This is a genomic window from Arthrobacter sp. Helios, from assembly GCF_023167125.1.
Taxonomy (GTDB): Bacteria; Actinomycetota; Actinomycetes; order Actinomycetales; family Micrococcaceae; genus Arthrobacter_B; species Arthrobacter_B luteolus.
In genome coordinates, this window is sequence record NZ_CP095402.1 from 3807617 (window position 1) to 3863044 (window position 55428).

Annotated in this window: 58 protein-coding genes and 2 tRNA genes (2 of these 60 only partly in view); 43 read left to right on the top strand and 17 right to left on the bottom strand. The window is 66.0% G+C overall.

Annotation, left to right across the window (positions count from 1 at the left end):
• The 3 genes from ArtHe_RS17460 to ArtHe_RS17470 form a co-directional block, all read right to left on the bottom strand.
• Positions 1-1840, bottom strand: partial view of an ExeM/NucH family extracellular endonuclease gene (locus ArtHe_RS17460; protein WP_248318137.1) — the beginning only. Its footprint begins 2627 nt before the window's first position; 1840 of the gene's 4467 nt are visible here — the first part of the coding sequence; its start codon is at positions 1838-1840; its stop codon lies beyond the left edge, outside the window.
• Positions 1841-2059: 219 nt separating this feature from the next.
• Positions 2060-2629 carry a septum formation family protein gene (locus tag ArtHe_RS17465; RefSeq protein ID WP_083521640.1) on the bottom strand — a complete coding sequence of 190 codons (570 nt, stop codon included), beginning with the start codon at positions 2627-2629 and terminating at the stop codon, positions 2060-2062.
• 178 nt (positions 2630-2807) lie between these two features.
• Positions 2808-2895, bottom strand: a tRNA-Ser gene (locus ArtHe_RS17470).
• A 62-nt stretch (positions 2896-2957) separates the two neighbouring features.
• On the opposite strand from ArtHe_RS17470, the gene ArtHe_RS17475 reads away from it, so the two are divergent.
• The 7 genes from ArtHe_RS17475 (at position 2958) to ArtHe_RS17505 (ending at position 9205) form a co-directional block, all read left to right on the top strand.
• Positions 2958-3935, top strand: a complete 978-nt coding sequence (locus tag ArtHe_RS17475; protein WP_066300055.1) for an NAD(P)H-quinone oxidoreductase — start codon at positions 2958-2960, stop codon at positions 3933-3935.
• Positions 3936-4114: 179 nt separating this feature from the next.
• Complete coding sequence (locus ArtHe_RS17480) at positions 4115-6430, top strand: carbon starvation CstA family protein (RefSeq protein ID WP_248318138.1); 2316 nt, start codon at positions 4115-4117, stop codon at positions 6428-6430.
• On the top strand, positions 6430-6624 hold the full coding sequence (locus ArtHe_RS17485; RefSeq protein WP_066300059.1) for a YbdD/YjiX family protein: 195 nt from the start codon (positions 6430-6432) through the stop codon (positions 6622-6624). Before ArtHe_RS17480 ends, ArtHe_RS17485 begins: the two co-directional genes overlap by 1 nt.
• 114 nt (positions 6625-6738) lie before the next feature.
• Positions 6739-6993: a hypothetical protein gene (locus ArtHe_RS17490; RefSeq protein WP_066300062.1), complete on the top strand. Its 255-nt coding sequence runs from the start codon at positions 6739-6741 to the stop codon at positions 6991-6993.
• A gap of 40 nt (positions 6994-7033) precedes the next feature.
• Complete coding sequence (locus ArtHe_RS17495) at positions 7034-7768, top strand: bacterial proteasome activator family protein (protein WP_282568696.1); 735 nt, start codon at positions 7034-7036, stop codon at positions 7766-7768.
• Between the two features lie 13 nt (positions 7769-7781).
• Entirely contained in the window at positions 7782-8255 is a 474-nt protein-coding gene (locus ArtHe_RS17500) for a hypothetical protein (RefSeq protein WP_066300067.1), read from the top strand.
• Between the two features lie 113 nt (positions 8256-8368).
• Entirely contained in the window at positions 8369-9205 is an 837-nt protein-coding gene (locus tag ArtHe_RS17505) for an aldo/keto reductase (protein WP_248318139.1), read from the top strand.
• 123 nt (positions 9206-9328) lie between these two features.
• Here the strand turns inward: ArtHe_RS17505 and ArtHe_RS17510 are convergent, their stop codons facing one another.
• From ArtHe_RS17510 to ArtHe_RS17525, 4 genes are read right to left on the bottom strand one after another with little or no spacing between them, the layout of a single operon-like run.
• The gene (locus ArtHe_RS17510) at positions 9329-9727 is read right to left on the bottom strand and encodes a flagellar assembly protein FliW (protein ID WP_248318140.1); all 399 of its coding nucleotides are present in this window, start codon (positions 9725-9727) and stop codon (positions 9329-9331) included.
• Complete coding sequence (flgL, locus tag ArtHe_RS17515) at positions 9724-10614, bottom strand: flagellar hook-associated protein FlgL (RefSeq protein ID WP_248318141.1); 891 nt, start codon at positions 10612-10614, stop codon at positions 9724-9726. Before flgL ends, ArtHe_RS17510 begins: the two co-directional genes overlap by 4 nt.
• A 3-nt stretch (positions 10615-10617) precedes the next feature.
• Entirely contained in the window at positions 10618-12018 is a 1401-nt protein-coding gene (gene flgK / locus ArtHe_RS17520) for a flagellar hook-associated protein FlgK (protein ID WP_248318142.1), read from the bottom strand.
• 28 nt (positions 12019-12046) lie between these two features.
• Positions 12047-12532, bottom strand: coding sequence for a flagellar protein FlgN (locus ArtHe_RS17525; protein WP_066300076.1), 486 nt, complete (start codon positions 12530-12532; stop codon positions 12047-12049).
• 262 nt (positions 12533-12794) lie between these two features.
• On the opposite strand from ArtHe_RS17525, the gene ArtHe_RS17530 reads away from it, so the two are divergent.
• From ArtHe_RS17530 to ArtHe_RS17550, 5 genes are all read left to right on the top strand, one after another.
• Positions 12795-13643 (top strand): sigma-70 family RNA polymerase sigma factor, encoded by an 849-nt coding sequence (locus tag ArtHe_RS17530; protein WP_248318143.1) that lies wholly within the window; start codon positions 12795-12797, stop codon positions 13641-13643.
• Between the two features lie 139 nt (positions 13644-13782).
• Complete coding sequence (locus tag ArtHe_RS17535) at positions 13783-14607, top strand: flagellin (protein WP_248318144.1); 825 nt, start codon at positions 13783-13785, stop codon at positions 14605-14607.
• 192 nt (positions 14608-14799) lie between these two features.
• Positions 14800-16140, top strand: coding sequence for a flagellar filament capping protein FliD (gene fliD / locus ArtHe_RS17540; protein WP_248318145.1), 1341 nt, complete (start codon positions 14800-14802; stop codon positions 16138-16140).
• Positions 16141-16142: 2 nt separating this feature from the next.
• Positions 16143-16577, top strand: coding sequence for a flagellar export chaperone FliS (gene fliS, locus ArtHe_RS17545; RefSeq protein ID WP_246168618.1), 435 nt, complete (start codon positions 16143-16145; stop codon positions 16575-16577).
• A 4-nt stretch (positions 16578-16581) separates the two neighbouring features.
• A complete protein-coding gene (locus tag ArtHe_RS17550) occupies positions 16582-16917 on the top strand; it encodes a hypothetical protein (RefSeq protein WP_248318146.1) in 336 nt (111 codons plus the stop codon).
• Positions 16918-17780: 863 nt separating this feature from the next.
• Here the strand turns inward: ArtHe_RS17550 and ArtHe_RS17555 are convergent.
• Positions 17781-20171, bottom strand: a complete 2391-nt coding sequence (locus ArtHe_RS17555) for an excinuclease ABC subunit UvrA (protein ID WP_248318147.1) — start codon at positions 20169-20171, stop codon at positions 17781-17783.
• A gap of 300 nt (positions 20172-20471) precedes the next feature.
• Between ArtHe_RS17555 and ArtHe_RS17560 the strand changes: the two genes are divergently transcribed.
• From ArtHe_RS17560 to csrA, 25 genes are all read left to right on the top strand, one after another.
• Positions 20472-20816 carry a flagellar basal body protein gene (locus ArtHe_RS17560; protein ID WP_248318148.1) on the top strand — a complete coding sequence of 115 codons (345 nt, stop codon included), beginning with the start codon at positions 20472-20474 and terminating at the stop codon, positions 20814-20816.
• Positions 20816-21208 carry a flagellar basal body rod C-terminal domain-containing protein gene (locus tag ArtHe_RS17565; RefSeq protein ID WP_248318149.1) on the top strand — a complete coding sequence of 131 codons (393 nt, stop codon included), beginning with the start codon at positions 20816-20818 and terminating at the stop codon, positions 21206-21208. Before ArtHe_RS17560 ends, ArtHe_RS17565 begins: the two co-directional genes overlap by 1 nt.
• Positions 21208-21516 (top strand): flagellar hook-basal body complex protein FliE, encoded by a 309-nt coding sequence (fliE, locus tag ArtHe_RS17570; protein ID WP_066300088.1) that lies wholly within the window; start codon positions 21208-21210, stop codon positions 21514-21516. The genes ArtHe_RS17565 and fliE overlap by 1 nt, the downstream gene beginning before the upstream one ends.
• Positions 21516-23123, top strand: a complete 1608-nt coding sequence (gene fliF / locus ArtHe_RS17575) for a flagellar basal-body MS-ring/collar protein FliF (protein ID WP_248318150.1) — start codon at positions 21516-21518, stop codon at positions 23121-23123. The genes fliE and fliF overlap by 1 nt, the downstream gene beginning before the upstream one ends.
• A 128-nt stretch (positions 23124-23251) precedes the next feature.
• Entirely contained in the window at positions 23252-24250 is a 999-nt protein-coding gene (gene fliG / locus ArtHe_RS17580) for a flagellar motor switch protein FliG (protein WP_066300259.1), read from the top strand.
• A complete protein-coding gene (locus tag ArtHe_RS17585) occupies positions 24240-24860 on the top strand; it encodes a FliH/SctL family protein (protein WP_083521643.1) in 621 nt (206 codons plus the stop codon). The genes fliG and ArtHe_RS17585 overlap by 11 nt, the downstream gene beginning before the upstream one ends.
• Complete coding sequence (locus ArtHe_RS17590; protein ID WP_248318151.1) at positions 24857-26293, top strand: FliI/YscN family ATPase; 1437 nt, start codon at positions 24857-24859, stop codon at positions 26291-26293. The genes ArtHe_RS17585 and ArtHe_RS17590 overlap by 4 nt, the downstream gene beginning before the upstream one ends.
• Positions 26294-26295: 2 nt before the next feature.
• On the top strand, positions 26296-26730 hold the full coding sequence (locus ArtHe_RS17595; RefSeq protein ID WP_248318152.1) for a flagellar FliJ family protein: 435 nt from the start codon (positions 26296-26298) through the stop codon (positions 26728-26730).
• Positions 26727-27398 (top strand): C40 family peptidase, encoded by a 672-nt coding sequence (locus tag ArtHe_RS17600; protein WP_248318153.1) that lies wholly within the window; start codon positions 26727-26729, stop codon positions 27396-27398. Before ArtHe_RS17595 ends, ArtHe_RS17600 begins: the two co-directional genes overlap by 4 nt.
• Complete coding sequence (locus ArtHe_RS17605; protein ID WP_248318154.1) at positions 27395-28780, top strand: flagellar hook-length control protein FliK; 1386 nt, start codon at positions 27395-27397, stop codon at positions 28778-28780. The genes ArtHe_RS17600 and ArtHe_RS17605 overlap by 4 nt, the downstream gene beginning before the upstream one ends.
• A 15-nt stretch (positions 28781-28795) precedes the next feature.
• Positions 28796-29287 carry a flagellar hook capping FlgD N-terminal domain-containing protein gene (locus tag ArtHe_RS17610; RefSeq protein ID WP_248318156.1) on the top strand — a complete coding sequence of 164 codons (492 nt, stop codon included), beginning with the start codon at positions 28796-28798 and terminating at the stop codon, positions 29285-29287.
• Between the two features lie 99 nt (positions 29288-29386).
• Positions 29387-30583 (top strand): flagellar hook protein FlgE, encoded by a 1197-nt coding sequence (locus ArtHe_RS17615; RefSeq protein WP_248318157.1) that lies wholly within the window; start codon positions 29387-29389, stop codon positions 30581-30583.
• 193 nt (positions 30584-30776) lie between these two features.
• Entirely contained in the window at positions 30777-31094 is a 318-nt protein-coding gene (locus ArtHe_RS17620) for a flagellar FlbD family protein (RefSeq protein ID WP_083521646.1), read from the top strand.
• Entirely contained in the window at positions 31094-31879 is a 786-nt protein-coding gene (locus ArtHe_RS17625; protein WP_248318158.1) for a MotA/TolQ/ExbB proton channel family protein, read from the top strand. The genes ArtHe_RS17620 and ArtHe_RS17625 overlap by 1 nt, the downstream gene beginning before the upstream one ends.
• A complete protein-coding gene (locus tag ArtHe_RS17630) occupies positions 31876-32757 on the top strand; it encodes a flagellar motor protein MotB (protein ID WP_282568697.1) in 882 nt (293 codons plus the stop codon). The genes ArtHe_RS17625 and ArtHe_RS17630 overlap by 4 nt, the downstream gene beginning before the upstream one ends.
• Before the next feature lie 32 nt (positions 32758-32789).
• Positions 32790-33698, top strand: a complete 909-nt coding sequence (locus tag ArtHe_RS17635) for a flagellar motor switch protein FliM (protein ID WP_248318159.1) — start codon at positions 32790-32792, stop codon at positions 33696-33698.
• Complete coding sequence (gene fliN / locus ArtHe_RS17640) at positions 33695-34393, top strand: flagellar motor switch protein FliN (protein WP_248318160.1); 699 nt, start codon at positions 33695-33697, stop codon at positions 34391-34393. Before ArtHe_RS17635 ends, fliN begins: the two co-directional genes overlap by 4 nt.
• On the top strand, positions 34394-34864 hold the full coding sequence (locus tag ArtHe_RS17645) for a flagellar biosynthetic protein FliO (RefSeq protein ID WP_248318161.1): 471 nt from the start codon (positions 34394-34396) through the stop codon (positions 34862-34864). It abuts the gene before it with no gap.
• Positions 34865-34980: 116 nt separating this feature from the next.
• Positions 34981-35751: a flagellar type III secretion system pore protein FliP gene (gene fliP, locus ArtHe_RS17650; protein ID WP_248319841.1), complete on the top strand. Its 771-nt coding sequence runs from the start codon at positions 34981-34983 to the stop codon at positions 35749-35751.
• Complete coding sequence (gene fliQ, locus ArtHe_RS17655) at positions 35751-36026, top strand: flagellar biosynthesis protein FliQ (protein WP_066300113.1); 276 nt, start codon at positions 35751-35753, stop codon at positions 36024-36026. Before fliP ends, fliQ begins: the two co-directional genes overlap by 1 nt.
• Before the next feature lies 1 nt (position 36027).
• Positions 36028-36786, top strand: a complete 759-nt coding sequence (locus tag ArtHe_RS17660) for a flagellar biosynthetic protein FliR (protein WP_248318162.1) — start codon at positions 36028-36030, stop codon at positions 36784-36786.
• On the top strand, positions 36787-37920 hold the full coding sequence (locus ArtHe_RS17665) for an EscU/YscU/HrcU family type III secretion system export apparatus switch protein (RefSeq protein WP_248318163.1): 1134 nt from the start codon (positions 36787-36789) through the stop codon (positions 37918-37920). It begins immediately after the preceding gene.
• Positions 37917-39971 (top strand): flagellar biosynthesis protein FlhA, encoded by a 2055-nt coding sequence (locus ArtHe_RS17670; protein WP_066300119.1) that lies wholly within the window; start codon positions 37917-37919, stop codon positions 39969-39971. Before ArtHe_RS17665 ends, ArtHe_RS17670 begins: the two co-directional genes overlap by 4 nt.
• Complete coding sequence (locus ArtHe_RS17675; protein ID WP_248318164.1) at positions 39946-40926, top strand: hypothetical protein; 981 nt, start codon at positions 39946-39948, stop codon at positions 40924-40926. Before ArtHe_RS17670 ends, ArtHe_RS17675 begins: the two co-directional genes overlap by 26 nt.
• A gap of 64 nt (positions 40927-40990) precedes the next feature.
• The gene (gene csrA, locus ArtHe_RS17680) at positions 40991-41236 is read left to right on the top strand and encodes a carbon storage regulator CsrA (protein ID WP_083521648.1); all 246 of its coding nucleotides are present in this window, start codon (positions 40991-40993) and stop codon (positions 41234-41236) included.
• 323 nt (positions 41237-41559) lie between these two features.
• On the opposite strand, the gene ArtHe_RS17685 is transcribed toward csrA, so the two are convergent.
• Together ArtHe_RS17685 and ArtHe_RS17690 are read right to left on the bottom strand one after the other, a co-directional pair.
• Positions 41560-41907: a hypothetical protein gene (locus ArtHe_RS17685; RefSeq protein WP_248318166.1), complete on the bottom strand. Its 348-nt coding sequence runs from the start codon at positions 41905-41907 to the stop codon at positions 41560-41562.
• 233 nt (positions 41908-42140) lie between these two features.
• Positions 42141-43598: an aldehyde dehydrogenase family protein gene (locus ArtHe_RS17690; protein ID WP_248318168.1), complete on the bottom strand. Its 1458-nt coding sequence runs from the start codon at positions 43596-43598 to the stop codon at positions 42141-42143.
• Between the two features lie 419 nt (positions 43599-44017).
• Here ArtHe_RS17690 and ArtHe_RS17695 point away from each other — a divergent pair, with 419 nt between their 5' ends.
• A complete protein-coding gene (locus ArtHe_RS17695) occupies positions 44018-44941 on the top strand; it encodes an alpha/beta hydrolase (protein WP_248318170.1) in 924 nt (307 codons plus the stop codon).
• A gap of 288 nt (positions 44942-45229) precedes the next feature.
• On the opposite strand, the gene ArtHe_RS17700 is transcribed toward ArtHe_RS17695, so the two are convergent.
• The 4 genes from ArtHe_RS17700 to tmk form a co-directional block, all read right to left on the bottom strand.
• Positions 45230-45302, bottom strand: a tRNA-Thr gene (locus tag ArtHe_RS17700).
• Between the two features lie 166 nt (positions 45303-45468).
• Positions 45469-47040: an alpha/beta hydrolase gene (locus ArtHe_RS17705; protein WP_248318171.1), complete on the bottom strand. Its 1572-nt coding sequence runs from the start codon at positions 47038-47040 to the stop codon at positions 45469-45471.
• A gap of 50 nt (positions 47041-47090) precedes the next feature.
• Positions 47091-48233 (bottom strand): DNA polymerase III subunit delta', encoded by a 1143-nt coding sequence (locus ArtHe_RS17710; RefSeq protein ID WP_248318172.1) that lies wholly within the window; start codon positions 48231-48233, stop codon positions 47091-47093.
• Positions 48230-48865, bottom strand: a complete 636-nt coding sequence (gene tmk, locus ArtHe_RS17715; RefSeq protein ID WP_248319842.1) for a dTMP kinase — start codon at positions 48863-48865, stop codon at positions 48230-48232. The genes ArtHe_RS17710 and tmk overlap by 4 nt, the downstream gene beginning before the upstream one ends.
• 142 nt (positions 48866-49007) lie before the next feature.
• Here tmk and ArtHe_RS17720 point away from each other — a divergent pair, with 142 nt between their 5' ends.
• Both ArtHe_RS17720 and ArtHe_RS17725 read left to right on the top strand, forming a co-directional pair.
• Positions 49008-50162 (top strand): PLP-dependent transferase, encoded by a 1155-nt coding sequence (locus ArtHe_RS17720; protein ID WP_248318173.1) that lies wholly within the window; start codon positions 49008-49010, stop codon positions 50160-50162.
• Between the two features lie 9 nt (positions 50163-50171).
• Positions 50172-50495: a DUF2516 family protein gene (locus tag ArtHe_RS17725; RefSeq protein WP_066300141.1), complete on the top strand. Its 324-nt coding sequence runs from the start codon at positions 50172-50174 to the stop codon at positions 50493-50495.
• A gap of 35 nt (positions 50496-50530) precedes the next feature.
• On the opposite strand, the gene ArtHe_RS17730 is transcribed toward ArtHe_RS17725, so the two are convergent.
• Positions 50531-51298: a class I SAM-dependent methyltransferase gene (locus ArtHe_RS17730; protein WP_248318174.1), complete on the bottom strand. Its 768-nt coding sequence runs from the start codon at positions 51296-51298 to the stop codon at positions 50531-50533.
• A 175-nt stretch (positions 51299-51473) separates the two neighbouring features.
• Here ArtHe_RS17730 and ArtHe_RS17735 point away from each other — a divergent pair, with 175 nt between their 5' ends.
• On the top strand, positions 51474-52229 hold the full coding sequence (locus ArtHe_RS17735) for a phosphoglyceromutase (protein ID WP_066300146.1): 756 nt from the start codon (positions 51474-51476) through the stop codon (positions 52227-52229).
• 83 nt (positions 52230-52312) lie between these two features.
• On the opposite strand, the gene phoU is transcribed toward ArtHe_RS17735, so the two are convergent.
• Positions 52313-52975, bottom strand: a complete 663-nt coding sequence (gene phoU, locus ArtHe_RS17740) for a phosphate signaling complex protein PhoU (protein WP_066300149.1) — start codon at positions 52973-52975, stop codon at positions 52313-52315.
• 174 nt (positions 52976-53149) lie between these two features.
• On the opposite strand from phoU, the gene ArtHe_RS17745 reads away from it, so the two are divergent.
• Both ArtHe_RS17745 and ArtHe_RS17750 read left to right on the top strand, forming a co-directional pair.
• Positions 53150-54343, top strand: a complete 1194-nt coding sequence (locus tag ArtHe_RS17745; RefSeq protein WP_248318175.1) for an ATP-binding protein — start codon at positions 53150-53152, stop codon at positions 54341-54343.
• Positions 54344-54347: 4 nt separating this feature from the next.
• Entirely contained in the window at positions 54348-55028 is a 681-nt protein-coding gene (locus ArtHe_RS17750) for a response regulator transcription factor (RefSeq protein ID WP_066300155.1), read from the top strand.
• Positions 55029-55150: 122 nt separating this feature from the next.
• Here the strand turns inward: ArtHe_RS17750 and ArtHe_RS17755 are convergent, their stop codons facing one another.
• Positions 55151-55428, bottom strand: partial view of a hypothetical protein gene (locus tag ArtHe_RS17755; RefSeq protein ID WP_248318176.1) — the 3' portion only. 304 nt of this gene lie beyond the right edge of the window; 278 of the gene's 582 nt are visible here — the last part of the coding sequence; the start codon falls outside the window, past its right edge; it ends in the stop codon at positions 55151-55153.

Sequence of the window (55428 nt, forward strand, 5' to 3'; positions counted from 1 at the left end):
AGCGGACGTAGTCCCAGGTGCCGGGGGACGCCGCGTTCAGGGCCGCAGTCAGGTGGGCGAGTGCCGTGTCACGGTCCTGCCCCAGCGCTGCGGAGTTCTCGATTTCCATCAGCCCGACGACGTCGGCGCCGAGTGCGTTGATCGCCTGGACGATCTTGGCCTGCTGGCGTTCCAGATTGGCCGCGTCGGCGGCACCGCGGGCGTCGCAGCCGCCGCGGACCGTGATCGGGGCTCCGGAACGGTCGTTGAAATAGGTGCAGCCGGTGAGCTGGTCACCGGTGGTGCTGAAGTAGTTCAGCACGTTGAAGGACGCCAGTTTGAGGTTCCCGCCGACGCTTTGCGGTGCGGCGGTGCGGGTGTTCTCGAACGACGCCGGCTGGACCGTGGCCGCGTTGGCCGGGGTCAGCTCGGTGAGCGGCTGGAACTTCCAGGCGCTGTTGCGGAAATCCAGGATCACATTCGTGGTGAACGCAGCGGGCGCCCCAACACGGACCGGGCCGGACGGGGTCAGGTACGGCAGCGGTTTGGACTGGTTCGCCGCAGCAAGGAAATTGGTGGTGGCGCCGTCGTCGAGCTTCACGGCCTTGGCCGCATTCCCTGCGGCAACAGCCGCGTGCTCCGGCGTTCCCAGGGGTGCGACGGCGGTGGGCTGGACCAGTGGTTCGGTACCGGCTGCGAGGCCGATCTCCGCGTACTGGTTCAGGGAGAAGTTATCGGTGACGGTGAAGTCGCCCTGGGGAGCAAGGAGCATGCCCTCCAGGGTTTCCCGTTCCGCGTCAGTGGCAGGCCAGGCGACGTTGGCTGGCTTAACCTCTTCGGCCGGCTCGGTGAGTTTGGACAGGGCGCCGGCGGCGACCGTGAGCTGCGTGAGCCCGAAGTACTCGCCCACGGTGCCCGTGACTTCGACGTAGTCGCCAACAGCGACCTGGCCCACGGTAGCTGCGGAGAACACGAAGATGCCATCCGAAGCAGTGTGGGTGGCGGGATCGATCGTGCCGCCGGTTCCCGGGGTCTGCAGGTAATAGCCGCTGAATCCGCCCGTGGGGTAGGCCGCGGTGACCTTGCCGCGGGTGGTGACGTTCTGCCCGACGAGCGGGCTCGCATCGCCGGTTCCCTGGATGGCAGCAATGGCGACCGTACCGTCGGGCGGATCCGTGGGATCCGGCGGGTCGGTCGGATCAACGGGGCCCGTGCCGCCGCCGGCGGTGTTGGTTGGGGTGACCGTACCGCTGAGCGTGAAGTCAGCCGCGTTGTTGTTCGTGTCCGCGAATCCCGTGCGGTTTAAGGACTTCGGGTCGCTGTTGCCCGCGGGTGCGGCGGCGGGTGCGGTTTCGAAGGTGTTCGAGGTGCCGTAGCCCAGCAGGTCAACGACGCCGGGCTGGCCGATCACCGAGCCGGTGGGGAGCGGGTTGACGGCCGTCGCCTGGTTGGCGAGCACCAGGGTTCCGGCGGCACCGGAGAAGCTGGCCCCGATGGTTGCATCCGCGGTGGGGAGGGCGGTGCCGGTTGTGCCGTTGCTGGCGCCCTGGATGAGGTAGTGGCCCCCGGCCGGAATGGTTCCGCTGAGCCGGCCGATTCCGGACGGCGCCGTGGTTGTTCCCGCGGCGCGGTACTGCAGTGACCAGCCCTCCAGGCTGACCGGGGCGCTGGTGGGGTTGTAGAGCTCTACGAATTTATTGGTAAAGGGGGCGTTGGCGCTGCCGCCGCTCAGGTACGCCTCATTAATGATGACGCCGCCCCCGCCTTCCTCGGCGTGGGCGGGCAGTGCCGCCAGGGGGCCGGCCAGCAGGCCGGCTGACAGTGCTGTTCCCAGCACCGCCTTCCATCTCGTAGGTCTCATGCCTCATGCTCCTCGAAGAAAGTGGTGCCGCAGCAGGGCAAGCGGAAGCGGCCCGGATGGTACGGCAGTGGGGTGCGGTGAACCCTCTTTGCATATCCCAGCCCAAGGGCTTTGACCAGTGGAATTCACCGGTTTGAAGTCCGAACCGGCACTGGCTCTTGACAAAGTGAAAGAGGGCCCCGGCACAGTGTGTGCCGAGGCCCTCCTGCAGGCGGAACGTTAGATCTGCGCGTTGCGCACCGAGTTGGTCAGCGGTGAGCCGTCCACCCGGTAAACCGTGCAGAGGATTTCCCGGTCCCCGCCCAGGGTCCAGGAGTAGGACGTCGGCGTGATGAGGCCGATGTCCAGGACCGAGGTCTGGTAATCCGCGCCGATGTAGGGCTGGAACTCGGCGACGCAGAATTCCGCCGCTGCTTCGTCAACGGCTGTCTCGCCCGGGTACTCGCTGCCCGCCATGTCCATGGCGGCATAAACTTCACTGTCGTGCTCCTGCGTGCACGGCAGGACGTCCACTTCGGTGATCTGATCGCCGTCAGGTTCGATCAGGCAGTCGCCGACGTTCAGATCAATCGCGTCCACCGTTTCCGGGGAAACGTCTTCAACTTCTTCAACTACCTTCTCAGCGGTAGGGGAAGCGGCTGCGGAGGACGGTTTCTCGTCCGCCGCAGCATTGCCGCCGCCGGAGGACAGCGGAACGGCGCAGCCTGCCAGCAGTGCCGTCAGCGATGCTGCGGCGAGGATTCTTCCGGCTCGGGACAGAGACGTCTTGTGGGCCGAATACATAGTCATAGCTCCTCGATAGAAAATGGTTTAGTGGTCCACCCCCCAAATGGGCCGGAAACCACGTGTCAACCCTATTTGAGGGAAAGCATGCTGATGAATCCGCAAAGTAATATGCGGGTGCAATATGCGTTGACATGCAACGGCACAAAAAAGCACCCCGGCTCAGTGAACCGGGGTGCAAATGCGGAAGGTAAGGGATTCGAACCCTTGGTACGGGGTTACCGCACACTGGTTTTCAAGACCAGCTCCATCGGCCGCTCGGACAACCTTCCCCGCTAGTAGTCTGGCAGATGAGCCCAATTCGCCAAAATCTTCGCCACCCTCAGGAGGCCTCATGAAAGCCATCGTTATCACCGAACCGGGCGGTCCCGGGGTCCTGGAACTCCGGGACGTCCCCGCCCCGGTGCCCGGCCCGGGCGAGGTCCTGATTGATGTGGCCGCTGCCGGACTGAACCGCGCGGATGTCCTGCAGCGGATGGGTAACTACCCCGTGCCGCCGGGCGCCCCCGAATACCCCGGGCTGGAGGTCTCCGGCCGGGTGGCCGCGGTGGGAACGGGCGTCGAGGGTCTGGAGGTGGGGGCCGACGTCGCCGCCCTCCTCTCCGGCGGCGGTTACGCCGAGCAGGTGGCGGTGCCCGCCGGCCAGGTGCTGCCGGTGCCGCCGGAACTGGACCTGGTCACTGCCGCGGCCCTGCCGGAGGTGGCCGCAACGGTCTTTTCGAACCTGTTTATGGCTGCCGGTGTCCGGGAAGGTGAGTATGTCCTCATCCACGGCGGTGCGGGCGGAATCGGCACCATGGCAATCCAGCTGACGGCCGCCTTCGGTGCAGTGCCGCTGGTTACTGCCTCCAGCGCCTCGAAGCTGGAACTCGCACGCAGCCTGGGAGCCAAAGGCCTCATTAACTACAAGGAGCAGGACTTTGTGGAAGAAGTCCGGAAAGCCACAGGCGGTCACGGCGCGGATGTGATCCTCGATGTGATGGGCGCAAAGTACCTGCAGCGGAACGTCGAGGCGCTCGCGGCCGGCGGCCGGCTGGTTATCATCGGGCTGCAGGGCGGAACCCGTGCGGAGATCGACCTCGGTGCCCTGATGTCCAAACGCTGTGCGGTGATGGGCACCACCCTGCGGGGGCGGCCGGAGGAAGAGAAGAGCGCCATTATGGCCGCCGTCGGGGAGTACGTCTGGCCGATGCTTCGGGACGGGACGGTCAAGCCGCTGGTGGACCGCACATTCCCGCTCGCGGAAGCAGCCGCCGCGCACGAGTACTTCGATTCCGGCCGGCATACCGGCAAAATCCTGCTGACGGTCTAGCCCCGGCGGTCGCCCGCCGCAAAACTCCACTTAGCGCAAAAACAGGCACGGCCGCCGAACACCGGTGGCCGTGCCGGTGTGTATGTGACCTGGAACACCCCTGCCGCTGCTACCCTCGTGCGCATCACCCGCACCCCGCCACAAGGTGCGGAACCGCACTGCTGACAAGGGGAAGCACCATGAGTGAGAACAGACGGCACCGGAAGGGGCCGGCCGGGCACGATCCGGTGGATACGGGGCCAGACGTCCTGGTCCAGGATCCGGATCTGCCTCCGGTCGCGTTGGATGACGCCGATGCCGAGGCCGAGGATCGCCGCTGGACACCGGCCAAGATCGTCCTGTGGGTCGGGATAGCCCTGCTGGGCGGCATCAGCTGGACGATGCTTGCCATCGTCCGCGGTGAAACGGTCAACGCCATCTGGTTCGTGTTCGCCGCCGTCTGCACCTACTTCATCGGGTACCGCTTTTACTCCAAGTTCATCGAGCGGCACCTGCTCAAGCCCAACGACCGCCGCGCCACCCCGGCCGAATACAAGGCCGACGGCAAGGACTACGCCGCCACTGACCGGCGGGTGCTCTACGGCCACCACTTCGCCGCGATCGCCGGCGCCGGACCGCTGGTCGGCCCCGTGCTGGCAGCCCAGATGGGCTACCTCCCCGGCACCGTCTGGATCATCGTCGGTGTGATCCTGGCCGGCGCGGTCCAGGACTATTTGGTGATGTTCTTCTCCATGCGCCGGGGCGGCCGCTCGCTGGGCCAGATGGCCCGCGAAGAGCTCGGCCTGATCGGCGGCACAGCAGCCCTGATCGCGACGCTGACCATCATGATCATCATCGTCGCGATCCTCGCCCTGGTGGTCGTCAACGCCCTCGGAGAGAGCCCCTGGGGTGTCTTTTCCGTCGCCATGACCATTCCGATCGCCCTGTTCATGGGCGTGTACCTGCGGTTCCTGCGGCCCGGCAAGGTCACCGAGGTCTCCATCATCGGCTTTGTGCTGCTGATGCTGGCGATCGTCGGCGGCGGCTGGATCGCGGACACCGAGTGGGGCGTAGCGCTGTTCTCCCTGGACCGGGTCACCATCGCCTGGGGCATCATTATTTACGGCTTTATTGCCGCTGTCCTGCCCGTCTGGCTGCTGCTCGCCCCGCGCGACTACCTCTCCACCTTCATGAAGGTCGGCACCATCGTGATGCTGGCCGTGGCCATCATCATTGTCCGCCCCGAGATCAGCGTTCCCGCGTTCAGTGAGTTCGCGTCACGGTCGGACGGGCCGGTGGTCGCCGGGCCGCTCTTCCCGTTCCTGTTCGTCACCATCGCCTGCGGTGCGCTCTCCGGGTTCCACGCCCTGATCTCCTCCGGCACCACGCCGAAGATGATTGAGAAGGAACGCCAGACCCGGTTCATCGGATACGGCGGCATGCTGATGGAGTCCTTCGTAGCCATCATGGCCCTGGTCGCCGCGCTCTCGATTGACCGCGGAATCTACTTCGCCATGAACTCCTCGGCAGCGGCCACCGGCGGCACCGTGGAGGGCGCCGTCGCCTTCGTCAACTCCCTCGGCCTGGCCGGAGTCAGCCTGACACCGGACATGCTCACGTCCCTGGCCGCCGGCGTCGGGGAAGAATCCGTGGTCTCCCGCACCGGCGGCGCGCCGACCCTCGCCGTCGGCCTCGCCATGATCATGCAGAGTTTCATCGGCGGTCCGGCCATGATGGCCTTCTGGTACCACTTCGCCATCATGTTCGAGGCACTGTTTATCCTCACCGCCGTCGACGCCGGAACCCGTGTGGCCCGCTTTATGCTACAGGACTCAATCGGCAACTTCGTTCCCAAGTTCCGCGACACCTCGTGGCGGACAGGAGCCTGGATCTGTACGGCCGTCATGGTCGCGGGCTGGGGATCGATCCTGATCATGGGTGTGACGGACCCGCTGGGCGGAATCAACACGCTCTTCCCGCTGTTCGGCATCGCCAACCAGCTCCTCGCAGCCATTGCACTGGCTATCTGCCTGGCGATCCTGGCCAAGAAGAACCTCTTCAAGTACATCTGGGTGGTGGTGCTGCCGCTGGGCTTCGCCTCGGTCGTGACCATCACGGCCTCGATGTACAAGATCTTCTCCCCGGTCCCGGGTGTGGGCTACTGGGCCCAGCACAACGCCTTCAGGAACGCACTCGAAGCCGGGGAAACCAGCTTCGGCACAGCCAAGACCGTGGAAGCCATGGAAGCCGTGGTCCGCAACACCTTCGTGCAGGGGATCCTGTCCATCCTCTTCGTGACCCTGGCAATCATCGTGATCATTACCGCGGTCATCGCCTCCGTCCGCTCCTACCGTTCCGGAGGTGCCCCGAGCGCCGAAGACCCTGCGGTGCCGTCCCGCATCTTCGCGCCGTCAGGGTTCTTCGGTACCCCGCTGGAGAAGGAGATTGAAGCGCAGTGGAAGGCGTTGCCGCAGGACAAAAAACCGGCGGCTAAGACGGCGGGAGCCGGGCACTGATGCCGGCGGCCATCGCCGGCAGCCTGCGCGGCTTCGTCCGGTTCTTCCGCGATGTGATGGGGGAGGACGCCTACCGCAAGTACCAGGCGCACCACGCCGCATCGGGCTGCGCCGGGGAGCCGCTGACCGAGCGGGAGTTCTGGAAGGAGAAGATGGACCGCCAGGACCACAATCCCGGCGGACGCTGCTGCTGACCGGTCACCAGCGGGCCCGGTGCCGTTTTGCGGGCACCGGGCCCGCTGCCTTTCCATTTCCAGCTCCGTCCGGCCCCCCTTGTAGTGGATGCCCGTTCCTGTTTTGCTGGGTAGATGCCTGGACACGACGATCTGCCGCACGATCCCCACCTTCGCGAGGACATCAGCCTTCCGCTCCCGGAGCCGGACAATGAGGATGAGCATCTGGCCGAGGACATCAACCTCCCGCCGGACGAGCAGGCGGCCGGACCCGAATTCGACGCGCACCACTACACCTCAGGCCAGCTCAACGCCGGGCAGTATGCGCCCGGCCTGAGCCCGAATGGCGAGTACGCCGAAAAGCGGGAGGAAGAGCTTGAAAGCGACTGAAGCCCGGAACAACCAGCCCCAAGCGTGAGAGCATTAATCCATGACTGAACAGAACGGATCTGCGGCCGCCCCCGGGGCACAGTCCCCTGCGGCTCCGGCCGGAGAAACGGCCCAGTCCCCGTCGCCCGGCGGCGCCGGTACCCGCCCCGCGGCTCCTCCGCTGCAGGACCGGGGCCAGGCACAGGGTGCAGCACCGGACCAACCGGGTGCCCAGTCGGGCACCCAACAAGGTGCGGACGGCTCCCAGGAGAAAACCGGCCCGGCCAAGCTGAACGAACTGGTGGATGAGCCCGCGAAGGTCATGCGGATCGGCACCATGATCAAGCAGCTGCTCGAAGAAGTACGCAACGCACCCCTTGACGACGCCGCCCGGAACCGGCTGGCTGAGATCCATGAGCGGTCGCTCAAGGAACTTTACGACGGCCTGGCTCCGGAGCTCGTCACTGAACTGCAGCGGATCAACCTGCCTTTCCTGGAAGAGTCGACACCGACCGATGCGGAGCTGCGCATCGGCCAGGCCCAGCTGGTGGGCTGGCTTGAAGGATTGTTCCGCGGAATCCAGACCGCGATCGCAGCACAGCAGACCGCTAACCAGCAGCTGCAGGGCCGTCTGCAGCTGCGCCAGCTGCCGCCTGGCACGGTCATCGCCCCCGGTGTGGTCGTCGGGGAAGACGGTGAACCACGCCGTGCCGGTGCCGTCCCAGGCCAGCAGCGGCAGGCCCCCGGCCCGGCCAGCCGGATCGAGCCCCACGCGGGTCCCGGACAGTATCTGTAGAATTTCCCGCAAGATGGCACTTTTCGCAGCAGCCCGGCAAGGGCGCAAGGACGACGTCGAACTCGGCATGGGTGTGTGGCGGCGCGCCCACGACCGCTTCACCCGCGGGCTGGACCGCTACCACCAGATGCTGGAGGGCGTCGAAGACGATGCGCTCTATAACGAGCTGGCCCTCGTCGCCAACGAACTCTCCAGCCTCCTGCCGCGGGTCCGGGCCGTCTGCGCCACAGCCCAGGGGCAGTGCCCCAGCACCGGCCAGGACATTCCGGGCCGGATGACCGGCGTCCACCGTGCCCTCTCCCGGTCCGGAAACTCACTGGCAGCCACCGCGGAAGCGGCAGCCATGTCACGGCTGGAAGGGGAACGCTGGGGGATCGCTTCCTCCGGCGTCGAAAATGTCCGCCGCAGGGCACAGCTCGTGGAACAGGACATCGCGGAGGCAGAACGTGTGCTTGCCACGGACCAGCCGGACGGTTCACCGGTTTAGCGGTCCCGGAACGTCCCTTCCGGCGTCCGGACCCCGGCACCGGAATTTCGCGTCCAGCAAACTTCGGCTCCGTTTGGTCAGCGCGGCGCCGAAGTGTTGGCAGGATGGTGACCATGACTACATCCCCACTTGTGACGTTCATCGACGGCAACACCATCCCCCAGCTCGGCTACGGCGTCTGGCGGGTTGAGGACGAACTCGCGGAAAAGACCGTGGGCATGGCGTTCGAGGCCGGCTACCGCCACATCGACACCGCCAAGATCTACGGCAACGAAGCCGGCGTCGGCCGCGCCATTGCCGCCTCCGGCCTGCCGCGCGAAGACCTGTTCATCACCACCAAGGTCTGGAACGCCGATCAGGGCTTCGAGGAAACCCTGGCCGCGTTCGACGCGTCCATGGAACGCCTGGGCCTTCAGACCCTGGACCTGTACCTGATCCACTGGCTGCAGCCGAAGCAGGGCAAGTACGTTGAGACTTGGAAGGCCCTGATCGAGCTGCAGAAGTCCGGCCGGGTCAAGTCCATCGGCGTCTGCAACTTCACGGTCGAGGCGCTGCAGGAAATCATCGACGCCACCGGCGTTGTTCCGGTCCTGAACCAGGTGGAAACCCACCCGTACCTGGCCCAGAAGGAACTGCGTGAGTTCGAGGCCAAGCACGGCATCCGCCACGAGTCCTATTCCCCGCTCGGCTCCGGCCAGGGCCTGCTGGATGACCAGGTCCTGCAGGACATCGCAGCGAAATACGACGGCGCCACCGCCGCCCAGGTGGTCATCGCCTGGCACCTGGCGCTCGGCAACATTGTGATCCCGAAGTCCGTGACCGAATCGCGGATCCAGGAGAACTGGGCTGCCCTTGACCTCAAGCTCTCAGACGAGGACATTGAGGCGATCAACGCGCTGGATAACGGCACCCGCTTCGGCGCCGATCCGGCAACGTCCGACTTCGCCTAAACAGCCGCACGCCTGACGGCACAGCGGTAGAACAGCTACAGCAGAACAACAGAAAGGCGGCCTTCCCGGAGGGGAAGGCCGCCTTTCTTACGTCAGGGGTCTCTTATGTCAGGGGGGGGAGGCTCAGGCTGCTGCGACGGCTTCCAGCGGCGCCCGGAGCGGCCAGTCACCGCCTTCCAGGATGACCTGTGCACACTGCCAGGTGCGCGTGTTGATGATGACCGGGGCCAGCAGGTTCACGGTGGTACCGCCGTCGGACGGGTTGGCGACCACCAGGACACGGGCATCAGCCGGATCCTGGAGGCCCAGCTGGGCTGCCTGATCGTCGGCGATTTCCGGGTTGTAATCGGGCAGGTACACAGAGGCGTCGATCGCGTAGAAGCGGCGCTGTCCAACGGAAACGTCCGCACCGGTCAGGGAGTACAGCCCGGTGGCGCCTTCGACGTCAGCCAGGTCGAAGGCCGTGATGGGTTCGAGTCCGGGGGGAGGGGTAAGGAAAACCACCGGTGTCACGGTGCTCATCGCAGGAAGTCCATCAGTGTGGGCTGCAGGACCTTGGCGGTGACAGCCAGCGAGGACTGGTAGGCCAGTTCCTGCAGCTTCAGATCCATAATGACCGTTGCCGTGTCCAGATCTTCGATGCCGGAGCGCCGGGATTCCAAGCTCACGGACTGCTCCATGTTGGTTTCCTCTGCTTTCAGGACGCGGGCATGGCGGATGCCGACGTCGGTCTGCTGCGAGAGCACGGTGTCCCTGCTCGCATCGATGCCGGACAGGTGTCCGCTGATGTTTCCGTTCGTCCGCAGGTCCGCGACCAGGGAATCGAGCTTGGTGAAGACGTCTCCGAAGACAGCATCTGCGCTGGCATCGACCCGCACGGTGGTATTCGCATCCAGCCGGCGGGTCACCGGCCCGTCACCGGCACCGGTGAACGTATAAACCGCCGGATCAACCGAGGTATCCACCGTTACAGCGGCCCCCGCATCTGAGTTCCCGGCAAAAATGTTCCGGCCCAGGTAGGAGGTGTTGGCCTGCGCCAGCAGATCCGACTTCAGTCCCTCGATTTCCGTGGCGATCGCGGCCTTGCTGGCCGGGGTGGTCGTCGAGGTGGACGCGGTAATGGCCAGGTCCTTGATCCGGGTAAGGAGATCCGTGGTGCGGGACATCGCTGCGTCGACGGTGGCGAGCCAGCTGTTCGCGTCCGCGATGTTGCTCTTGTATTGCGTATTGGCGCGGATTTCGCCGCGGACCTTCAGCGCGTCGGCGGTGCCTGAAGGATTGTCCGACGGCCGGCTGATGGCGGCCGAGGTCTGCGCCTGCTCCTGGAGCTTGGCCAGCCGGGAAATGTTCGCCTGCAGGTTCTGCTGGGCGTTGCGCGTGAGTGTCTGGTTGGTGGTTCGGGAAATCACGGGTTACCTTCCCACAATGCCGGTGCGGTTGATGAGCGTGTCGAGCATTTCATCGATGGCTGTCATGACCCGCGCAGCGCCCTGATAGGCATGCTGATAAGCGAGCAGGTTCAGGTTCTCTTCGTCCAGGTCCACTGAAGAGTTGGAGAGCTGCATTCCGACAGCGGAGGAGGCCGCCACGCCGGCGAGTTCCGCCTGCTGCATCTCCACGCGGGAGCTGGCGCCAATGCCGCTGACGAAGCCGGCCCAGACCGAGTCGGGAGAGTTTTTCCCGGTACCCAGCTGCGCGATGGCGTCGGCTATGGAATTGTCTTTCGATCCCTGGCCAGCCGCACCGGTGGCGACGCCTCCGGCATTGGTCGGAATGACCTTCAACGAAAGGGCAGCGGGATCGGTGCTGTGGCTGAAGAAATCTCCCAGCACCGTTCCGGCGGTGTTGGTGCCTCCGTTGTGCACACCGTTCACCGCGGTAGCCAGGGCCTTGGCGAAGTTGTTGTAGCCTTCCGCCGCGGATGCCAGTACGCCGCCGTCGCCGGCCGGTGCCAGGATGCTGAGCGCTCCGGCGATTTCGCCGCTGACGGCCATGTTGGTCCCTGGGCGGTGGCTCCACTCCAGGCGCGGCGCTTCGCCGCCCATGGCAACCCCGCCGGCAACCTGGACAGGCCGGACGATATCCCCGGAGACAATGGCGTTGCCGTCAATCAGGACGTCGACCATACCGTTGTCGCATTCGCGGACCGTTCCGCCCGCCAGGGCGGCGATCGTGGTGGTCAGGGCGTTCCGCTGGTCGATCAGTTCATTAGCCGACCCGCCGGAGGCCAGAGTGGTCCGGATCTGTGCATTCAGGGACGCGATCTGCGAGGCGGTGCCGTTCAGCTCCGCCTCCATGTCCTTGAGCTGCTTATACGCACCGGTCCACTGCTCCTCCACTGCCTCATACCCGGTGGAGATCTGCTGGGCGAGGATGGTGGCCTGCCCGATGAGCCCGGTGGCCGCGGCTTCGTCCCCGGGTTTGTTGGCCACACCCTGCCAAGCGGCCCAGAACTCGGTCAGGGAAGTGGAAATGCCGTTCTTCCCCGGTTCGTTCAAGCTGGTTTCCAGGCTGGACAGGGCATTGGCACGCACTGCGGAAAACCCGGAGGCTGCGGCGGTCGCCCGTACACGGGTATCCAGCTGCATGCTGCCAAGCCGGGCGATCCCATCGACTGAGACGCCCTGGCCCACGGCCGGTCCGGTGGAAAACCTGCCGGCGATGGACGCGCCGCCCATGGCAGAGGTGGTGACCCGCTGGCGGGTGTATCCCGGTGTGTTGACGTTGGCGATGTTCTGCCCAACGATGTCGAGGCCCTTACGGGCTGCGCTTAGACCGGAGTAAGCGGTGTTAAGGCCGCTGAAGGTGCTCATGGCGTGACGATTCCTTTGTTCACGGTCTCTAGAGTTGCTTGTCCACTATGCGGGCGCTGCTTCCCGGCCCGGCAGAGTTGCCGCTGGAGGTGTACGTTTTGCTCTCCGTGCCCAGGCCCGCGAGGGTTTCCTGGGCGGAACGCGCTGCCGTACGGAGGAACTGCTCGTTCGTGTCCCGCAGATCGCGGATCCTCACGGTAAGTTCCGTCATTGCCTGCAAATGGGCCGTGAAAATCTCAGTCCACGGTCCTGGAGGTGCTGCGGCGATAATCTGCCGAAGAGTTGCATCTTCGGCTATGCCCCATTCCTCCGCGAGTTCGGAAACGGCCACCGTCCTGGCCAGATTCGCGATCCGCAGGCGATCAAGGACCTGCTCCACTTCCCGGGTGGCGTGCTGGAGCCAGCGCGTTTTCCCGGAGGTCAGGAGCAGCTGTTCTTCCTCGAGCTTGAAGGTCAGGAGCTCCAACAGTTCCCGTTCTTCCCAGAGTAATGCGGACAATTTCTGGGTACCCATGTCTAGCTCACCTCCTGCGGTCTATGCGAGTGTTTTGTCTTCCGGTGGATGCGGAATCACATCCTGCAACGGTTTCAAGACACCCGCCTTCACAGGCCGAAAAACTTTTAATCCGTCAGACACACCTATCGGCGGTTGCACCACCAATGTTAGTGGTATGTTGCACGTATTACGCCAAAGTATGGAATCTCCCGGGGGTCTCAGCCTCCGTCCTAGCGGCAAGCGTATTTTGTTGGGGAACAAGGACTTGGGGGTCCATATTTTGAATCGTGAAGAACGCAACCTGCTGGTTGTGGAGAACTTACCGCTGGTTGGATATTTGGTCTCAGAGGTGTGTGCCAAGGTGACACATCTCTCCCGGGATGATCTGGCATCGGTTGGAGCAATCGCCCTGATCACCTCTGCTGACTCGTTCAATGCAGAGCTGGGCGTGCCCTTCGGTGCGTACGCGCGCCGGCGCATCGTTGGGGCATTTGCCGACGAGATGCGCTCCAGCGACTGGGCCACCAGGACGGCACGGAAGCGCATCAAGGAAACACTGGCAGTAAAGGAAGCTCTGACTGGGGCGCTCGGACGGAGCCCCAAGGTCGACGAGATCGCTTCTGCCCTGGGTGTTGACCGCAGCACGGCCGAGGATGCCCTCGCCGACGCGTCGCGCACCGTGTCCCACCTTGACGACGCCGCCTCGGACTCCCTGGTGAGTGAGCTGCCTTCGCCGGAAGGGTCAGTGCTGAATGCCGAAAGCATGAAGTACCTGCGGGCCGCCGTCGCTGCCCTGCCGGAAAAAATGCGCTACGTCGTGGAACAGGTGTACTTCCACGACCGGTCCGTCAAGGAGCTGGCCGCCGAGCTGGGGGCCACCCACTCCGCGGTTTCCCAGCAGCGTGCCGAAGCAGTCCGGCTGCTGCGGGACGGTCTGGGCACCCACTACTCGGACACGGGGACACCGGCTCCGATTGAGTCCCGGATTTCCCCGGCCAGGCGGAACGCCTACCTGTCCTCGGTGGCGGAATGGACGGCTGGCGGACTCACCCGGCAGGACCCGCATTTTCATCCCACCGGATTCTCTGCCCCGGGCGGGCACGGTGTGCTGAACACCGCCGTGTCCTAGTAACTGCAGTGTTCCAGGTCTCAAACGGCTGGAAAAACTTTCCCGGATTCCTAACACCTGACCTGTGAGGGTCGATAACTACGGGTAGAGGCCCACGGACGGGCCTTGTAGTTATCGCCCAATCACGGAGGAATTCACCATGGGTTTCACAATCGCAACAAACACCTCGTCGCTGAACGCAATGCGCAACCTGAACCTGAACCAGGCTGCTCAGTCCAAGTCGGTGGAGCGTCTCTCCAGCGGCCTGCGTATCAACCGTGCAGCTGACGATGCTGCTGGTCTGGCCATCTCCGAAGGTCTGAAGAACCAGGTCTCCGGTCTGACCCAGGCAGGCCGCAACGCTCAGGACGGCATTAGCCTGATCCAGACCGCTGAAGGCGCCCTGACCGAGGTCCACAACATCCTGAACCGCGTGCGCGACCTCGCTGTGCAGGGTGGTAACGATTCCAACAACGCCAAATCCCGCGAGGCCATCAAGGGTGAGATCGACGCCCTGGGTGCCGAGCTTGGCCGTATCCAGGCCTCCACCAACTTCAACGGCATCAAGCTGCTGAATGCTGACACCGCCATCACCGTTCAGATTGGCGCCGGCGGCGTTGTCGCTGAAGATCAGCTCGAAGTTAACTTCACGGCCATGACCGCGGTTGTTACGGCTGTTACGGGTGCCGGCGTTGCCGATTCGGACGCTGCCGCAGCATCGGTTGTGGCCATGGATACCGCGATCGCCGCTATCTCCACTCAGCGTGCATCCCTTGGTGCCCAGCAGAACCGCCTGGAATCCACCGCTCGCTCCATCGCGGTTTCCGTCGAGAACCTCTCGGCAGCCAACTCCCGCATCCGCGACACGGACATGGCAGCGGAAATGGGCAGCTTCACCAAGTCCCAGATCCTCTCCAGCGCCGCAACCGCAATGCTGGCCCAGGCTAACCAGATGAACTCCGGCGTTATGCAGCTCCTGCAGTAATAAGGGTTTCATCGCGGGGCAGCTCCGGCCGCGCCGCACCCAGCAGTAACCGCTTGACCGGCAGGTGAATGGCCGCTGACGGGAAAAGAATGACTTGGACCTCACACTTTTCCCGTCAGCCCATTCCCTGCCTGAAGCGTTTTATCAAGCCTTTCCGGTGGCACCGGAGGGATACCTTTTAGGAGCATCGGCATGGCGCTAGGCATCGACGGGATCATCAGCGGTATCAAAACCACCGAGATGATCAAGCAGCTTATGGACATCGAAGCCCGGCCCCAGCTGCTGCTCAAGAACAAGGTCACAACGACCCAGCTGTTTACGACTGCCCTGCAGTCGCTGAACACCAAGATCGCTTCCCTGGCCGAGGCTGCGGCCAAGACGGCCAAGCCGGCCGGGACTGATCTTTTCACGGCCACCAGCAGTTCGGACAAGGTCACTGCAACGGTGGGCGCCGGGGCGGCGGCAGGTTCACTCGACATCTCGGTTACCCAGACAGCCACGGCGCAGATCTCGCTTTCCGCCGCGATGGCGGCATGGCCGTCCAACAGTGCCCTGTCCATCTCAGCCAACGGCACCACAACCTCCTTCGATACCACGGACAAATCCATGGATGAGGTCATCAGCGAGGTCAACAAGGCCAACCTCGGGGTGACCGGGGTGAAGATCCCCACCGGCATGGTGGACGGCGTTCAGCAGTACCGGGTGCAGTTCACCGCAACAAAGACCGGCACCGAGGGCGCGTTCACGGCAAGCATTGACGGAACTGATGCGGATGTCCTCAAATCTGCTCAGGACGCCAAGCTCACCCTCTGGGCGGGCACCCCTGCCGCCCAGGAACTGACGTCCGGCACCAACACCTTCAAGGGCATTATGCCCGGGGTTGACGTGACCCTGGCTGCCAATACGCCTGCCAACACGGCACTCACCCTGACCGTCGCCAGGGACGACGAAGCCATCGCCAAAGTGGCTTCCGACCTGGTCGCTTCACTGGCTGATGTCTTCGCCTTCATCGACAAGAACAGCGCTGTTACCGTCAGCACCACTTCGGGAAACACCAGCGCGTCCGGAGGACTGTTCACGGGCGACGCCGGGATCCGGGATATCAAGCGGCAGGTTATGGACGCGGCAACCTCACCGATCGACGGCCGCTCACCGTCAGAACTCGGCATCGTCATCACCAAGGAAGGCACCGTGGTGTTCGATGCGGAGAAGTTCGCCGCAGCGATGGAAGCTGATCCAGTCAAGACCCAGGAAACGCTGCAGACGATTGCCGGGCGGGTCGCGGCAGCGGGCAAGGTGGCTTCGGACAAATACGACGGTTTGATCACCCAGCGGATCACCGGCCAGGAATCCGTCATCAAGGACCTCAACACCCAAATTGAAGGGTGGGACCGCCGCCTGGCCAGCCGTGAATCCACGCTGAAATTGATCTGGGGCAACCTGGAGGTCAAGCTCAGCCAGCTGCAAACGCAGCAGGAATGGCTGACCGGGCAGCTCGCCTCGCTTAACGGCTCCAACTCAGGCAGCAAGTGACCGTGAGCTACGGACTGCAGGCCAAGCGGGCTGAGTACATCCGGGATGCGGTGATGTCCGCCTCTCCCGTTCGGCTGCTCACGATGCTCTACGACCGGATGCTGCTGGACCTGAACCGCGCCGAAGCAGCCCAGCAGGCCGGAAACTGGCCGGCTGCCTCGGAGCAGCTGGTGCATGCCCAGGCCATCGTTGCCGAGCTCAGCGGAACCCTCAAGGTCGACGAGTGGGAAGGCGGCGAAAACCTCCAGGCCATTTACGGCTATGTCATGAAGGCCCTGGTGGAAGCGAACCTCCAGCACAGCGCCGCAATGACCCGCGAGTGCATCAACCTGATGGAACCGCTCCGCGCAGCCTGGCATGAAGCAGCTGCCCAGCTCCCCACCCAGGCGCCCGGCGCCGCCCCGACCGGTACAGGCGGCACCCTCGGTGTCGGCTGAGCCCATGGAACCGTCTGACGCGGCAGAGCCGGACACAGAAAACCTGGAGCGCTGGGACGAAATCCTGACCCAGCTGGAAGATAACCTCGAGGCCTTTATGGACGGGAGCACCGTCCAGGAACAGGCCCGCAGCGTCGCCGGCGCCTGGCATCCGCCGCATGACCTCGGCCCGCTGCCGGTGCAGTTCGCTGCGCGGGCACGGCTGCTCGCCATGGCGCAGCAGCGCACCTACCAGCAGCTGCGCAGCGAGTCCCGGATGATCCGCCAGCAGGCAGAACTCATCCGCAGCGTACCGACGGCCTCCTCCGGCGGCGCCGTCTACCTGGACGTCGCGGGCTAACACCCGGCGAGTTTGCCGGTGCCCCGGTTTGGTACACGGCTTAGACCCACGGCTTAGATACACGGCTTAGATACACGGCTTAGACGCATGCCGCTCCGGCGCGTATCCCGGGCCGCGGGCCGCCCGAGACGATTGGTGCTTGGTGCTTGGTGTTGGGTCCCTTGGGTGGCGGCACGGACGGCCGGGCGCGTAGCCTATGGACCTCGCTGGGCACCGGTGGATGTGATCTCAAAAGCCTCCGTTTGGGGGTAAATCGACCGTTATGCGTTTTTCCGCCGCCCGCGCTCCGGAGGGAGATCCCAAAGCGGCTGGATTTTCCCAAAGCGGAGGGAAACGGTGCCACGCAACGGATGGGTTTTCTCGAAGCGGAGTGGAACGGTGCACAGAACGGATGGGTTTTCTCAAAGCGGAGGGGAGCGGTGCGCAGAACGGAAGGGTTTTCCCAAAGCGGAGTGGAACGGTGCAAGGAATGGCTGGGTTTCCCCAAAGCGGAGGGGAGCGGTGCGCAGAACGGAAGGGTTTTCCCAAAGCGGAGTGGAACGGTGCACCCGGAACGCACCCTGACCGGACCGACCGGCTGCCGCTCGCCCGGAAGACACCCTGGCCGGCTGTGGGCGGTGCGGCTGCCGTTCGCCCGGAACTCACTCTGACCGGCAATGGACCGACCGGCTGCCGCCCGGCCGGAACGCGCCCGATCCGGCTGCGGTTTAGCGAAGGACGGCCCGGTCAAAATGGCTGGTGCGGTACACACTTGACCTGGTGCAGGCTGGTCGGGGGCTACTGCGGGAACCGTTATGACGCCGGGCCGCGGGCCAGCCCGCAGCAGACCGGGTCCTCCTGAACGCAGGACCCGGTCTGCCGGCTCAGGCGCCCACGTAGGCGGCCAGGTGTTCCCCGGTGAGGGTGGCCCTCGATGCCACCAGATCAGCCGGCGTTCCCTCGAACACAATCCGGCCGCCGTCGTGCCCGGCACCCGGACCCATATCGATGATCCAGTCAGCGTGCGCCATCACGGCCTGGTGGTGTTCGATCACGATCACCGATTTGCCGGATTCGACCAGCCGGTCCAGCAGCCCCAGCAGCTGCTCGACGTCGGCCAGATGCAGCCCGGTGGTGGGTTCGTCCAGCACGTAGACGTCCCCCTTCTCCGCCATCTGCGAGGCGAGCTTCAGGCGCTGCCGTTCACCGCCCGAGAGCGTGGTGAGCGGCTGGCCCAGGCTCAGATAGCCCAGCCCCACGTCGGCCAGCCGGGAAAGCACCTTGTGCGCCGCCGGAGTCCGGGATTCGCCCTCGCTGAAGAATTCCTCCGCTTCCGTGACGGACATGGCGAGCACTTCGGCGATGTTCCGTCCGCCCAGGGTGTATTCCAGCACCTGGGCCTGGAACCGCTTGCCTTGGCACTCCTCGCAGGTGGATTCCACCGTGGCCATCACACCAAGGTCGGTATAAATCACTCCGGCCCCGTTACACACTGGGCAGGCACCTTCGGAGTTGGAACTGAACAGGGCCGGCTTCACGCCGTTCGCCTTCGCGAAGGCCTTGCGGATCGGCTCCAGCAGGCCCGTGTAGGTGGCCGGATTGCTGCGGCGGGAGCCCTTGATCCCGCTCTGGTCAATCACGACAACGCCCTCGCGTCCCGCCACCGAACCGCGGATGAGGGAACTCTTGCCGGACCCCGCAACACCCGTCAGCGCGCAGAACACGCCGAGTGGAATGTCGACGTCGACATCCTGGAGATTGTTGGTGGCGGCGCCGCGGACTTCCAAGGCGCCGGAGGGCTGACGCACGGCTGCTTTCAGCTGTGCCCGGTCATCAAGGTGCCGCCCGGTGACAGTGTCCGAGGCGCGCAGGCCGTCCACGGTGCCCTCGAAGCAGATTTCCCCGCCCCCGGTGCCGGCACCGGGGCCCAGGTCAACCACATGGTCCGCAATCGCGATCATTTCCGGTTTATGCTCCACCACCAGGACCGTGTTGCCCTTGTCCCGCAGCTGCAGCAGCAGCTGGTTCATCCGCTGGATGTCGTGGGGATGCAGCCCGATGGTGGGTTCGTCAAAAACATAGGTGACGTCGGTGAGGGAGGAACCGAGATGCCGGATCATCTTGGTGCGCTGCGACTCGCCGCCGGAGAGCGTTCCTGCGGGGCGCTCCAGGGAGAGATAGCCGAGGCCGATCTCCGTGAAGGAATCCAGCAGGTGCTGCAGACCGGCGAGCAGGGGCGCGACCGACGGCTCGTCCAGATCCCGGACCCACTCGGCGAGATCGCTGATCTGCAGGGAGCACAGATCGGCGATGTTCCTGCCCTTGATCCGGGAGGAGAGCGCTTCCGGCGCCAGGCGGGTGCCGCCGCAGTCCGGGCAGGTGGAGAACGTGATGGCCCGCTCCACGAAGGCACGGATGTGCGGCTGCATCGCTTCGCGGTCCTTGGACAGCATGGACTTCTGGATCTTCGGGATCAGGCCTTCGAAGGTGACGTTGATGCCTTCCACCTTGAGCTTGGTCGGCTCCTGGTAAAGAAGGGCGTGCAGCTCCTTCTTCGTGAACCGGTTGATCGGTTTCGCGGCGTCGAACAACCCGGTGTTGCTGAAGATCCGCCCGTACCAGCCGTCCATGCTGTAGCCGGGGATGGTCAGCGCACCCTCCAGGATGGACTTGGAATCGTCGTACAGGGCGGTGAGGTCGAAGTCGCTGACCGAGCCCATACCCTCGCAGCGCGGACACATCCCGCCGAGGCGGTTGAAGGTGGCCTTCTCAGCCTTGGTCTTGCCGCCGCGTTCCACGGTGATCGCACCGCTGGCCTTCACCGAAGGGACATTAAAGGAGTACGCGTTGGGGGAGCCGATATGCGGGTCGCCGAGCCGGCTGAACAGGATGCGCAGCATGGCGTTTGCATCCGTCGCGGTCCCCACCGTGGAGCGCGGATTGGCGCCCATCCGCTCCTGGTCCACGATGATCGCCGTGGTGAGCCCCTCCAGCTTGTCCACATCGGGGCGGGACAGCGAGGGCATAAACCCTTGGAGGAAGGCGCTGTACGTCTCATTGATCATCCGCTGGGAGTCCGCGGCGATGGTGGCGAAAACCAGGGAGCTCTTGCCGGAACCCGACACCCCGGTGAAAACGGTCAGCCGGCGTTTGGGAATCTCGACGTTGATGTCCTTGAGATTGTTCTCCCGTGCGCCCAGCACCCTGATGAGGTCATGGCGGTCCGCGGGAGGTACTTCCGGCGACTGTGTGGACCGGTCCGTGGCCGTGCTCATGGTTTCTCCCTTAATTCGGACTGATTTATTCGGATTCATTCGGACTTAACCGAGTGCTTCAGCAGGTGCGGCGCGCAAATCCAAGTCGTCCTGCCACGTTACCTGCGGAGGGCACAGACAGGCTTCTTCAAACCTGCTCACTTTTCCTACCTGGTTGCTGATTGAAAACTACTTAGAGGCGCGGGGAAAGTACTTACATATTCGAGTAATCCGCCGATAGCCACCAGTGAGCATGGATAGCTCACTGCAACAGGCCACGGATCGGCCGCTCTGTCCCCCCATATGAAGCGGGTTTTCCCTGTGTTCGATTCCGTGTCTTCGGTTGCACTCCAGAGTGCCCTTAACGGCCTCTCCCTGCGCCAGCGTGCCATCGCGAACAACATCGCCAACGTGAACACGCCCGGTTACCACGCCCAGCGCGTCAGCTTCGAAGACGCACTCGCCAAGTCGGTCAAGGCCGGCAGCGCCGGTTTCACCGATGCCACCACCGCCCGGTCGCTGGAGCCCACCCGGCTGGACGGTTCCAACGTCAACCTGGACACCGAGACACTTTCCAATATCGACACCGTGCTGCGATTCCAATTCGCCGCCCAGGCAGTCGGGGGAGAGGCCAACTCCCTCCGAACCGCAATGAGGAGCCAGTAATGACTTTCGACGCTATCGGGATCGCAGGCTCCGCCCTCACCGTCCACCGCAAATGGCTCGACGCCGTCTCGGACAACCTGGCGAACATGAACAACGCCTCCAGCACCGACGGCTCGGCGTTCCAGGCGCGTTATGTGCTGGCCCAGGAAGGCGCCGAGAACTCCGGCGTCTACGTTTCCGGTGTGGAGTACGGCAGCGCCGAAGGGCGCATGGTGTACGAACCCAACCACGCCCTCGCCGATGCCGAAGGCTACGTCCGCTACCCGGACATCGACATGTCCGAGCAGATGAGCGCCCTGATCATGGCGCAGCGCGGCTACGAAGCCAACGCCGCCGTCGTTGACCGGGCCAAAGCCACCTACGAAGCTGCACTCCAGATTGGACGCTCCTGATGCCCATTCCCGCCATCGGCGCCGTTTCCGGCACACTGCCCACCGCGTACCTGGAGAACACGGCCGCGTCCGCACCGGCCACGGACGGTTCAGGCTTCGCCACCTCCCTCGCCGGAGCGGTGGACAACGTCCAGCAGCTTTCCTCCGTTTCCAAGGAACTTGCCGTGCAGGCCGTAACCGGGGACCTGGACGACATCCACGCGGCCTCGATTGCCTCTACCCGCGCCTCCGTCACGCTCGAACTCGTGGCCGCCGTGCGTAACAAGAGCGTTGACGCGTTCAACGAAATCATGCGGATGCAGGCCTGATGACGCAGGTGAACGCGGCCTTTGGCCGTCTGGGAAAAACCATTGGCCAGTTCACCCTGGCGCAGAAAACGCTGGCGCTGATTGGCATCGCCGTCCTGGCCCTGGGGATCTTCACCCTGGCCAGCTGGGCCACCAAGCCTTCCTACACTCCGCTGTTCTCCGGACTGCAGGCCTCTGACGCCAACACCATCGTGGAGCAGCTGCAGGCCGACGGCGTGCCCTATGAGATCACTGCGGGCGGCGGCACCATCATGGTGCCGGAACAGCAGGTTTATAACCAGCGGCTCAAGGCCGCCGGCGCCGGGCTGCCCGCCTCCTCCACCGGAGGTTATTCGCTGCTGGACAACATGGGCGTGACATCCTCCGAGTTTCAGCAGTCCGTGACCTACAAGCGCGCGCTCGAAGGCGAACTCGCGAAAACCGTGGGTGCGCTCAACGGCGTAAAAACCGCGTCCGTGCAGCTTGCCCTCCCCGAAGAGACGGTCTTTGTTTCGGAAAAGGTGGATCCCACGGCCTCCGTGTTCATCGAGACGGAGAACGGGGTCACGCTCACCGGAGATCAGGTCCAGGCGATCGTCCACCTCACCTCCGCCGCAATCGACGGGATGAAGGCGACCAACGTCGCCGTCATCGATGCCTCCGGCACTGTCCTCTCCGCCGTCGGCGTGGGGGCCACCGGAACGGCAGACAAGCAGGCCACGGACTATGAACAGCGGATCGCCGCCTCCGTCCAGGGCATGCTGGACCAGGTGGTTGGCCCCGGCAACGCGACCGTGGCCGTGGCCGCGGACATGAGTTACGAATCCGCCAACCGGGTGGAGGAAACCTTCACCAACCCGCAGGGCAACCCGGCGCTGAACGAAGCCACCACCACCGAGGAATACACCGGCAGCAACGGGAACACCGCGGCCGGCATCCTGGGACCGGACAACATCGCGGTGCCTGACGGCGGAACCGACGACGGGAACTACACCTCCGAGTCCAGCACCAAGAACAATGCCGTCAACAAGATCACCGAAACCCGGGAAATCCCTGCCGGTGCCCTGAACCGCCAGACCATCTCCGTGGCCCTGAACTCCGCCACCGCCGCAGGTATGAACGTTGCGGATCTCCGCGCCCTGGTGGCCAACGCCGCGGGCATCAATGAAGCCCGCGGGGATGAACTGACCGTGGAAATGGTTGCCTTCAACGCCAGCGGAGCCGAGGCAGCGCAGGAAGCCCTTGCCGCGGCCGAGGCCGCCGAGGAAGCCGAACGGCGCGCTGAACTCCTGCGCACCGGCATCCTGGCCGCGGGCATTGTCCTGGCCGTTATCCTGGCCCTGGTCGCCTACGCCCTGCGCTCCCGCCGGCAGAACCGCCAGGCCGTGGACATCGGCATCCTGCCCGAACTTGATCCGCTGGCCCCGCCTGCCGGGCTGGCCATGCTGGCCCAGGAGCCGGTCAAGAAGGCCCTGGAACCGTCCGTGGACACGGCGTCGCTCCGCATCGTGGCTAACGCCGCTGACTCCGAACGCAAACTCGAGGAACTTGACCACCTGGCCCTTCAGGACCCGGTGCGCACCGCGGATTACCTGCGTAACTTCATGGATGAGGGGCAGCGGGTATGAGCGAGCAGACATCGGGAACCGCACTGGCCACCGTTCCGGAACCGGACACCAGGCTGAGTGCGCCGGAGGCCCCGACGGCGGCAGTTCCGGCCCTGCGGCCGCAGGCGCCCAGCCCTGCCCTGCCCAAGATGAGCGGCATGCAGAAGGCCGCCGTCGTCCTGATGCAGCTCGAAACCTCGCGTGCGGCCACCGTGCTGCAGCAGTTCACTGAGGCCGAGGCCCAGGAACTCGCCGCCGAGATCGTGAACCTGCGCCGGGTGGACGTCGCCGTCGTCGAAAGCGTCATCAACGAGTTCTACGACATGACGGTGGACGGCCGGCGCCGCGCCCACGGCGGCCGCGACGTCGCCATGGGCCTGCTCGAGGCTTCCTTCGGCACCGAACGCGCCTCCGGCGTGATGGACCGGCTCGCCTCCTCCATGGCGGGCAAGTCCTTCGAGTTCCTCGAACGCGCCGAGGCCGTCCAGATTGTCAGCCTCCTCGAAAACGAACTGCCGCAGACCATCGCCCTGGTCCTGGCGCACATGCGTCCGCAGCGGGCCTCCGCCGTGATCGGCGGCTTCCCCGAAGAGCTGCGCACCGAGGTCGCGCAGTGCATCGCCAACATGTCCCGTGCCACGCCGGAAGCAATCCGGATCGTCGCGGAAACGCTCAAGGCCCGTGCCACGGCCGTCGGCGCTGCCCGCGAGGCAGCCGACCAGATCGGCGGCATCCAGCCGCTGGTTGACATCATCAACCGGGCCGACGCCGCCACCGAGCGGGCCCTGCTGGACGCCCTGGATGCCCGCGACCCGGAACTGGCAGAGGAAGTGCGTTCGCGCATGCTTACCTTCGCCGACCTCACCAAGCTCGAACGCCGCGACGTGCAGCTGGTGCTGCGCGGCATCGACGTCGCCGTGCTGGCCCTGGCTATGAAGGGCGCCAACGAGACGGTGCTGGAAACCATCCGCGGCAACGTCTCCGAACGCAACCGGGAGATTCTCGACGACGAAATCGCCGCGTCGGGTCCGGCCCGCCTGTCCCAGGTGGAGGAGGCCCGCGCCACGATCGTCCGGGCGATCCGCGATCTGGAGGCCCAGGGTGCGATCACCATCCACCACGCGGACGAGGAAGAGTATGTCTACTGAGTCCCCGGAACGCACGTTCTCACGCATGGCCTACCCCGCCCTGGGCGGAGGCCATGGTGTGGAGCGTGCCGCCGAGCTCGGAAAAGCGCAGGGCCACGCCGCGGGCTACGCAGCGGGAATGCACGCCGCAGCAGCCGAGACAGCGCGGCTGCGGACGGAACTGAAAACCAGGTTCGACGCCGAGACGGCTGCCCTCCGCGCCCGCGCCGACCACGCACTGCAGCTGCTCAACGCCGCGGAACAAAGCCTGGCCCAGCTCACCGTTCCGCATGTTGCCGAAGTCCAGGATTCCCTGGCCGCCGCTGCGCTGGAACTGGCCGAAGCACTGCTGGGCCGCGAACTGGCCAACGGCGAGTCCTCGGCCCGCGCCGCCCTGGACCGGGCACTCGCCGGAGTCGATACACGCCTGGTGCACACCGTGCGGATGCACCCGGCTGACCTGGCGGTCCTGGACAATGACACGCTGAACAATGCGGCGGTGATGTTCACCCCGGATCCCGGTCTGCAGCGCGGAGACGCGGTGACCGAGTTCCCTGACGGCTTCCTGGACGCCACGCTCGCTTCTGCCCTGGCTCGTGCCAAGGCTGCCCTGCTGGGGGAACGGGCATGACCCTCACCGCATCGCCCGCACCGACGGCGGCTGCCGCCCTGGACACCACACCCGGAGAAGCGCCGGTGAGCCGCCGCGAACGGCGCCGGGACCAGCAGCGGGTGACGCAGCCGGTGAGCTGGCGGCCCAACCCGGAAGCCTTCGGCCAGGCCCTGGCCGCGGCCCGTCCGCAGCGGGTCGGCAAAGTCTCCACCGTCGTCGGACTCAGCGTCGAGGTGACCGGCCTGGACTGCGCCGTCGGGGACCTGGTCAGCCTGGGCGCCCCGGAAACCGCCGTCGACGCCGAGGTTGTCGCTGCGACGCGGGACGGCATCCGCTGCATGCCCTTCGGCCGCCTGGCCGGGCTCACCGCGGGCAGCCCCGCACGGTCCAAGGGCATGCCGATGCGCGTTCCCACCGGCACCGGGCTTTTCGGGCGGGTCATTGACGGGCTCGGCCGGCCGATCGACGGCAAAGGGCCGCTGCAGGTGGAGCAGTACGTTCCCCTGGACCACGACACCCCGCCGGCGATGCAGCGCTCCCGGATCACCGAGCCCCTCCAGCTGGGCGTGCGGGTCCTGGACACACTCACCACTGTTGGCAAGGGCCAGCGCATGGGCCTCTTCGCAGGCTCCGGTGTGGGTAAGTCCTCGCTGCTGTCCATGATCGCCCGCGGGACCGACGCCGAGGTCTCGGTGATCGCCCTGGTGGGGGAGCGCGGCCGTGAGGTCCGTGAATTCCTGGAGGACGATCTGGGCGCGGAAGGCCTGGCCCGCTCCATCGTCGTCGTCTCCACCTCCGACGAACCGGCGCTGATGCGCCTCCGCGCAGCCTTCGTGGCCACCCGGATCGCCGAATCCTTCCGCGACCAGGGTGCCGACGTGATGCTCATGATGGATTCGCTGACCCGGGTGGCCATGGCCCAGCGCGAAATCGGGCTCTCCGTCGGTGAGCCTCCGGCAACCCGCGGCTACCCGCCGTCGACCTTCTCCCTGCTGGCCCAGCTGCTGGAGCGCGCGGGAACGGACAAGACCGGTTCCGTGACCGGTATGTACACCGTCCTGGTGGACGGTGATGACCACAACGAGCCCATCGCGGACTCCGCCAGGTCGATCCTGGACGGCCACGTGGTCCTGGACCGCAAGCTCGCGGTCGCGGGACACTTCCCTTCCGTCGATGCGCTGGGCTCCATCTCCCGCGTCGCGTCACGGGTTAACTCCAAGGACCGCAGCCAGGCCTCTTCCGGCCTGCGCCGGGTGCTGGCAGCCCGGCGGTCCGCCCAGGACCTCATCGACGTCGGGGCCTACCAGCGCGGATCCAATCCGCTGGTGGACGCCGCGGTTGACCACGAAGACGCCATTAACGCGTTCCTGCAGCAGCGCATGGATGAACAGACACCGGCCGCGTCCGCCTGGGACCAGCTGCATCGGCTCACACAGAATCTGGGGGTATAACGATGGGACGGGACTTTCCGCTCGCCGGCCTGCTAAGGCTCCGCCGGCTCCAGCAGGACAGCGCCGCCGGGTCGCTCGCGGCGGCAAACGCGAAGCTCCGCGAAAGCGCCGGCGCGCGCAGCGAAGCCTATGACGCGCTGGCCGCCTCACCGCTGGAGGCAGCCGACGCCGCCACCCTGACCGCCATCGCCGCGGCCCGCGCCTCCTCACGGAGCATGCTGGCAGACCTGCTGGCGGCAGAGGCGCTGGACAGCACGGCCGTGAACACCGCCCAGGCCGAGTTCCACGCTGCCCGCGCTCGTTCGGTGGGCCTGGAAAAACTCGAGACCAAGCATTCGGATGCCCTGGCCGTGGAGGATCTCCGCACCGAACAGGCCGTCCTGGACGAACTTGCCGGCACCACCTGGCACCGCCGGCAGAAAGAAGCCAACAGATGAGCATGACCGATGCGATTGGCCGGATCCAGGAGATCCGCTCCACGATCGACGCGCTCTCCGGAACGGCTCCGGCATCCGCGGCTGCCGCTGCCGGCACCGGTTCTTCCACGACGGGCACCGCGGTCGCCGGAAGCAGCAGCGGTTTCGCAGCAGCGCTTTCCGCCGTGACCGGGACAGCGTCCGCCGGGACCGGCGGGGCAACGAATGAAGCGCTGATGGCTTCCGTGGATAAGTACGTTGGCCTGCCCTACATCTGGGGCGGCAACGACCCGGCCGTGGGGCTGGACTGTTCATCCTTCGTGCAGAACGTTTTCAAAGACCTCGGCTACAGCCTGCCCCGCGTCACCTGGGACCAGATGAACAGCGGCACCAAGGTCAATTCACTGGCCGAAGCCCAGCCCGGTGACCTCCTCTTCAGCCACGACGGCGGGCACGTGGCCATCTACCTTGGCAACGGCAAAGCCGTGGACGCACCGCAGCCCGGCCAGACGATCCAGATCCGCGACGCCTGGGAAACCGACGCCAATATCACCACCATCCGCCGCATCCTCCCGACGGAAACTGCGGCGTCGCCGCAGGCAGCATCGGCTCTCACCAGCACCGCGGTCACGGACCTGGTTGCCTCGGCCCGGGCCATGCAGGCTTCGCTGCTGGGAGGGACGGCATGAGCATCCCCGCAGCTTTCCTGACCGCCCGCCCGGCCGCCCCCGCAGGCGGACGGCCTTCATCCGGCACACCCGACGACGGCGGCACGGGGTTCGGATCCGCACTCCAGGCAGCCGTAGCCGGTGAGGCCACGGGTCCTGCAGCGGAAACGCCCAACGAAGCGCCGGTGGAAACCCCCGGGACAGCGGAAACCCCCGCAGAGACTGTTCCGGCTGTTCCCGGGTTCAGCTTCCCGGCTTCCGGTGCCGTCCCGGCACCGCTGGCCGGGCTTAACCCGGCCGCAGCCGGCGAGGGCCTGGGCGAAGGAGCCGCACAGCTGCCCGGTGCCGCACAGCTGTCCGGAACCGCACAGCTGTCCGGAACCGCCACGGCCCAGGCGGCCGGCAGCACCCCGGCCGCAGCCGCACCCCTTTCCGCCGCCGCACCCCTTTCCGGATCCGCACCGTTGCCCGTTCCTCCGTCCGGGGTGCTCCACGCTCCGCAGGGAACTGCAGCGGCCGGAACCCAGGCCGGAGCGGCCGCTGCCCTGGCGGCAGCTGCGGAAGGTGCGGCAGCCGCCGCGGATCCGGAAAACGCGGACCCGGTACCGGGCGACGAACGTCCGGCCGGTGCGGTACCGCAGGCCGGAACCAGCGCCGCAGGGGCCACCACCGCCGGAACCAGCGCCGCCGGGGCCACCGCGGCCGCGCCCGCACTGGTGCAGACCGCAGCCGCCTCCGGTGAATCACCACTGGCCGCTAAAACCGGTCCGGTCACCGGCACCCTGCAGGGAGCCAACGCCTCCACAAGCACCGCTCCGGCGGCGCCGGCAGCGGACCTTGACCCCGCCGCTGCGCTGGCCGCACCCGCGGCACACACACCGGCTGCAGCCGTTCCGGCGCTGCAGGCCCAGGCCTCCCCGGTACAGCCGATGGCGGCCGCACCGGCTCAGGCACCCGCGGCCCAGCCGGCTCCGCTGCTCACCCAGGTGGCGCAGCCCCTGTTCAGCCTCAGCTCGGCAGCGCCGGGGGACCACGTGATGACGCTGAGCGTCACCCCGGAGAACCTCGGTCCCGTGACCGTCCGTGCCCACGTCAGCGCGGACGGAATCCGGGTGGAGCTCTTCGCCCCCAACGACGCCGGGCGGGAAGCGCTGCGGAGCATCCTTACCGATCTGCGCCGGGACCTGTCAGGCTCCGGCCTGAGCACCTCGCTTTCCCTGTCAACGCAGGACCAGCCCGGCACCGGGCCGGACAGCCGCGGCGGAACGGGTCAGGAGCTGCCCGGCAGCGGCCGCACCGGTGCCGCACCCGGCGCGGACCCGGATGCCGGCCCGGTGCCCGTGCAGCAAGCTTTCCGTCCCGTGGCCCACGGCTCGGTAACAACCCTCGACATCCTGGCCTGAGAAGGAGATCCACCCATGCCGGTAGAAGCAGTTTCAGCGCCTAACGTGGCCACCACCGAGCAGCCCACCCGGGTGCCAAAGCAGGTCATGGACAGTGAATTGTTCCTCACTCTGCTGGTCACCCAGCTGCGCAACCAGGACCCGAGTTCTCCCATGGACACCAACGAAATGATCAGCCAAACCACCAACCTGGCCACCATGGAACAGCTCACCAACATGGCGACCATGAGCGAGGAGAATTTCTCCCTGCAGATGCGCATGGCCGCTGCCGGACTGATCGGCCAGACGGTCACGTACACCAACGAGGCCGGGGAATCGGTCAGCGGAACCGCCACCGCTGTCTCCTATAAGTACGGGGTGCCCACGGTCAGCGTGGACGGCGTGGACGTCCTGCTGGATGCGATCTCCGGTGTGGTGGCACCGAAGACCACCCCGGATCCCGGTGACGATTCCGGCTCTGGCAGCGGTTCCGGCTCCGGAACCGGAACGCCGGGCACAACGGCGTAACCGGGGCGCTTTCGCTGCCCTTCCTTTTCTTCACGCACTTCTCACACTTCCCATACTTCGCAAACGGTCTCCACAACCTTCAGCTGAAAGGCGTATCTCATGCTCCGCTCCCTGTACTCCGGAATTTCCGGTCTCCGTGCGCACCAGACGATGCTCGACGTCACCGGCAACAACATCGCCAACGTGAACACCGTCGGCTACAAGGCCAATGCCGTCCAGTTCCAGGACACCCTCTCGCAGCTGACGCAGGGCGCCACGGCTCCCGGCGCCAACAACGGCGGCGGCAACCCGGCACAGGTCGGCCTCGGTGTCCTGGTCTCCGGCATCACCACCAACTTCACCCAGGGCTCCGCCCAGGCCACCGGACGCGCGACGGACCTGATGATCTCCGGAGACGGCTACTTCGTCACCAAGCAGGGCACCGAGACCACCTACACCCGGGCCGGGTCCTTCGACCTCGATGCCGCCGGCCGCCTGGTCACCACGGATGGCAAGATTGTCCAGGGCTGGACCGGCGTCAACGGTGTTATCAACACCGGCGGAGCCGTTGGCAACGTGGTCCTCCCGGACGGCGCGATCGCCCCGGCCGTCGCCACGACCACCGCCACCATGGGCGGAAACCTGCCCTCGGAAACCAAGCCCGCCGATCCGGCTGCCGTGCCGCCGGTAGCAGCCGGCACCATCGTCCGTGACATGGACGTCTACGACGCCAACGGTGTTGCCACGGTGGTCTCGCTGACCTTCACCCGCACGGCCACCGGCTGGGACGTTTCAGCTCCGGGCGCCACCACGGCGTCGCTCGGCTTCACCAACGGTGTCCAGAACGCGGGCAACCCGGCCAGCCTGACCGTCAACGGCGTCGCCGTGGACCTGGCCGGGCTGACCAGCTACGCCGGCGTCAGCACGGCCTCTGTCACCGGGCAGAACGGCCGTGCCGCCGGAACCCTGGAGTCCTTCTCCATCTCCAAGGACGGCACCCTGATCGGTTCCTTCACCAACGGTGCCAAGCAGGCCCTGGCCCGCATCGCCGTCGCCACCTTCACCAACCCCGCAGGCCTGGAGAAGGCCGGCAATTCCGGCTTCACCGCCACCGTCAACTCCGGCAACCCGGTCCTGGGCGGCCCGGGTGATCCCGGCATGGGCAACGCTGTTGCCGGCTCCCTGGAAATGTCCAACGTGGACCTCTCCCAGGAGTTCACTAACCTGATCGTGGCCCAGCGCGGGTTCCAGGCCAACGCCCGAATCATCACCACCTCGGACGAAGTGCTCCAGGAACTGACCAACCTCAAGCGCTAGACCGGATCACCTGCCAAGGAGGCCGCGCACTTCGGTGCGCGGCCTCCTTGGTGGTTAACGACGGCGCTGGCCAACGACGGCGGTGGCCAACGACGGCGGTGCCGGCCTGCCCTTTCCTTACCGATACCGGGCGTCTGCCGAAAGTAAGGGTGACGGCTTATGCAAGCCGGACGCCGCAACAGGGGACGGGCCAATGATTGTTCTTACGCGACTGAACGACGCTCAGTTTGCGATCAACCCTGACCTGATTGAGCGCGTCCACTCGAACCCGGACACCACGCTGGTCATGGTGGACGGGGCAAAGTACATCGTCACGGAGTCCATGGACGAAGTGATAGCCCTCATAGCCCAGTTCCGCGCCCGCGTGATTTCCATGGCCAGGGACCTGCCACAGGTCCCGCTCCGGCCGGGAACCGGGCTCGGACTGGTTCCGGATGCCGGCGCCGGGGGGACGGCGGCCATCAGTGAAAGCAGTACCAAGACCGTGCCCCTTCGTCCGAGGAACAAATAATGGATCCGGCCACAATAATCGGCTTAGTGCTCGCCTTCGGGTCGCTCTACGCCATGATCACCCTCGAAGGCGCGCACCTCACCTCCATCCTGCTGCCCGCACCCATGATCCTGGTCTTTGGTGCGACCATCGCGGTGGGCCTGGCCGGAGGCACCCTGAAGGACTTCATTTTCTCCTTCAAAGCCCTGCCCCGGGCGTTTATGGGCAAGAAGCCGCGCCCGCAGGAAACCATCGACCAGGTGGTTTCGCTCGCCGAAAAGGCGCGCTCCGAAGGCCTGCTCTCCCTGGAAGCCGACGCCGCGGAAGTGAACGATCCCTTTCTGAAGGTAGCCCTCCAGAACATCGCTGACGGCACCGACGGCGAAGAGCTCCGGACCCTGCTGGAAGACGAGATCAACACCAAGGCCTCCAGCGACAAAGTGGCGACCAAATTCTTCAACAGCCTGGGCGGCTACGCGCCGACCATCGGCATTATCGGCACCGTGGTGTCCCTGACCCATGTGCTGGAGAACCTCTCCACCCCCGCTACGCTGGGCCCGATGATCGCCACGGCGTTTGTCGCGACCCTGTGGGGGCTGCTCTCGGCGAACTTCATCTGGCTGCCCATCAGCCAGCGGCTCAAGCGCCTCAGCGAGCTGGAACTGGAACAGATGACCCTGCTGATGGAGGGCGTCCTGGCCCTCCAGGCCGGCAGCCAGCCACGGCTGCTGGGCGAACGCCTGCGCGCCATGGTTCCTGCCCACGAACTGACCGCCCCGGCCCGCGAGACCAGCGAAGCAGCGTGAGCGCCCCCAACCGCCGCCGGCGCAAGGAGGAGCCGGACGAGCACCCGGACGAGCGCTGGATGGCGTCCTACATGGACATGGTCACCGTGCTGATGTGCATGTTTATCGTGCTCTTCGCCATGTCCACCGTGGACCAGGCCAAGTTCGAGCAGCTCAAGGCCTCCCTGGCCACCGGCTTCGGCATGGAGGAAAGCAACACGGTGGACACCGCCAAAGGCGTGGTTGTTCCGCCGTCCATGGTGGACAACGAAGAGGTCGTGGATCCCGACGCCGACCTAGCCATGCAGGCCGCCCTGGAGGTCAAGGATCTCACTGCGCTCCGGGACCAGCTGCAGGATGGCCTGGAGACCAAGGGGCTGCAGGATGATGTCCGCTTTGAAATTGACGAGCGCGGGCTGACCATCCGCCTGGTCAGCTCGGAAATGTTCTTCGAACCTGACCTTGCGGACCTGACCACGCAGGCCCGCGGCGTGCTGAACGTGATCGGCCCGATCCTGCAGCCCACCGACTACGACATTTCGGTGGAAGGCCACACCGCCCAGGTCCGCCAGTTCACGGACTCCGCCCTGGACTGGGAGCTCTCCTCCTCCCGGTCAGTCCATGTGCTGCGCTACCTGATGGATCCCGGAGGCATCGACTTCAGCCGCATCAAGGCCGTGGGCTACGGCGAATCCCGGCCGCTGACGGCCGGCGCCACAGCAGAGGAACGGGCCCAGAACCGGCGCGTGGACATTGTGGTGCTTTCGGGGCAGTCCGAAGCTGTCCGGCAGCTGATGCCCGCGATCGTCGACGGCCAGATCGTCTTCCCGGAGCCGTCCGCCGAACCAGCCACCGAGGCCAGCCGGGACGAGGAAGTTTTGCCCGCCTCCAACCACTAACGGCGGGGCCGCCGCAGCCGATAGTTTTTCCTGTGACGGTCCAGCAATATTCGCCTCTTGGCGCGCCCCCAAAAGCCTCCCGGCTGGTCGAAGTTTATGACTTCCGCCGTCCGACGACGCTTGCCCGCGAGCACGCCCGGGTCCTGGAGATGGCTTTCGAAACCTTCGGCCGCCAGTGGGGAACCCAGCTGACCGCCAAGGTCCGGGTCCTCTCCCAAGTCACCTCCGAACAGGTCCAGACCATGACCTATGACGAGTATGTGGCCGCCCTGCCGGAACACACCGGGATGGTGCTGTTCTCCATGCCCAACATCTCGGCCAAAGCAGTGATCCAGTTCCCGATGGCAGCCGCGCTGTCCTGGGTGCGTCACATGCTGGGCGGGACCGGCAACGAGCCGACACCGGAGCGCAAACTCACCCACATCGAGCAGGCACTCCTGAGCCGGATCATGGATGAGGCACTCGAGGACCTGCACTACGCCCTCGGCAGTCTGCTGGCAGCACCGCTTTCGCCTTCGTCCATCCAGTACAACTCGCAGTTCGCCCAGGCGGCCGGATCAACGGTGCCGATGATCGTGGCCCGCTTCGAGATGGTAGTCGGGGACGCATCGGCTCCGGCCACGGTTGCCCTGCCTGCGGAGGCCATCCTGCCCCAGCTCGGCCCGGTCCGGCCCAACACCTCCGATGCCACTCCGGCAGAGCTGATCACCGAACAGCTGGCCAACCTGCCGGTGGACGTTTCACTGCAGCTGACGCCGATCCGCGTGTTGCCGGGCATGGTCCTGAACCTTGCCGTGGGCGACGTCCTGAATCTTGAACACCCGCAGCACCGGCCGCTGAACGTCACGGTCGATGGCCAGACGCTGGCCCAAGCCGCGGTGGGGGCCAGCGGTTCCCGCCTGGCCGGAGTCATCGTAAGCACCGAGGAGAACAACCCATGAGCACCACACTGGCCCAGTACACCGAAGCTGCCGCTGCCCTCGTCCGGCTGCTGCCCACTCCTACCCCGCTGCAGCCTGTCCCGCATTCGGTGCTGGGCCTGCCGCTGGATCAGATGGGGCAGGCCGTCACGGCCTCTTTCGTCGGATCCGTTTCGGCCGACCTCGCCGTGGTGCTGCTGTCCGCAGCGACCGTCTCCGACGTTGCCGGCACCGACTCCCCGGCCATCTCCGCCGCGGATGTCCTGCGCCCGGCACTGGAAGCCGCCAGCTCCACCCTGGGTGCCGGCGTGCTCGGTGACGCACGGACGGATGACGCTTCGTCCCTGTTCGGCCACATGGATTCCTCGGTCTTCGAGCTCCGTGGCCCGGAAGGCACCGCCGGCTGGTTCGCGGTCCGGCTGCGCTCCGGCAGCGCCGCCGGCACCGGCAGCGAGCAATCGGTCGTGGGCAAGCTCGGACGCATCAACAACGTGGAAATGGCGCTGACCGTGGAGATCGGCCGGACCCGTATGGCAGTCCGCGACGTCTTGAACCTGGAACCGGGCCGCGTGGTGGAACTGGACCGCTCGGCAGGCGCCCCCGCCGACATCCTGCTCAACGGCCGCCTGATTGCCAACGGCGAGATCGTTGTTGTGGACCAGGACTATGCCGTGCGCATCACCAAGATCCTGGACGTAGCTGAGGGACTGGGCTAAATGGACGATTCCGCAGTCCTGGCGCTGCGGGTCCTGGTATCGCTCGGTGTGGTTCTGGGGCTCCTGTGGTGGCTCCAGCGCCGGCTCATCCGCGGCCGCGCCTCCAGCGGTCCGGAGGCTCCTATCCGCGTCCTCAGCCGTCAGGTCATCAGCCCCAAGGCTTCCGTTGTTGTCCTCGAGACCGGCGGGCAGCGTTTCCTGCTCGGCGTCACGGAAGCATCCGTGAACGTCCTGCACACTTCCGAGGCAGTGGAGGAAGAGGCCCCGCACACCGCCTTCGCGGCTTCCCTCCACGATGCCTCCCGCGCTGTGCAGGAATCCGGACCGGCGCCCGACGGCGGCCTGCCGCGCCGGCGGGACACCCGCCGCAGCGGTCCCGCCGAGGGTACATCAATGCTTAACGGGTCGATCCTTTCACCCGATACCTGGCGCCAGAGCGCTGCGTTCCTCCGCCGCGGACGCCGGGAATGAGCACTGTGAACACACCCGCGGGCGCACAGCAGGCACTGCAGCCGTCCGCCGCCGGCGGCCGGCTGCACAGGTTCATCCTCGGCGCCGTACTGGTCCTTGCCGCCACCGTCCTGCTGATGCTGGCCGGCGCAGCCGCCGGGCACGCGACCACGTTCGACCCGGCACCCCCAACAGCTCCCGCCGCGCCCGGCGATCCCAACGCCCCGGAGGACACCGGCGGTTTCTCCGTGGACATCAACGGCCTGGACGGAACCCCCTCCACCGCCGTCGTCACGCTCATCGGCATTACGCTGCTCTCGGTGGCGCCGGCCCTGCTGCTGATGATGACGTCCTTTACGAAGATCTTCGTGGTGCTGGCGATGACCCGCAACGCGCTCTCGCTGCCCTCCATTCCGCCGAACCAGGTCCTGGCCGGGCTGGCCCTCTTCCTGTCGCTCTTCATCATGGCTCCGGTCCTGACGGAGATAAACACCCTGGCCGTGCAGCCGTACCTGAACGGCGAATTCACCTTTAACGATGCCCTCGGCACCGGCGCCGGGCCGCTGCAGCAGTTCATGCTGGCCCATACCCGTGAAGAGGACATTGCGCTGATGACCCGGGCAGCGGGCCAGGCGAACCCGGAAAGCCCGGAGACCGTTCCGCTGCTGACCCTGATCCCGGCCTTTATGATCTCCGAGCTGCGGGCAGCGTTCATCATCGGCTTCGTCATCTTCATTCCGTTCCTGGTCATCGACCTGGTTGTGGCCGCGGCGCTGATGTCCATGGGCATGATGATGCTCCCGCCGGTCATGATTTCCCTGCCCTTCAAGATCCTGCTGTTTGTGCTGGTGGACGGATGGGGCCTGATCATCACCTCGCTGGTCAACAGTTATCAGGGCGGCGGCTGATGGATACCAATGCCGTCCTGGACATCGGGCTCCAGGGACTGTGGGTTGCGGCCAAACTTGCCGCCCCGGTGCTGCTGACCGCGCTGGTGGTCGGGTTCTCCGTCTCGCTGGTGCAGTCGATCACCCAGATCCAGGAAGTCACTCTGTCCTTTGTGCCGAAAGCGCTGGCAGTGTGCATCGCCCTGCTGGTGTGCGGGCACTGGATGATCACCGAAATGGTGACCTTCACGCAGCAGCTGTTCGAGAAGATTCCATCCCTGCTCGGCGGGGGATGACATGTCGATCACCATCGACCAGGCATGGCTGGAAGCGGTGATGCTCGCGGGCGTTCGGATGGTTGCCTTTCTGATCATCGCCCCGCCCTTTTCCTACAACGCCTTTCCCGGTCGGGTAAAGGCGATGCTGGCCATCGGCCTGGCACTGGCCGTGGCACCCCAGGTTTCCGAGGGGTACACGAACCTGGGCACCGCCGCCTACATCACCAGCCTGGTCCTGGAATTCGTGGTCGGCGCCGTCCTCGGGTTCCTGGTCCTGATCGTGTTCTCCGCAGTGCAGTCCGCCGGGCAGCTGATCGACCTGTTCGGCGGCTTTTCACTGGCCCAGGGGTTTGACCCGCAGTCCATGGTCAACGGTGCCCAGTTCACCCGGATGTTCCAGATCACGGCACTGGCCCTGCTGTTTGCCTCCGACGGCTACCAGCTCATCATCGCCGGGCTGGCACGCAGCTTTACCGCCCTGCCGCTGGCCGGCGGGATAGACCTCTCCGACCCGGCGCAGGCAATGATCTCCGCGGTCAGCCAGATGTTCGTTGCCTCCGTGCAGATCGCCGGACCGCTGCTGGTGGTGCTGTTCCTGGCTGACGCCGGGCTGGGGCTGCTCACCCGGGTGGCCCCGGCCCTGAACGCCTTTGCCCTCGGGTTCCCGCTCAAGATTTTGCTGACGCTGACGCTGGTATCGGTGGTTTTTGTTGCCCTGCCCCGTGTCGTCTCGGCACTCGTCCAGCAGATTGTGCGCACCCTGGCGGGGGTGGGCTAAATGGCGGACCAGGACTCCGGGGAACGGTCCGAAGCCGCCACCCCCAAACGGATGAAGGAGGTCCGGGAAAAGGGCCAGCTCTCCCGGTCCGATGACCTCACCGCCTGGGTGGGGGTGGGCGCAGCCGCGGCGATGATGCCCCTGACCATCAGCCGCGGCGCGGATAAGGGCGCTGAAACCCTCATGGGTGTGGACGCCATTGCCGCGGCCCCCAGCCCGCTGGCCGCGCAGCAGATGCTGCAGGAAGGACTAGGCTCGCTGTCTTACGTGCTGGGTCCGATGCTCTCCGTGGTGGTTGCGGCAGTGCTGGCCACCGCTGCCCTGCAGGGCGGGATCCACTTCAAGAAGTTCAAGGGCAAGTACGAACAGTTCGACCCGGTGAAGGGCATGAAACGGGTCTTTGGCATGCAGGCCATCTGGAACGGGGTCAAGGCCCTGCTGAAGACGGCCGTGGTTGGACTGGTGCTTTATGCCGTTATCCAGAACCTGATGCCGGTCCTGATGACAGCCGGCGGTATGTCCATCAACGCGCTGCTGGCTGAGGCGGGCGGGGGAGTCGCCACCCTGCTGCAGTTCGCCGTCGCCGCCGGGCTGGCCCTGGCCGCCGCGGACATCATGGTGGTGATGCGCCGGAACCGGAAGAAAACGCGCATGACCAAAAAAGAGGTCAAGGATGAAAACAAGAACACCGACGGCGACCCGCTGATCAAGTCCCAGCGCCGCTCCCGCCAACTGGCGATGAGCCGGAACCGCATGATGGCCGCCGTCGGTGATTCCGACGTCGTGCTGCTGAACCCTACGCACGTGGCGGTGGCCCTGAAATATGAGCCGGGAAAGTCGGCTCCCCGGGTCGTGGCCAAGGGCGCCGGTGTGATCGCCGCGCGTATCCGTAAGGAAGCCGAGGCCAAGGGCGTTCCCATGGTCCGGGACATCCCCCTCGCACGGGCCCTGCACGGGGCCTGCGAACTGGGGCAGGAAATTCCGCTCGAACTCTATAACGCCGTGGCCCGCGTCCTGGCGTTCGTTATGGCCCTGAAGAACCGCGGCGCCGCCGCGGGGGTCCACACCATGGCACCGGAACCCGGCGCCACCGTCCCCGCAACCGTCCCACAACACCGTAAGGCCGCGCCGTGAACCGCAACCTCCTGAAGCTCGCCATTCCCGTGGGCGTGATCGGTATCATCCTGCTGCTGGTGGTCCCCGTGCCAGCTCCGCTGCTGGACGTGCTGATCATCATCAACATCCTGCTGGCGCTGGTGATCCTGCTGACCACCATGTTCGTGAAGAAGCCGCTGGACTTCTCCGTGTTCCCCTCGATGCTGCTGGTCGCCACCCTCTTCCGGCTCGGCCTGAACGTTGCCTCCACCCGGCTGGTGCTCGGCGAGGGCTACGCCGGCCAGGTGATCGAGGCCTTCGGGCACGTCGCCGTCGGCGGATCCCTGATCATCGGAGCGGTGATCTTCCTGATCCTGGTGGTGATCCAGTTCGTGGTGGTCACCAAGGGTGCTGAACGTGTGGCCGAGGTTGGTGCGCGGTTCACCCTGGATGCCATGCCGGGCAAGCAGATGGCGATCGACGCGGATCTCAACGCCGGTCTGATCACCGATATCCAGGCCCGGGAACGGCGGGCCGAGGTCTCGGCTGAAGCCGACTTCTACGGTGCCATGGACGGTGCATCCAAGTTTGTGAAGGGCGATGCGATCGCCGGCCTGATCATCATCATCATCAACATTGTGGGCGGCATTGCCATCGGCATGCTGCAGCGCGGTATGGGTGTTGGCGAGGCCATCGATACGTACACCCTGCTCACCATCGGCGACGGTCTGGTCACGCAGATCCCCGCCCTGCTGATGGCCGTTTCCACCGGCATGATCGTTACCCGCTCCAACGCCGAATCGGACATGGCGTCCACTGCCTCGGCGGAACTGGGACAGTCCCGGATGGCGCTGATGATCGCCGGTGCTGCCGCGATTGTGATGGCCCTGATTCCGGGGATGCCCAAGATCCCGTTCATCGTTATCGGTGCGCTGCTGATCTTCGCCAGCCAGCGGGTCAAAGCCCGGGAGGCGGCCGAAGCCCAGGCTGCGGAGTCCAGTGCCGTCGCGCAGCTCACCGGCGCCCCGGCCTCGGACACCACGGAGGACCTGATCGAGCAGATGCGGGTCCACGCCCTGGAAGTGATGCTCTCACCGGACCTGGTGGACATTGTCACCGGCGGTTCAGACGATCTCCTGGCCCGGGTCCGGGCGCTGCGCCGGAAGATTGCCCTGGAACTCGGGGTCGTTGTTCCGCCGGTCCGTACGCGGGACAGTGTGGACCTGCCCGCGTCCACCTACGTGATCCGCATTGCCGGTGTGGAAGCCGGCCGCGGGGAAGCGCCCGCGGGCAAGGTCCTGGCTCTCGGGGATTTCCTGGACGGGCTTCCCGGGATGGCGACGGTGGAACCCGTCTTCGGACTGGCCGGCAAATGGGTGCCCGCAGAGATGCGGCATGCGGCGGAAATGGCCGGAGCCACCGTGATTGACCGGGTTTCGGTGCTGGTCACGCATCTTTCGGCGATCATCACGGCCAACGCGGCCCGGCTGCTCACCCGGGAGGACGTCCGGGTCCTGACCGAAGGCGTTAAGCAGGTCAACCCGTCCGCTGTGGATGAACTGGTGCCGAACGTGCTCTCCCTGGCCGAGGTGCAGCGCGTGCTCCAGGGTCTCCTGGCAGAGCAGATTCCGATCAATGACCTGCCGCGCATCTACGAGTCCCTGCTGCTTAAGGCCAAGGTTTCCCCCGATCCGGAAGGACTGATCGAGGCTGCGAGGCAGGCCCTCGGGCCGGCGCTGGCCGCCCAGTATGTCACCGGCAGTGTGCTGCGCGTTATTATGATCGATCCTGCGCTGGAGCAGTCCATGCTGGAATCGCTCCGGCCCTCGGACCAGGGCACCCAGATCCTCCTGGACCCCGCCAGGATCGAGAACATTATCTCGTCACTTAAGACTACTGTTGCCACTGTGGAGAACTCAGGTCACACCGCTGTCCTGGTGTGCGCTCCGGCGCTCCGGCCCGCAATCCGACGGCTCGTGTCAGCCCAGGCCAACGGCCTGCCCGTGCTCTCCTACCAGGAAGCCACGGCAGCGAACGTGTCCATTGAAACTGTAGGAGTAATCCGTGGAACTGAGACGATTTCAGCTTGAGGGTCCGTCCCTTGACGCGCTGAAGGCGAAAGTCCTCGCGGAGCACGGTCCGCGGGCCCGCATCATCGCCGCCGAAAAAGTGAGCGTGGGTGGTATCGGAGGGTTCCTGGCCCGTCACCACTACGAGGTCACGGTGGAAATGCCGGCGCGCGGACGCCGGGCGGCTCCCGTGGAGGCCGACCTGCCCAGCCGGGCCGGGATCGGCGCGCTGCTGGCGATGGCCGAGGAGGCCGAAAGCAGCCAGCGGCCCGGGGCCCGGGCACTGCCCGATGTGTCCACGGGCAGCAACGCGTTTGCCGAGCTGATGGAGGACCTCTCGCAGAACACGGGGGCTCCCGCCAGATCCCCGGAACCGCTGCAGGCGCGGGACTCCGCGCGCACGCCTGTCCCGTTCGCTTTCCCGCAGCTGGCGCCTGCCGGCCCGGACGGGGGAGCGCCCGCGCGGGCAGGACGGATGGAGGTGCCTGTGCCGCTGGCCGGCGCAGGAGACCTCGTGATCGTTGTGGGGCTGGGGCAGGACGCCATGCTGGTGTGTGAATCGATGGCTGCCGCCGCCGGGTTCAGCGCACAGGCGCTGCGGGCCGCCGGCGGAGTCGACGGCGGCGGTGTGGGCCGCGCGGGTGACCGGCGGGCGGTTGCGACCGCCCGGGCCGCCGGCGTCCTGGCCGGGCACCCGGTCTTCCTGGCCTACGGGATCGGCAGGGGCACCAGTGAACTTGCGCGGCATACCACGCTGATCGCTGCCCTGGCCCCGGATCAGTTGTGGGTCGCCGTGGACGCAGGGCGCAAGCCCGAGGACACCTCGGCCTGGGTCGGGGCCGTGCGCAGTGCCGCCGTCGTCCATGCTGCCGCCGTCGAGGGGCTGGAGGGCACCGCGACGCCGCAGACAGTCAACAGCCTGGGTGTTCCCGTCGGCTGGCTCGACGGCGCCGAAGCACCCTCCGCGGTGCTGTGATAAATCCGGGATTGGGGCCCGCCTGGGCGGCCGGTGTTGCGGGTGCTTGCGATAGAGTGACTAAATGCTCGTGTTAACGCGGAAATCAGGAGAACAGATCCTGATTGGGGATGACATTGTCATTACCGTGCTCGATTCACGCGGTGACGGTGTCCGCATCGGCATTGATGCCCCGCGCGGAGTAAGAATCCAGCGCAACGAAGTCGTGCGCGCCGTGGAAGAAGCCAATGTGGCAGCCACCGCCGACGTCCCCGACGCGGAAGAGCGGATCAAGGCACTGCTCAGTGTGCGCCGGCCGGACGCCGAATAGCATCCGGCGGAGTTCCAGGCTGGCCAGGAACTGAATTCGCTGCAGCATCCTATTTTCCTGCGGAATCATAATTTCCGGCAGCCATTCCCTGCAGTCGTATCCGTGCAGCTATTTCAGTGCTGTTATGCCTGCGCCGGTCCGACGCTGCCAAAACCCCGGCCGTTAAAGCCAAACCCCGGCATCCATTGGGGTGGATACCGGGGTGGCGAGCCACGTGCGTTCCGCGGACGGGCGGTCAGCACTGCACATGCAACTGTGCGGCTCGTCTTTGCAGTATTTTTCCTTGGGGGATACTGCGGTTTCTTTCTTGGGGAAAGACTTGGTTAGCTGCCCGAGCGGACCTTGCTGCCGAAGAGGCGCAGGGTGCGGCGTGCAGGAGCTGTGGTCTTGCCGCGGGAACCGGCAACGTGCCGAACAACCTGGCCCTTGTCGGTCCGGGTGCCGTAGTAGTCCTGCAGGAGCCGGCGCTCGTGGGTGGAGCAGCGGACTCCGGGGTAACGGTAGCCGCGGATGACCCAGTAGCCGGTCCGGTCGGTGGCACGCTTGTCATTGGCCCATTCGGGGACGAGGCGGCGGCGGCATTCGGCGCACAGGGCTGCAACATGGTTGTCCCGCTGGGTGTCCGTGTAGCGCTTGACCAGAACTTCGGTGTCTGCGTTCCAGCTGTTCATGTTTCCCCCAATGTCGTCTCGATCCGTGTGGACTTCTTCGGACCTTTTTGCCTGATGGGTAGGACGATACAGAGCGTTGCCTAGGCAAACGCTCAAGTTCGACCCGCGGTTAACGCAATGTTTCCGCAAGAATTTCTTGTGGAATTCTTGAGCTTAAACCGGGGTGTTCTTCCAGCGAAAAAGCGGCGGCTGCCCTGCCGGGCGGCCGCCGCTTTTCCACTGCTGCGGGAAGGCTAGAACGGGTAGGAAGCGATTTCCGGCCGCATGGTGAGCCACTGGATTTCCGTGAAGGATTCCATGTTCGCCGCGGCACCGCCGACGCGGCCGCCGTTGCCGGAATCCTTGACACCGCCGAAGGGGGCGTTGGATTCGTCGTTCACTGTCTGTTCGTTGATGTGGACCTTGCCTGATTCGACGCGGTCGGCGATTGCCATCGCCATTCCGACGTCGCCGAGGATGGACAGGGAGAGTCCATAGTCGCTGGCGTTGGCCAGTTCCACAGCCTCGTCGATGCTGGAGAACTTCATGACCGGTGCCACGGGACCGAAGATCTCCTGGGTCCAGGCCGGGTTGTCCGGGGTGACATCGGCGAGCACGGTGGGCCGGTAGAAGAGTGCTTCGCTGGTTCCGCCGGCGGTGAGGCGCGCTCCGGCAGCGACGGCGTCCTGCACAATGCCGTTGATCTTCTTGAGCTGGTTTTCGTCGATGATGGGGCCCAGTGCGGCCTGGCCGCCGGCCGGGTCTCCCACCGGAAGGTGCTCGGCCTTCTCGGTGAGGGCGGCTACATATTCGTCGTAGATATCCTCGTGGACAATATGGCGTCCCGTGGTCATGCAGATCTGTCCCTGATGCATAAAGGAACCGAAAGCTGCCGCCGACGCGGCCTTCGCCAGGTCCGCTCCGGGCAGCACGATCATGGCATTGTTGCCGCCAAGCTCCAGATGGGCGCGCTTGAGCAGGCGGCCGGCGGTCTCGCCGATCTTGCGCCCGGCACCGGTGGACCCGGTGAAGGCGATGACCCTGACCTCGGGGGCCTCAACAACCGCGGCACCGATCTCAGCTCCGCCGGGGAGCAGCGCCAGCAGGCCGGCGGGCAGGCCGGCCTCCTCGAAGACGCGCATCAGGGCGACACCGCCGCAGACAGCCGTGCGGGGGTCCGGCTTCAACAGCACGGCGTTCCCCAGGGCAAGGGCCGGAGCGACTGCCCGGATGGAAAGGATCAGCGGAAAGTTAAACGGCGCGATGACAGAGACGACGCCGGCAGGCCGGCGCCGTGACAGCGACCAGCGGTTGGAGTTGCTGGTCAGCACTTCACCTGCCGGCAGGGCGGGGAGGGCGGAAGCGTCGTAGCATTCGTTGGCGGCACTGTGCGTTTCAAGAGCGGCTTTCGCCGGAATGCTGCCCGCTTCGCGGGTGATCCAGGTGCCGATTTCCTCGGCGTGCTCTTCCCAAAGCAGTCCTGCCCGGCGCAGTACGGCTGCGCGTTCCTCGGGCTTGCGGGCAGCCCATTCCTTCTGGGCTTCCGCCGCAGTGCGGGCTGCGGACAGGACGTCTTCCACGGAGGCCACACCGTAGCTTCCCAGCTTGTTCCCGGTGGCCGGTTCCAGCGCGTCTGAGGTACCCGCACCGCCTTCGCGCCAGCCGTTTACGTAAATCTTGCCTGTCCAGATGGACGGGTCGAGCAAAGCCATGGTCATCCTCGCTGTTGGTGTTACCTAGGCCATTGATTATCCCACCCTGCCAGTGTCCGGGCACACACGGGGGTGCGGCAGGGGCACCAATGTGGTGGACCGCGCTGGGTCTTCCGGGGGACATCGGACTACCTGATTGTTGAATAAAATTACGGGTTTTTGAGCCGAAACTACCTGGTTACGGCTGGCGCTGGGCTCTTCGGACAGCATGTTTCCCAAGGTGGTGGCGTGAGAACACCCATCTGCCCGCCGTACCGGAGCGTTGACAAATCTGCTTTCCGAGGGTTGGCTGTCCCCAGCCGAGGGCGGGCCTGAAGTCCGCAGAAGGCCCGTAAGCGGGCCTGCCACCACACCGTTGCCCCGGACTACCGCACGGAACCAACCAGGAAATATGCCCGATACGTGAAGAGAGCAGCCCCATGATCCACCGCTCTGCCAGCCATGTCTTGGAGGTCCCCGGAGCCCGCATCGCCTACGACGTCGCGGAGGTCCGGAAGAGCGTGGAACCGCCGCTGCTGCTGTTCGGCTCACCAATGGATGCAAGCGGTTTCACCGCGCTGGCCGCCCGGTTTACCGACCGCACCACCGTCACCTATGACCCGCGGGGCACGGGACGGAGCGAATCCTCCGATGGAGAGTACTCACCGGAGCTGCACGCCCAGGATCTCCAGGCGCTGGCCGCGGAGCTCGGCAGTACACAGGTCGATATGTTCGCCAGCAGCGGGGGAGCAGTCAATGCGCTGGCCTTCGCCGCAAAGGCGGGGGATCTGGTTCGGATCCTCGTGGTGCACGAACCCCCGCTGGCCCGGATCCTCCCGGACCGGGAAGCGGCCGTCGCCGGCATTGACGCGATACTGCAGACCTATCAGGACCACGGCCGGGGCGCGGCCATGGCACGGTTCATGGCATATGCGGGCTGGCAAGGGGAGTTTCCGGCAGGCACCGGGCTGCCCGAGTCCGCTCTAACGGAAACCGGCGGCGGCCCTGACGCGGCAGCCGGCGGCGGCACTGGCCCGGAAACCGACGACGGCACTGGCCCGGAAACCGACGACGGCACCAGAGACGATCCACTGTTCGGCCGGAACCTGCGGACCTGCACGCTTTTTCAGCCGGACTTCGACGGGCTCCGGGACGGTCCGGCGAGCATTGTCGTGGGAATGGGGGAGGCCTCCGCCGGAACGATGGCGGCGCGCGCCGCTGCCGTCACCGCTGACCGGCTGGGGACGCTGCCGGTGACTTTCCCGGGCGGGCACGGAGGTTTCCTGGGGCCGGAATTCGGGCCGGGAGCCGGCGACCCTGAAGCGTTTGCCGGGGTGCTGCGCCAGGTGCTGGACGGCTGGTAGTTCTTCGATCCGGCCCGGCGGCGTCTGAGGGCGGCGCCCAGCTGGCGGAAGATCCCGATGAGGCCAAACACCACGGGCATAACGGCGATGATCCCCGCCACCGGATCGCTGAGCATCAGCAGGATGCTTACCCCGAAAAAGATGTGCAGGCAGTACCCGGCTGCCCGTACGGATTCGGGGCGCCTCCGGACGGCGGTGGTGAGGGTGGTGATGATTGCTCCCAAATGTTGCCGGGCTCCTGCTGCAGCGAAGCCCCCGGAACCATGGGCTCCGGGGGCTTCGATAGGGAGCCTCCTGCCAGAATCGAACTGGCGACCTTCTCATTACGAGTGAGACGCTCTACCAACTGAGCTAAGGAGGCGGGCTTCCTCTGCACCGGGCTACCGGCCAGAATCCACAAGGAATAACTTTATACGCCGGGAGACCCCGGGTCAAAAGCACCGCTGGGAAGCACATGCGCCCCAGCGGCACCGGGCCCGTTTCAGAGGCAGATCCACGAATGGATTCCCGGAATCCACGAACGGAACCTAGGAACAGACCAAACCGTCCTCCGGCACTGTCCCATCGATGAAGTAATTGTCCACGGCATCGGCGATGCACTGGTTTCCGCGGCCGTACGCGGTGTGGCCCTCAGCCTCCCAGGTGAGGAGAACAGCCGAGTCCAGCTGGTCTGCCAGTGCCTGCGACCACTCGTAAGGGGTGGCGGGGTCTCCGGTGGTGCCGATGACCAGCAGCGGGGCAGCGCCCTCAGCGGTAATCCGGTGCGGTTCGTTGACCGGGGCGTGCGGCCATGCCTCGCAGGTCAGGCCGCCGTAGGCGAGGAACCGGCCCAGCGTCGGAGAGGCTTCTTCGAGTTCCGCGGCATCAATGGCCATTTCCCCGCGGTCGGTTTCCATCGGGTAGTCGAGGCAGTTCACAGCGCTGAACACTTCGGAGGAGTTGGAGGCGTAGGTGCCGTCCTCGCTCCGCTCCGCGCCGAGGTCCGCGAGCATCAGCATGGTCGTGGGGTCGCCGCGGAGTGCAGAGCTGAGGGCCTGGGTCAGCGCCGGCCAGTTGGCGTCGTTGTACAGGGGGAGGATGAACCCGCTGACGAATGTCGAGGCGTTGACCAGCCTGCCGTCCGCCGCGGTCAGGGGGCTCGCTTCAACGGAGCTGATGAGATCGCGGATGGTCTGCACGCCGTCGTCGACGCTGCCGTCCAGCGGACAGTTGGTGGAGGACTGGCAGTCTTCGACGTAGGACCGGATGGCCGTTTCGAAGGCGCGGGCCTGGCCCAGGGTGATCTCTTCATTGCTGGCGGAGGGATCGATTCCGCCGTCCAGCACCATCCGGCCAACGTTCTCCGGGAACAGCTCTGCGTAGGTCGCGCCCAGGAATGTGCCGTAGGAGAAGCCCAGATAGTTCAGTTTCGGATCATTGGCGACGGCGCGGAGGATGTCCATGTCCCGTGCGGCGCTTTCGGTGTCCACGAAGCCCAGGAGGTCTCCGGATTCCTTGGCGCACTGTTCGGCGTAGGTCCGGGCGCTTTCCCGGGCTTCCTCGAAACCGGCATCCGTGGACGGATCGATCGTTTCGGCCCGTGCTTCATCGAGTTCTTCATCGCTCAGGCAGTCCACCGGGGTGGAACGGCCCACGCCGCGCGGATCGAAGCCCAGCACGTTGAAGCTGCCGCGCAGCCGGTCGGTGGTGACCCCTTCCAGGGATTCCAGCACCGTGTCATAACCCGAGCCGCCGGGTCCGCCCGGGTTCAGCAGGATGGTCCCTTCCGGTGTGCCGCCGGATTCGGCCAGGATCACTTCGAGCCCGATGCTGCTGCCGCCGGGATCGGAGTAGTCCATGGGCACCTCAACGCTGGCGCAGAGGAAGTCCTCTTCGCAGGGTTCCCACACCACTTCCTGCGTGTAGTACGCCTCAAGTTCCGCAGGGACATCGCCAATGACCTCCGGTGCCGCGGACTGTGTGCCTTCCTCCGGACCGTGCGAATCGTCCGGTGTGCAGGCAACCAGCGAGGCAAGTACGACGGCGGCGGAACCGGCGGCTGCCGCGGCGCGGCGCAGGGTGCGGACGTAAGTCCGGGGGCGGCGTCGTACTGGGGGCATTGGGGCGGCTCCTGAGTCCATAGGGGGTCTGGCGCTGTGGCGGGGGTGAGTCACAAAAGGCTGACTGCCATCGCTTCGATGGCGAGCAGCGGGGCGACGTTGGTGGTGACCAAGCGGCGCCGGACGGCGTTGATTTCCTCCATGCGCGCCAGGGTCGCTTCGGCCGTGCCGCGCGCGGCGAAGGCCTCAAGCTCGGGGCGGAGCGCCTCATTGACCAGATCTGTCCCGGAATCCAGCTGAAGCACCAGGGCATCGCGGTAGAAAGACAGCAGATCCGTCAGCGCCCGGTCGAAGTAGTCGTTCTTGGACCGCTTGGCCCGGCGCAGCTGGTCATCTTCCAGCCGTTTGACCTGGCTGCGCATGGACGGCGGCAGGGTTCCGGTCTCCGGTGCGCCGAGCGACGCCAGCAGGGCAGCCTTCTCCTCGGCGTTCCGCTGTTCAAAGGAGCTGGTGGCTTCCGCCTCGGCCAGGGCCACCAGGTCCGCCGCCACCTTCATCGCACCCGAAACGCTGCGCAGGGACAGGGGAAGGCGCACGATTTTCTCCCGCCGGGCCCTGGCACCTTCGTCGGTGGCAAGCCGCTTCGCCACACCAACGTGGCTCTGGGCAGCCCTGGCCGCTTCCTCGGCGACCGTGGGGTCGATTCCGTCGCGGCGGACCAGGAGTTCAGCGACGTCGGCCGCCGGAGGAAGCCGCAGGCCCACGGGACGGCACCGGGACCGGATGGTCACCAGCACATCGCCCGGGCTGGGCGCACATAACAGCCAGATGGTCCGCGGCGGCGGTTCCTCGATGGCTTTGAGGAGCACGTTGGTGCTGCGTTCCTGCATCCGGTCAGCGTCTTCGACGATCAGCACCCGCCAGCGTCCGGTGGAGGGCTTGTCCTGCGCCTTCTTCACCAGTTCCCGGGCCTCGTCAATGCTGATGGTGACCTTCTCCGTGGTGACGGAGGAGACATCGGCGTGGGAACCGGCCAGTGCGGTGCGGCAGGCGCGGCACTGCCCGCAGCCGCGTGCGGTGGGGTCCTCAGCTTCACACAGCAGGGCGGCGGCAAATGCCCTGGCAGCATTCGACCGGCCGGATCCGGGCGGGCCGGTGAACAGCCAGGCATGGGTAGGGCGTTCTTCCGCAGCCGCGCGGCGCAGCTGCTCGACTACCGGCGCCTGCCCCTGGAGGTCGTCCCAGACGCTCACGGCAGCAGCCCGCCGATCCGGGCCAGGATTTTTTCGGCCAGCACGGGCACCGGGAGCCCGGCATCGAGCACCAGGTAACGGTCGGGGGATTCCCCCGCCAGCGTCAAAAAAGCGTTCCGGATGCTGCCGTGGAATTCGTCGGGTTCGGATTCCAGCCGGTCCTCGGCGTCAGCGGAGGCCGTTCGGCGGCTCCTGCCCGCGCCAGGATCAACATCCAGCAACACGGTGAGGTCGGGGACCAGTCCCTCCGTGGCCCATTCATTGATCCCCCTGACGGAGTCCTGGCCCAGCGCGCGTCCGGCGCCCTGGTAGGCAACGGAGGAATCGATATAGCGGTCGCAGACGACGACGTCGCCGCGTTCCAGCGCCGGCCGGATCACCTGCTGGACGTGGGCCGCGCGGGACGCCGCAAAGATCAGGGCTTCCGTGCGGGGATCAATCTCCCCGTGGCCGTGTTCCAGGACAAGCCCCCGCAGCTTCTCGCCCACCGGAGTTCCGCCGGGCTCGCGGGTACGGACAACCCGACGGCCGGCCTGCTCCAGGGCTTCCGTGAGCAGCGAAGCCTGTGTCGACTTGCCGGCGCCGTCGCCGCCTTCGAAGGCAATAAAGAGGCCGGCGGAAGGTTTCGAAATACTCACCCGCATAGCCTACCCAGTCAGGCTGGGAACGCCGTGCCGGCAGCTGGAACCGGGGCGGCGGCAGGCCGGGCGAAACATGACGGAGCATAGCGAAACGTTCGGCGGTGCGGCGCAGGGCAGGTCTAGGCTGAAACCCATGAGCACAGCCACCGAGCCGAAACGCCATGCGGCGAACCTGTCAGCTGAAACCCTCGTGGTGTCCGCCGGGCGCCCGGAACGCACCGCGGACGCGGCGGTCAACCCGCCGATCGTCCTCACCTCCACGTTCTACGGGACCGGTGAAACCCGGGACGGAGACCGCGTTTACGGCAGGTACGCCAACCCCACCTGGGAGCCGTTCGAGGAGGCGCTGGGCACCCTCGAGAACGCCGGTCTGCCCGCCCTGGTCTACTCCTCCGGACTGGCCGCGGTGATCGCCGCGCTGTCCCTGATCCCCACTGGCGGAACCCTCGTGATGCCGCGGCACAGCTACCAGGGTTCCCTCCTGCTGGCCGCCGAAGACGCGCAGAACGGCCGGATCAGTGTCCGGACAGTGGACATCGCCAACACCGCCGAGGTGATCGAAGCGCTCGACGGAGCTGCCATGCTGTGGCTGGAAAGCCCCACCAACCCCATGCTGGAAGTCGCCGACATCCAGGCAGTGAGCGCTGCGGCCCACGCTGCCGGAGCCATCGTGGTTGCGGACAACACCTTCTCCACGCCGCTGGTGACCCGGCCGCTGGACCTGGGCGCCGACGTCGTCGTCCACTCCGTGACCAAATACCTGTCCGGCCATTCCGACGTCGTCCTGGGTGCGGCGGTTACCTCCGATCCCGGGCTGCGTGCCCGCCTGCTGACCTACCGATCGCTGCACGGGGCAGTGGGCGGCCCGTTCGAGGTGTGGCTGGCCCTGCGCGGCCTGCGCACGCTGGCCCTGCGGGTGGAACGGTCGATGGCCACGGCGCTGGAACTGGCAGTACGGCTGCAGCAGCATCCCGCCGTGGAAAACGTCCGCTACCCGGGACTCCCCGGCGACCCGGGGCACGCCAGGGCAGCCGCGCAGATGAACGGCTTCGGGTCGATCCTCTGCATTGAAGTCGCCGGCGGGGCAGCGGCGGCGGACGACGTGACCGAGAAGGTGGACCTCTGGCTGCCGGCCACCTCACTGGGCGGCGTGGAATCGCTGATCGAGCGGCGGCGCCGGCAGCCTGCCGAACCGGTATCCGTCCCGGAGAACCTGCTGCGGCTGTCGGTGGGAATCGAAAACATCGAGGACCTCTGGAACGACCTTGAGCAGGCCCTGACGCGGTAGGCTGGCTCAGTGATCTTAGTCTTCGAGCTGCAGAACCTGCTTTACCTGGCCCTGGGTCTCGTGGCCCTGGGAATCGAGCTGTGGGCCTTCGCGGACTGCGCGCGGCGCAAGCCCGCGGATTTCGAGCGCGCCTACAAGCGGACCAAGGGGTTCTGGATGGGCCTCACCGGCGGTGCCGCCGCGGTGGGCCTGCTCTCCGTCCTGCTGTTCGGCCCGCTGGCCCTGCTGCTCTTTGAACTGGCAGCCGTGGTCGCCGCGTCGGTCTACCTGGCCGATGTCCGCCCGGCACTGAACGAGTCCAAGGGACGCGGCGGAGCCTACGGTTCCTGGTAGCCGTCCGGAACCTCAGGACCTGGACGGCACTGCCGCTAGGACCCTGACGGCGCGACGGCGTTCCAGGCGACCGTGATTTCCCCCAGCCGCCACCGGGCCGGGCCGGTCAGCAGCGGCCAGCCCTGGCTGCGCAGGGCCCGGCACATGGAGATCCAGCGCTGCCGGGTGCCGTAGGAAGCCATCGGTGCGGCGTCCAGCCAGGCCTTGTCCATGGCCTGCAGGAAGGCATGCACCCGTTCCCCGGGCACATTGCGGTGGATCAGGGCCTTGGGCAGGCGCTCGGCCACGTCGGAGGGCCGCTCAAACGCACCGAACCGCAGCGAGATGCTCAGCGAGACCGGACCCGCGGGGTCCAGGACCACCCAGGTGGAACGCCGGCCAATTTCGTCACACGTGCCGTCAACGAAGATCCCGCCGTCCGCGAGACGGCTGCGGACCATGTCCCAGTGGGCGCCATATTCATCTTCGCTGTACTGGCGCAGCACATTGAAGGCCCGCACCATCACCGGACGCCGTCCGTCGACGGGCAGCTCGAATCCGCCCTGGCGGAAGCTCAGGCCGGAGCGTTCAAGCGGCTTGGCCGCCAGCACCCGGCCCGGGTCGATCTCGATGCCGACCACGTTCACGTCCCGCCGTACACTGCCCATCCGGCTGTGCAGTTCCACCGCCGTCGTCGGGGCGGCCCCATAGCCAAGGTCGATGACCAGCGGATCGGCCGCCCGGCGCAGGCGCCACGCTTCCGGACCGGCCAGCCAGCGGTCCACCCGGCGCAGCCGGTTGGGGTTCGTAGTGCCCCGGGTCATATTTCCAACGGGTTTGAGGGGAAAATTCACCAAACAATGTTACTGGCCCGCGGGGTGTGCTCCGAACCGCCGGGAGCGGGTACCGCCGGGGCCGGAGCAGCCGCCGCACGCCTTGTACCGCCATGGTTACGCCGCCGCCCTGCCTGCCGCCAGCCCTCTCCGATACGATGATTTTATGACCTACAAAGTGATCCTTCTGCGCCACGGCCAGAGTGAATGGAATGAAAAGAACCTCTTCACCGGCTGGGTGGATGTGGACCTCACGGACCTGGGCCGGGCCGAAGCGCTCCGCGGCGGGGAGCTGCTGGTGGAGAACGGTATTCTGCCGGATGTCCTCTACACCTCCAGGCTGCAGCGGGCCATCAACACGGCCAACATTGCACTGGGTGCTGCGGACCGCATCTGGATTGACGTCAAGCGCAGCTGGCGCCTGAACGAGCGGCACTACGGAGCCCTCCAGGGCAAGGACAAGGCACAGACCCTGGCCGAGTACGGCGAGGAGCAGTTCATGCTCTGGCGCCGTTCCTACGACACCCCGCCGCCGCCCCTGCCGGATGACAGCGACTTCTCCCAGGCGCACGACCCGCGCTACGCGGACCTCAGCGCCGATGAGCTGCCGCGGACCGAGTGCCTCAAGGACGTCCTGGAACGCTTCCTGCCCTACTGGGAAACGGAGATCACGCAGGACATCAAGGCCGGCAAGACGGTTCTGATCGCCGCGCACGGCAACTCGCTCCGTGCCCTGGTCAAGCACCTCGACGGGATTTCCGACGCCGACATCGCCGCCGTGAACATTCCCACCGGCATCCCGCTGGTGTACGAACTGGACGAGAACCTGGTCCCGGTCAAGGCCGGCGGCACCTACCTGGATCCGGAGGCCGCAGCGGCGTCCATCCAGGCCGTGGCAAACCAGGGCAAGCAGAAGAAGTAACTTACGCAAAAAGGCGACCCTCCCGTCGCGGGAGGGTCGCCTTTTTGGCGGCTGTGCCGGCCTTCCGGCCGGAGTCAGCTGATTTAGAGCGGGCTCTCAGAAATCGGCTGCCATTCGCCGGTCACGAGGTAATTGACCTTGCGGGTCACAGACACGCCGTGATCGGCGAACCGCTCGAAGTAGCGGCTGGCCAGCGTCAGGTCCACGGTGGTGACGGGGGAGTTGTTCCACTCCGGGGAGGCCACGGCCTTGAACACGCTCACGTGCAGCTCATTGATCCGGGTGTTGTGTGCGTAGATGTCCTTGCTGAGCTCCAGGTTGCGGGTCTCCAGCAGCTCGGTCAGGAGTTCAGAGATGGCAATGTCCAGGCGCGCCATCTCCTTGAACGTCTCGACCATGGAATCGGGAGCCACATTAGCCGGGTAGCGCAGGCGGGCGAGCTGTGCGATGTGCCGGGCCAGGTCGCCCATCCGCTCAAGTGAGGCGCTCATCCGCAGGGACCCGACAATCATCCGCAGGTCGCTGGCAACCGGGCCCTGAAGGGCCAGGATGTCGATAGCCCGCTCGTCAAGATCGTTCTGCAGGAAATCAATGCGGGCATCGGCGGCGATCACGTCCTGGGCGAGCTCGGTGTCTGCGGTCTCGAACGCCAGAGTGGCCTTCTTCATCGCCTCGGTGACGAGCTGGGAAATCTGGGTCAGCTCCTCTCCGATCTGGTGAAGCTCGGCCTGGAAAACCTTGCGCACTGATGCGTCCTTTCGATGAACATTTATACAGCCGGCATCCAGCCGGTACGGCTCCGTTTATGCTGCCAGTACCCGGTGAACGAACGGCCCCCTTGAAGTGAACGTTAGTTTAACGCTTGGGTGAATGCCACCGGAGCGCAGTTCGGCACCGTTCCGTCCGCCTAAGCTAGGACTGTGAATCCTGTACTGCTGGGACTGCTGTCCGGCATCCTTGGCTTGGCCGTCGGCGTCTTCGGTGTTGTCGCCTATATGTCCAGCCAGCGGCACCGCCGCGACCTGGCCGAAGTGGATGAGCCTGCGCTCTCCGAAGGGGCCGCTGAGATCCTTGGCGTCCTCGGCCGGGCGTACATCGTCGTGGACGGTATTGACGGTGTGGTCCGGGCCAGCCCCGGTGCCTACGCCTTCGGGCTGGTCCGCGGGCACACCCTCATGCAGGAAGAGGTGCTCGCACTCACCGCCCGGGTCCGCCGGGACGGGGTGATCGAGGACAAAAACGTTGAACTGCACCGGGGCCTGCTCGGCCAGGGCAGCCTGATACTCCAGCTGCGGATCGCGCCGATCGCCGAGGAATACATCCTGATCCTTGCCGACGACCGCACCGAAGCCACCCGCACCGAGGAGATGCGCAACGATTTCGTCGCCAACGTTTCGCATGAACTGAAGACGCCGGTCGGTGCCATTTCGCTGCTGGCCGAGGCAATCGACGGCGCGGCGGCGGATGAGGAAGCAGTCCGGCGCTTCGCCAAGCGGATGAACAAGGAAGCCGTCCGGCTTGCGGCGCTGGTGCAGGACATCATCGAACTGTCCCGGCTGCAGGGTGCAGACATGGCCGACCATGCCGAGCCGGTGGACATCAACGAACTTGTTTCCCATGCAGTGGAAGCCAACCGCCTTCCGGCGGAGAACCGGAACATCACCCTGGTGGTGGGGGGAACGGCCGAGAACCCTGTCTACGCTGACGGGCCCATGCTCACCACGGCGTTCCGCAACCTGATCGATAACGCGATCCGCTATTCCCCCGAGGGCAGCCAGGTGGGCGTCGGGATCCGGTCCCGTGACGGCCTGGCCCAAATCACAGTCACTGACCGGGGTCCGGGTATTCCGGCCGAGGACCAGGAACGGGTCTTCGAACGGTTCTACCGCCTGGACTCGGCACGGTCCAGAAATACGGGCGGCAACGGCCTGGGACTGAGCATTGTGAAGCACGTTGTCTCCAACCACGGCGGAGAAATCAGCCTCTGGTCCCAGCCGGGCCAAGGCTCCACCTTCACCGTGCGGCTTCCGGAGATGGACACCGCCGATCCAGAAGAACAGGCGGAACTGCCGCCACGAACCACCGGCGCGCCTGCGCCGGCCAACAAGGAGTAAGTGCTTGAGCAGGATCCTGATTGTCGAGGACGAAGAGTCCTTTAGCGACCCGCTGTCCTACCTGCTCGAACGTGAGGGGTTCGACGTCGCCGTCGTGGACAACGGCATAGACGCCGTTGTGGAATTTGACCGCTCCGGAGCTGACCTGGTGCTGCTGGACCTGATGCTTCCCGGCCTGTCCGGAACGGAGGTCTGCCGGCAGCTGCGCCAGCGTTCGGACGTCCCCATCATCATGCTGACCGCCCGGGACGCCGAAATCGACAAGGTGGTTGGCTTGGAACTTGGGGCCGATGACTACGTGACGAAGCCGTACTCGTCCCGCGAGCTCCTGGCCCGGGTCCGGGCCGTCCTGCGGCGCCGGAGCGACGCCGGGGACTTCAACGCCGCGACGGTGCAGGCTGGTCCGGTCCGCATGGATGTCGAACGGCATGTGGTGAGTGTGGACGGCCAGGCCGTGTCCATGCCGCTGAAGGAGTTTGAACTTCTGGAAATGCTGCTGCGGAACTCCGGCCGGGTCATGACCCGCGGCCAGCTGATCGAACGGGTCTGGGGCGCCGACTACGTGGGGGACACCAAGACCCTTGACGTGCACGTCAAACGCCTGCGGGCGAAGCTCGAACCCGATCCCTCAGCGCCCCGGCACCTGGTGACCGTCCGCGGGCTCGGTTACAAGTTCGAGGCCTGAGGCGGCCCGCCTGCGGCTGGCCTCAGCAGGCTGGCTGCCGGTGCAGGAGCGATCGTTAATCAAGGCAGGCCCCGTCCTCGGACGGAGCCTGCCTTTGTACTGGTTCTTTGTTTGCGGCCCGGTTACGGAGCAGCGGTGCCGGTGGGGGTGCCGGTTGCCTCGCCTGCAGCGGGCGCCGTGGCCTCACCGGAAGCATCACCGGTTGCTTCGCTGGTGGGGGTGGCCTCCGGCGTGGGCAGGTAGTCCTGGTAGTACGGGACCTGGCCATCGACCACGGGAATGTTCAGTGTTGCCGTCTCGGAACCGGCCGTGGCTTCGGCCCGGATATCGGTGCCGGGAACCACGTTGACGGTCTGGACGAGGACCTCGGACTGGGGAGCGTCGTCGTAGACAACCTTGC

Excerpts from the sequence above, each read along its gene's own strand:
- ArtHe_RS17465 (WP_083521640.1), bottom strand. The coding sequence starts at position 2,629 with ATGACTATGTATTCGGCCCACAAGACGTCTCTGTCCCGAGCCGGAAGA.
- ArtHe_RS17475 (WP_066300055.1), top strand. The coding sequence starts at position 2,958 with ATGAAAGCCATCGTTATCACCGAACCGGGCGGTCCCGGGGTCCTGGAA.
- ArtHe_RS17480 (WP_248318138.1), top strand. The coding sequence starts at position 4,115 with ATGAGTGAGAACAGACGGCACCGGAAGGGGCCGGCCGGGCACGATCCG.
- ArtHe_RS17485 (WP_066300059.1), top strand. The coding sequence starts at position 6,430 with ATGCCGGCGGCCATCGCCGGCAGCCTGCGCGGCTTCGTCCGGTTCTTC.
- ArtHe_RS17490 (WP_066300062.1), top strand. The coding sequence starts at position 6,739 with ATGCCTGGACACGACGATCTGCCGCACGATCCCCACCTTCGCGAGGAC.
- ArtHe_RS17495 (WP_282568696.1), top strand. The coding sequence starts at position 7,034 with ATGACTGAACAGAACGGATCTGCGGCCGCCCCCGGGGCACAGTCCCCT.
- ArtHe_RS17500 (WP_066300067.1), top strand. The coding sequence starts at position 7,782 with ATGGCACTTTTCGCAGCAGCCCGGCAAGGGCGCAAGGACGACGTCGAA.
- ArtHe_RS17505 (WP_248318139.1), top strand. The coding sequence starts at position 8,369 with ATGACTACATCCCCACTTGTGACGTTCATCGACGGCAACACCATCCCC.
- ArtHe_RS17510 (WP_248318140.1), bottom strand. The coding sequence starts at position 9,727 with ATGAGCACCGTGACACCGGTGGTTTTCCTTACCCCTCCCCCCGGACTC.
- flgK (WP_248318142.1), bottom strand. The coding sequence starts at position 12,018 with ATGAGCACCTTCAGCGGCCTTAACACCGCTTACTCCGGTCTAAGCGCA.
- ArtHe_RS17525 (WP_066300076.1), bottom strand. The coding sequence starts at position 12,532 with ATGGGTACCCAGAAATTGTCCGCATTACTCTGGGAAGAACGGGAACTG.
- ArtHe_RS17535 (WP_248318144.1), top strand. The coding sequence starts at position 13,783 with ATGGGTTTCACAATCGCAACAAACACCTCGTCGCTGAACGCAATGCGC.
- fliD (WP_248318145.1), top strand. The coding sequence starts at position 14,800 with ATGGCGCTAGGCATCGACGGGATCATCAGCGGTATCAAAACCACCGAG.
- ArtHe_RS17550 (WP_248318146.1), top strand. The coding sequence starts at position 16,582 with ATGGAACCGTCTGACGCGGCAGAGCCGGACACAGAAAACCTGGAGCGC.
- ArtHe_RS17555 (WP_248318147.1), bottom strand. The coding sequence starts at position 20,171 with ATGAGCACGGCCACGGACCGGTCCACACAGTCGCCGGAAGTACCTCCC.
- ArtHe_RS17565 (WP_248318149.1), top strand. The coding sequence starts at position 20,816 with ATGACTTTCGACGCTATCGGGATCGCAGGCTCCGCCCTCACCGTCCAC.
- fliE (WP_066300088.1), top strand. The coding sequence starts at position 21,208 with ATGCCCATTCCCGCCATCGGCGCCGTTTCCGGCACACTGCCCACCGCG.
- fliF (WP_248318150.1), top strand. The coding sequence starts at position 21,516 with ATGACGCAGGTGAACGCGGCCTTTGGCCGTCTGGGAAAAACCATTGGC.
- fliG (WP_066300259.1), top strand. The coding sequence starts at position 23,252 with ATGAGCGGCATGCAGAAGGCCGCCGTCGTCCTGATGCAGCTCGAAACC.
- ArtHe_RS17585 (WP_083521643.1), top strand. The coding sequence starts at position 24,240 with ATGTCTACTGAGTCCCCGGAACGCACGTTCTCACGCATGGCCTACCCC.
- ArtHe_RS17590 (WP_248318151.1), top strand. The coding sequence starts at position 24,857 with ATGACCCTCACCGCATCGCCCGCACCGACGGCGGCTGCCGCCCTGGAC.
- ArtHe_RS17595 (WP_248318152.1), top strand. The coding sequence starts at position 26,296 with ATGGGACGGGACTTTCCGCTCGCCGGCCTGCTAAGGCTCCGCCGGCTC.
- ArtHe_RS17600 (WP_248318153.1), top strand. The coding sequence starts at position 26,727 with ATGAGCATGACCGATGCGATTGGCCGGATCCAGGAGATCCGCTCCACG.
- ArtHe_RS17605 (WP_248318154.1), top strand. The coding sequence starts at position 27,395 with ATGAGCATCCCCGCAGCTTTCCTGACCGCCCGCCCGGCCGCCCCCGCA.
- ArtHe_RS17610 (WP_248318156.1), top strand. The coding sequence starts at position 28,796 with ATGCCGGTAGAAGCAGTTTCAGCGCCTAACGTGGCCACCACCGAGCAG.
- ArtHe_RS17615 (WP_248318157.1), top strand. The coding sequence starts at position 29,387 with ATGCTCCGCTCCCTGTACTCCGGAATTTCCGGTCTCCGTGCGCACCAG.
- ArtHe_RS17620 (WP_083521646.1), top strand. The coding sequence starts at position 30,777 with ATGATTGTTCTTACGCGACTGAACGACGCTCAGTTTGCGATCAACCCT.
- ArtHe_RS17625 (WP_248318158.1), top strand. The coding sequence starts at position 31,094 with ATGGATCCGGCCACAATAATCGGCTTAGTGCTCGCCTTCGGGTCGCTC.
- fliN (WP_248318160.1), top strand. The coding sequence starts at position 33,695 with ATGAGCACCACACTGGCCCAGTACACCGAAGCTGCCGCTGCCCTCGTC.
- ArtHe_RS17645 (WP_248318161.1), top strand. The coding sequence starts at position 34,394 with ATGGACGATTCCGCAGTCCTGGCGCTGCGGGTCCTGGTATCGCTCGGT.
- fliP (WP_248319841.1), top strand. The coding sequence starts at position 34,981 with ATGCTGGCCGGCGCAGCCGCCGGGCACGCGACCACGTTCGACCCGGCA.
- fliQ (WP_066300113.1), top strand. The coding sequence starts at position 35,751 with ATGGATACCAATGCCGTCCTGGACATCGGGCTCCAGGGACTGTGGGTT.
- ArtHe_RS17660 (WP_248318162.1), top strand. The coding sequence starts at position 36,028 with ATGTCGATCACCATCGACCAGGCATGGCTGGAAGCGGTGATGCTCGCG.
- ArtHe_RS17665 (WP_248318163.1), top strand. The coding sequence starts at position 36,787 with ATGGCGGACCAGGACTCCGGGGAACGGTCCGAAGCCGCCACCCCCAAA.
- csrA (WP_083521648.1), top strand. The coding sequence starts at position 40,991 with ATGCTCGTGTTAACGCGGAAATCAGGAGAACAGATCCTGATTGGGGAT.
- ArtHe_RS17685 (WP_248318166.1), bottom strand. The coding sequence starts at position 41,907 with ATGAACAGCTGGAACGCAGACACCGAAGTTCTGGTCAAGCGCTACACG.
- ArtHe_RS17690 (WP_248318168.1), bottom strand. The coding sequence starts at position 43,598 with ATGGCTTTGCTCGACCCGTCCATCTGGACAGGCAAGATTTACGTAAAC.
- ArtHe_RS17695 (WP_248318170.1), top strand. The coding sequence starts at position 44,018 with ATGATCCACCGCTCTGCCAGCCATGTCTTGGAGGTCCCCGGAGCCCGC.
- ArtHe_RS17705 (WP_248318171.1), bottom strand. The coding sequence starts at position 47,040 with ATGCCCCCAGTACGACGCCGCCCCCGGACTTACGTCCGCACCCTGCGC.
- ArtHe_RS17720 (WP_248318173.1), top strand. The coding sequence starts at position 49,008 with ATGAGCACAGCCACCGAGCCGAAACGCCATGCGGCGAACCTGTCAGCT.
- ArtHe_RS17730 (WP_248318174.1), bottom strand. The coding sequence starts at position 51,298 with ATGACCCGGGGCACTACGAACCCCAACCGGCTGCGCCGGGTGGACCGC.
- ArtHe_RS17735 (WP_066300146.1), top strand. The coding sequence starts at position 51,474 with ATGACCTACAAAGTGATCCTTCTGCGCCACGGCCAGAGTGAATGGAAT.